The 55,137-nt window shown below is 56.3% G+C and carries 60 protein-coding genes and 2 tRNA genes (2 of these 62 only partly in view); 35 read left to right on the top strand and 27 right to left on the bottom strand.

All coding sequences use genetic code 11. The annotated features are described in order from the left end of the window. A protein-coding gene (locus USG84_RS04230; protein ID WP_253541739.1) for a Mal regulon transcriptional regulator MalI crosses the window boundary here: on the bottom strand, nt 1–777 show its 5' portion. The gene continues 252 nt to the left of window position 1, outside the view; the window shows 777 of its 1,029 coding nt (coding positions 1–777); the start codon lies at nt 775–777; its stop codon lies beyond the left edge, outside the window. A 177-nt stretch (nt 778–954) separates the two neighbouring features. Between USG84_RS04230 and malX the strand changes: the two genes are divergently transcribed. From malX to add, 3 genes are all read left to right on the top strand, one after another. Beyond that, nucleotides 955–2,547 carry a maltose/glucose-specific PTS transporter subunit IIBC gene (gene malX / locus USG84_RS04225; protein ID WP_061098406.1) on the top strand — a complete coding sequence of 531 codons (1,593 nt, stop codon included), beginning with the start codon at nt 955–957 and terminating at the stop codon, nt 2,545–2,547. Nucleotides 2,548–2,595: 48 nt separating this feature from the next. Continuing rightward, nucleotides 2,596–3,768, top strand: coding sequence for a MalY/PatB family protein (locus USG84_RS04220; protein ID WP_253541733.1), 1,173 nt, complete (start codon nt 2,596–2,598; stop codon nt 3,766–3,768). A gap of 96 nt (nt 3,769–3,864) precedes the next feature. Then, nucleotides 3,865–4,866 carry an adenosine deaminase gene (gene add / locus USG84_RS04215; protein ID WP_253541729.1) on the top strand — a complete coding sequence of 334 codons (1,002 nt, stop codon included), beginning with the start codon at nt 3,865–3,867 and terminating at the stop codon, nt 4,864–4,866. Between the two features lie 43 nt (nt 4,867–4,909). Here add and USG84_RS04210 read toward each other — a convergent pair whose 3' ends face one another. Beyond that, the gene (locus tag USG84_RS04210; RefSeq protein ID WP_151413874.1) at nt 4,910–5,950 is read right to left on the bottom strand and encodes an oxidoreductase; all 1,041 of its coding nucleotides are present in this window, start codon (nt 5,948–5,950) and stop codon (nt 4,910–4,912) included. Between the two features lie 241 nt (nt 5,951–6,191). On the opposite strand from USG84_RS04210, the gene blr reads away from it, so the two are divergent. From blr to gstA, 12 genes are all read left to right on the top strand, one after another. Next, nucleotides 6,192–6,317 carry a division septum protein Blr gene (blr, locus tag USG84_RS04205; protein WP_168733269.1) on the top strand — a complete coding sequence of 42 codons (126 nt, stop codon included), beginning with the start codon at nt 6,192–6,194 and terminating at the stop codon, nt 6,315–6,317. Between the two features lie 233 nt (nt 6,318–6,550). Beyond that, a complete protein-coding gene (ydgT, locus tag USG84_RS04200; RefSeq protein WP_013096896.1) occupies nt 6,551–6,766 on the top strand; it encodes a transcription modulator YdgT in 216 nt (71 codons plus the stop codon). A gap of 86 nt (nt 6,767–6,852) precedes the next feature. Then, nucleotides 6,853–7,293, top strand: coding sequence for a DUF2569 domain-containing protein (locus USG84_RS04195; protein ID WP_151413875.1), 441 nt, complete (start codon nt 6,853–6,855; stop codon nt 7,291–7,293). A 76-nt stretch (nt 7,294–7,369) separates the two neighbouring features. Then, nucleotides 7,370–7,951, top strand: a complete 582-nt coding sequence (gene rsxA, locus USG84_RS04190; RefSeq protein ID WP_014883581.1) for an electron transport complex subunit RsxA — start codon at nt 7,370–7,372, stop codon at nt 7,949–7,951. Next, the gene (gene rsxB, locus USG84_RS04185; protein WP_061098411.1) at nt 7,951–8,529 is read left to right on the top strand and encodes an electron transport complex subunit RsxB; all 579 of its coding nucleotides are present in this window, start codon (nt 7,951–7,953) and stop codon (nt 8,527–8,529) included. Before rsxA ends, rsxB begins: the two co-directional genes overlap by 1 nt. Next, a complete protein-coding gene (rsxC, locus tag USG84_RS04180; protein ID WP_253541726.1) occupies nt 8,522–10,639 on the top strand; it encodes an electron transport complex subunit RsxC in 2,118 nt (705 codons plus the stop codon). Before rsxB ends, rsxC begins: the two co-directional genes overlap by 8 nt. After that, nucleotides 10,640–11,692, top strand: a complete 1,053-nt coding sequence (rsxD, locus tag USG84_RS04175) for an electron transport complex subunit RsxD (RefSeq protein ID WP_253541723.1) — start codon at nt 10,640–10,642, stop codon at nt 11,690–11,692. Between the two features lie 10 nt (nt 11,693–11,702). Further along, the gene (rsxG, locus tag USG84_RS04170; protein ID WP_253541720.1) at nt 11,703–12,323 is read left to right on the top strand and encodes an electron transport complex subunit RsxG; all 621 of its coding nucleotides are present in this window, start codon (nt 11,703–11,705) and stop codon (nt 12,321–12,323) included. Nucleotides 12,324–12,325: 2 nt separating this feature from the next. Further along, entirely contained in the window at nt 12,326–13,012 is a 687-nt protein-coding gene (locus USG84_RS04165) for an electron transport complex subunit E (protein WP_061098415.1), read from the top strand. Beyond that, nucleotides 13,009–13,644 (top strand): endonuclease III, encoded by a 636-nt coding sequence (nth, locus tag USG84_RS04160; RefSeq protein ID WP_042719087.1) that lies wholly within the window; start codon nt 13,009–13,011, stop codon nt 13,642–13,644. Before USG84_RS04165 ends, nth begins: the two co-directional genes overlap by 4 nt. 601 nt (nt 13,645–14,245) lie before the next feature. Beyond that, a complete protein-coding gene (gene dtpA, locus USG84_RS04155; protein ID WP_151413265.1) occupies nt 14,246–15,754 on the top strand; it encodes a dipeptide/tripeptide permease DtpA in 1,509 nt (502 codons plus the stop codon). A 105-nt stretch (nt 15,755–15,859) separates the two neighbouring features. Further along, nucleotides 15,860–16,465 carry a glutathione transferase GstA gene (gene gstA, locus USG84_RS04150; protein ID WP_151413264.1) on the top strand — a complete coding sequence of 202 codons (606 nt, stop codon included), beginning with the start codon at nt 15,860–15,862 and terminating at the stop codon, nt 16,463–16,465. A 60-nt stretch (nt 16,466–16,525) separates the two neighbouring features. Here gstA and pdxY read toward each other — a convergent pair whose 3' ends face one another. The 5 genes from pdxY to anmK form a co-directional block, all read right to left on the bottom strand. Further along, complete coding sequence (gene pdxY / locus USG84_RS04145; RefSeq protein ID WP_151413263.1) at nt 16,526–17,386, bottom strand: pyridoxal kinase PdxY; 861 nt, start codon at nt 17,384–17,386, stop codon at nt 16,526–16,528. Nucleotides 17,387–17,452: 66 nt separating this feature from the next. After that, nucleotides 17,453–18,727 carry a tyrosine--tRNA ligase gene (gene tyrS, locus USG84_RS04140; RefSeq protein WP_023311370.1) on the bottom strand — a complete coding sequence of 425 codons (1,275 nt, stop codon included), beginning with the start codon at nt 18,725–18,727 and terminating at the stop codon, nt 17,453–17,455. Nucleotides 18,728–18,852: 125 nt separating this feature from the next. Further along, a complete protein-coding gene (gene pdxH / locus USG84_RS04135) occupies nt 18,853–19,509 on the bottom strand; it encodes a pyridoxamine 5'-phosphate oxidase (protein WP_061098420.1) in 657 nt (218 codons plus the stop codon). Between the two features lie 57 nt (nt 19,510–19,566). Further along, nucleotides 19,567–19,890: a C-type lysozyme inhibitor gene (gene mliC / locus USG84_RS04130; protein WP_028012908.1), complete on the bottom strand. Its 324-nt coding sequence runs from the start codon at nt 19,888–19,890 to the stop codon at nt 19,567–19,569. 93 nt (nt 19,891–19,983) lie between these two features. Beyond that, the gene (gene anmK, locus USG84_RS04125; RefSeq protein WP_151413261.1) at nt 19,984–21,108 is read right to left on the bottom strand and encodes an anhydro-N-acetylmuramic acid kinase; all 1,125 of its coding nucleotides are present in this window, start codon (nt 21,106–21,108) and stop codon (nt 19,984–19,986) included. 245 nt (nt 21,109–21,353) lie between these two features. On the opposite strand from anmK, the gene slyB reads away from it, so the two are divergent. Beyond that, nucleotides 21,354–21,821: an outer membrane lipoprotein SlyB gene (slyB, locus tag USG84_RS04120; RefSeq protein WP_028012906.1), complete on the top strand. Its 468-nt coding sequence runs from the start codon at nt 21,354–21,356 to the stop codon at nt 21,819–21,821. A 198-nt stretch (nt 21,822–22,019) separates the two neighbouring features. Then, complete coding sequence (locus USG84_RS04115) at nt 22,020–23,381, top strand: MASE4 domain-containing protein (protein ID WP_151413260.1); 1,362 nt, start codon at nt 22,020–22,022, stop codon at nt 23,379–23,381. 37 nt (nt 23,382–23,418) lie between these two features. On the opposite strand, the gene slyA is transcribed toward USG84_RS04115, so the two are convergent. Further along, nucleotides 23,419–23,859: a transcriptional regulator SlyA gene (gene slyA / locus USG84_RS04110; RefSeq protein ID WP_021241135.1), complete on the bottom strand. Its 441-nt coding sequence runs from the start codon at nt 23,857–23,859 to the stop codon at nt 23,419–23,421. A gap of 186 nt (nt 23,860–24,045) precedes the next feature. On the opposite strand from slyA, the gene USG84_RS04105 reads away from it, so the two are divergent. The 3 genes from USG84_RS04105 to USG84_RS04095 are packed head-to-tail and all read left to right on the top strand — an operon-like array spanning nt 24,046 to nt 27,178. Next, nucleotides 24,046–24,282, top strand: a complete 237-nt coding sequence (locus USG84_RS04105; protein WP_061098423.1) for a DUF1656 domain-containing protein — start codon at nt 24,046–24,048, stop codon at nt 24,280–24,282. A gap of 2 nt (nt 24,283–24,284) precedes the next feature. Next, a complete protein-coding gene (locus USG84_RS04100; RefSeq protein WP_253541715.1) occupies nt 24,285–25,145 on the top strand; it encodes an efflux RND transporter periplasmic adaptor subunit in 861 nt (286 codons plus the stop codon). Continuing rightward, nucleotides 25,145–27,178: an FUSC family protein gene (locus USG84_RS04095; RefSeq protein ID WP_253541712.1), complete on the top strand. Its 2,034-nt coding sequence runs from the start codon at nt 25,145–25,147 to the stop codon at nt 27,176–27,178. Before USG84_RS04100 ends, USG84_RS04095 begins: the two co-directional genes overlap by 1 nt. On the opposite strand, the gene sodC is transcribed toward USG84_RS04095, so the two are convergent. The 3 genes from sodC to USG84_RS04080 form a co-directional block, all read right to left on the bottom strand. Next, the gene (sodC, locus tag USG84_RS04090; RefSeq protein ID WP_061098426.1) at nt 27,157–27,675 is read right to left on the bottom strand and encodes a superoxide dismutase [Cu-Zn] SodC; all 519 of its coding nucleotides are present in this window, start codon (nt 27,673–27,675) and stop codon (nt 27,157–27,159) included. The genes USG84_RS04095 and sodC overlap by 22 nt on opposite strands. A gap of 80 nt (nt 27,676–27,755) precedes the next feature. Further along, on the bottom strand, nt 27,756–28,652 hold the full coding sequence (locus USG84_RS04085; protein ID WP_253541709.1) for an aldo/keto reductase: 897 nt from the start codon (nt 28,650–28,652) through the stop codon (nt 27,756–27,758). Between the two features lie 48 nt (nt 28,653–28,700). Continuing rightward, nucleotides 28,701–28,940: a DUF1289 domain-containing protein gene (locus USG84_RS04080; protein ID WP_061098428.1), complete on the bottom strand. Its 240-nt coding sequence runs from the start codon at nt 28,938–28,940 to the stop codon at nt 28,701–28,703. Between the two features lie 149 nt (nt 28,941–29,089). Between USG84_RS04080 and eptA the strand changes: the two genes are divergently transcribed. From eptA to rnt, 5 genes are all read left to right on the top strand, one after another. Next, on the top strand, nt 29,090–30,715 hold the full coding sequence (gene eptA, locus USG84_RS04075; protein ID WP_320738168.1) for a phosphoethanolamine transferase EptA: 1,626 nt from the start codon (nt 29,090–29,092) through the stop codon (nt 30,713–30,715). 41 nt (nt 30,716–30,756) lie between these two features. Next, entirely contained in the window at nt 30,757–31,356 is a 600-nt protein-coding gene (locus USG84_RS04070) for a TetR/AcrR family transcriptional regulator (protein WP_059355233.1), read from the top strand. Nucleotides 31,357–31,409: 53 nt separating this feature from the next. Next, nucleotides 31,410–32,507 carry an alkene reductase gene (locus USG84_RS04065; protein ID WP_151413259.1) on the top strand — a complete coding sequence of 366 codons (1,098 nt, stop codon included), beginning with the start codon at nt 31,410–31,412 and terminating at the stop codon, nt 32,505–32,507. 100 nt (nt 32,508–32,607) lie between these two features. After that, nucleotides 32,608–33,015, top strand: coding sequence for a lactoylglutathione lyase (gene gloA, locus USG84_RS04060; RefSeq protein ID WP_013096923.1), 408 nt, complete (start codon nt 32,608–32,610; stop codon nt 33,013–33,015). Nucleotides 33,016–33,110: 95 nt separating this feature from the next. Then, entirely contained in the window at nt 33,111–33,761 is a 651-nt protein-coding gene (gene rnt, locus USG84_RS04055) for a ribonuclease T (RefSeq protein WP_061098432.1), read from the top strand. A 43-nt stretch (nt 33,762–33,804) separates the two neighbouring features. On the opposite strand, the gene grxD is transcribed toward rnt, so the two are convergent. Beyond that, on the bottom strand, nt 33,805–34,152 hold the full coding sequence (gene grxD, locus USG84_RS04050; protein ID WP_003832760.1) for a monothiol glutaredoxin 4: 348 nt from the start codon (nt 34,150–34,152) through the stop codon (nt 33,805–33,807). 338 nt (nt 34,153–34,490) lie between these two features. Here grxD and USG84_RS04045 point away from each other — a divergent pair, with 338 nt between their 5' ends. Further along, a complete protein-coding gene (locus tag USG84_RS04045) occupies nt 34,491–35,264 on the top strand; it encodes a C40 family peptidase (protein WP_253541704.1) in 774 nt (257 codons plus the stop codon). 122 nt (nt 35,265–35,386) lie between these two features. Next, the gene (gene sodB, locus USG84_RS04040; protein WP_061098434.1) at nt 35,387–35,968 is read left to right on the top strand and encodes a superoxide dismutase [Fe]; all 582 of its coding nucleotides are present in this window, start codon (nt 35,387–35,389) and stop codon (nt 35,966–35,968) included. A 37-nt stretch (nt 35,969–36,005) separates the two neighbouring features. On the opposite strand, the gene USG84_RS04035 is transcribed toward sodB, so the two are convergent. After that, nucleotides 36,006–37,172: an MFS transporter gene (locus tag USG84_RS04035; protein ID WP_151413258.1), complete on the bottom strand. Its 1,167-nt coding sequence runs from the start codon at nt 37,170–37,172 to the stop codon at nt 36,006–36,008. Between the two features lie 163 nt (nt 37,173–37,335). Continuing rightward, complete coding sequence (locus tag USG84_RS04030; protein ID WP_020688313.1) at nt 37,336–37,425, bottom strand: YnhF family membrane protein; 90 nt, start codon at nt 37,423–37,425, stop codon at nt 37,336–37,338. Nucleotides 37,426–37,722: 297 nt separating this feature from the next. Here USG84_RS04030 and purR point away from each other — a divergent pair, with 297 nt between their 5' ends. Further along, the gene (purR, locus tag USG84_RS04025) at nt 37,723–38,748 is read left to right on the top strand and encodes an HTH-type transcriptional repressor PurR (RefSeq protein WP_008500597.1); all 1,026 of its coding nucleotides are present in this window, start codon (nt 37,723–37,725) and stop codon (nt 38,746–38,748) included. A gap of 17 nt (nt 38,749–38,765) precedes the next feature. On the opposite strand, the gene punR is transcribed toward purR, so the two are convergent. After that, nucleotides 38,766–39,677: a DNA-binding transcriptional activator PunR gene (gene punR, locus USG84_RS04020; RefSeq protein WP_253541701.1), complete on the bottom strand. Its 912-nt coding sequence runs from the start codon at nt 39,675–39,677 to the stop codon at nt 38,766–38,768. 114 nt (nt 39,678–39,791) lie between these two features. Here punR and punC point away from each other — a divergent pair, with 114 nt between their 5' ends. Together punC and cfa are read left to right on the top strand one after the other, a co-directional pair. Next, nucleotides 39,792–40,991, top strand: coding sequence for a purine nucleoside transporter PunC (gene punC, locus USG84_RS04015; protein WP_151413256.1), 1,200 nt, complete (start codon nt 39,792–39,794; stop codon nt 40,989–40,991). Nucleotides 40,992–41,289: 298 nt separating this feature from the next. Next, nucleotides 41,290–42,438: a cyclopropane fatty acyl phospholipid synthase gene (gene cfa, locus USG84_RS04010; RefSeq protein WP_253541698.1), complete on the top strand. Its 1,149-nt coding sequence runs from the start codon at nt 41,290–41,292 to the stop codon at nt 42,436–42,438. 31 nt (nt 42,439–42,469) lie between these two features. Here cfa and USG84_RS04005 read toward each other — a convergent pair whose 3' ends face one another. After that, nucleotides 42,470–43,111, bottom strand: a complete 642-nt coding sequence (locus USG84_RS04005) for a riboflavin synthase subunit alpha (RefSeq protein ID WP_320738167.1) — start codon at nt 43,109–43,111, stop codon at nt 42,470–42,472. Nucleotides 43,112–43,336: 225 nt separating this feature from the next. Between USG84_RS04005 and mdtK the strand changes: the two genes are divergently transcribed. The 4 genes from mdtK to USG84_RS03985 all read left to right on the top strand — a co-directional run bounded on the left by mdtK (nt 43,337) and on the right by USG84_RS03985 (nt 46,735). Next, the gene (gene mdtK, locus USG84_RS04000; protein WP_151413255.1) at nt 43,337–44,710 is read left to right on the top strand and encodes an MdtK family multidrug efflux MATE transporter; all 1,374 of its coding nucleotides are present in this window, start codon (nt 43,337–43,339) and stop codon (nt 44,708–44,710) included. A 153-nt stretch (nt 44,711–44,863) separates the two neighbouring features. Further along, nucleotides 44,864–44,940, top strand: a tRNA-Val gene (locus USG84_RS03995). Between the two features lie 4 nt (nt 44,941–44,944). Beyond that, nucleotides 44,945–45,021 (top strand) — tRNA-Val (locus tag USG84_RS03990). A gap of 118 nt (nt 45,022–45,139) precedes the next feature. Beyond that, the gene (locus tag USG84_RS03985; protein WP_253541695.1) at nt 45,140–46,735 is read left to right on the top strand and encodes an FAD-NAD(P)-binding protein; all 1,596 of its coding nucleotides are present in this window, start codon (nt 45,140–45,142) and stop codon (nt 46,733–46,735) included. Nucleotides 46,736–46,763: 28 nt separating this feature from the next. Here the strand turns inward: USG84_RS03985 and USG84_RS03980 are convergent, their stop codons facing one another. Beyond that, complete coding sequence (locus tag USG84_RS03980; RefSeq protein ID WP_061098443.1) at nt 46,764–47,399, bottom strand: carbonic anhydrase; 636 nt, start codon at nt 47,397–47,399, stop codon at nt 46,764–46,766. A 72-nt stretch (nt 47,400–47,471) separates the two neighbouring features. Further along, the gene (locus tag USG84_RS03975) at nt 47,472–48,254 is read right to left on the bottom strand and encodes an MBL fold metallo-hydrolase (protein ID WP_151413254.1); all 783 of its coding nucleotides are present in this window, start codon (nt 48,252–48,254) and stop codon (nt 47,472–47,474) included. Between the two features lie 125 nt (nt 48,255–48,379). Here USG84_RS03975 and USG84_RS03970 point away from each other — a divergent pair, with 125 nt between their 5' ends. Beyond that, a complete protein-coding gene (locus tag USG84_RS03970; RefSeq protein WP_061098445.1) occupies nt 48,380–48,520 on the top strand; it encodes a hypothetical protein in 141 nt (46 codons plus the stop codon). Between the two features lie 36 nt (nt 48,521–48,556). On the opposite strand, the gene USG84_RS03965 is transcribed toward USG84_RS03970, so the two are convergent. The 9 genes from USG84_RS03965 to USG84_RS03925 all read right to left on the bottom strand — a co-directional run. Continuing rightward, the gene (locus USG84_RS03965) at nt 48,557–49,036 is read right to left on the bottom strand and encodes a GlcG/HbpS family heme-binding protein (protein ID WP_151413253.1); all 480 of its coding nucleotides are present in this window, start codon (nt 49,034–49,036) and stop codon (nt 48,557–48,559) included. Between the two features lie 90 nt (nt 49,037–49,126). Beyond that, on the bottom strand, nt 49,127–49,738 hold the full coding sequence (locus USG84_RS03960) for a response regulator transcription factor (protein ID WP_151413252.1): 612 nt from the start codon (nt 49,736–49,738) through the stop codon (nt 49,127–49,129). Continuing rightward, entirely contained in the window at nt 49,731–51,044 is a 1,314-nt protein-coding gene (locus tag USG84_RS03955; protein WP_253541692.1) for a sensor histidine kinase, read from the bottom strand. The genes USG84_RS03960 and USG84_RS03955 overlap by 8 nt, the downstream gene beginning before the upstream one ends. 91 nt (nt 51,045–51,135) lie before the next feature. Next, nucleotides 51,136–52,542: a DUF1996 domain-containing protein gene (locus USG84_RS03950; protein WP_151413251.1), complete on the bottom strand. Its 1,407-nt coding sequence runs from the start codon at nt 52,540–52,542 to the stop codon at nt 51,136–51,138. 144 nt (nt 52,543–52,686) lie between these two features. After that, on the bottom strand, nt 52,687–52,854 hold the full coding sequence (locus USG84_RS03945; protein WP_253541689.1) for a hypothetical protein: 168 nt from the start codon (nt 52,852–52,854) through the stop codon (nt 52,687–52,689). Nucleotides 52,855–52,972: 118 nt separating this feature from the next. Beyond that, the gene (fumD, locus tag USG84_RS03940) at nt 52,973–53,182 is read right to left on the bottom strand and encodes a fumarate hydratase FumD (protein WP_028012876.1); all 210 of its coding nucleotides are present in this window, start codon (nt 53,180–53,182) and stop codon (nt 52,973–52,975) included. Nucleotides 53,183–53,292: 110 nt separating this feature from the next. Next, on the bottom strand, nt 53,293–54,105 hold the full coding sequence (locus USG84_RS03935) for a MetQ/NlpA family ABC transporter substrate-binding protein (RefSeq protein WP_061098451.1): 813 nt from the start codon (nt 54,103–54,105) through the stop codon (nt 53,293–53,295). A 22-nt stretch (nt 54,106–54,127) separates the two neighbouring features. After that, nucleotides 54,128–54,796, bottom strand: coding sequence for a methionine ABC transporter permease (locus USG84_RS03930; protein ID WP_008500617.1), 669 nt, complete (start codon nt 54,794–54,796; stop codon nt 54,128–54,130). Continuing rightward, nucleotides 54,789–55,137: the final stretch of a methionine ABC transporter ATP-binding protein gene (locus USG84_RS03925; protein WP_253541686.1), read on the bottom strand. 674 nt of this gene lie beyond the right edge of the window; only the last 349 of its 1,023 coding nucleotides appear in the window; its start codon lies beyond the right edge, outside the window — the gene reads right to left on this strand; the stop codon is at nt 54,789–54,791. The genes USG84_RS03930 and USG84_RS03925 overlap by 8 nt, the downstream gene beginning before the upstream one ends.

The following is a 55,137-nucleotide window of genomic DNA, read 5'->3' as shown; positions in this document are numbered from 1 at the left end:
CCAGGCGCCCATAGCAATCACATCGTTGTAGCAAATCACGGCGCTGATCGTCGGGCTGCTTCGCAGCAGCGCGCCAATCGCTTCCGCCGCTTTTTTCTGGCTGGATTCACACTCCACGACCCATTCGCTGTGGAACGGCAGGCCGTATTTAATCAGCGTCGCGCAGTAGCCGCCGACACGCTCGGCGCGCGTCAGGGAAGAGCTTTTACCTCCCAGCCAGGCAATGCGCTGATGCCCGCGGCGAATAAGATGTTCGGTCAACATTTGCGCGGCCTGCATGTTATCCGGGCGCAGCGTATCGGCCTCGTCCAGGTAGCTGGCGCGCGAGGCAAACACCAGCGGCACGCCTTTTTCGGCGGCGCGCTCGCACAGTTCGCTGCCCACGCCCGACGCTCCGGCGACGATCACTCCGTCAACCCCCTGGGTCAGCAGCATATCGAGACGGGAGAGAAGCTGCCCGGCCTCGCGCCCGCCGTGCAGCAGAAAGACCATCCGCCCCTGCGCTTCCAGAGCCTCGGTTAACCCGGCGGTCAGCTCCGCATAGAAAGGTGACGTCAGGTCGCGGACAATCAGGCCAATCACCCCGCTTTGCCCGCCGCGCAGCGCCGACGCCTGGCGGTTACGCACAAAGCCCAGCTGTTCAACCGCCTCGTTCACCCGCTGACCGGTTGCGGGAGAGATGCGACCTTTCCCGCTCAGTACCAGAGAAACGGTGCTGACGGAAACCCCCGCCGCCAGCGCGACATCGTTGATGGTGATTTTTTTCGCTACGGCCATGTGTCGGCGTGACTCCCTGAAATGAGATCGGTAAAACGTTTTATCAATACGTTATCTTTATACTACCAGTCAAAGCCTGAGAATGTGATTCAGCGCGCACTAAACTTTGATAAAACGTTTTATCTTCTCGCAGCATTGAAGCAGACAAACCAATTTTAACAATAAAGGAGTCGTTTTATGACGGCGAAAGCAGCACAAAAAATATCGCTGTGGGAGTTTTTCCAGCAACTGGGTAAAACCTTTATGCTGCCCGTGGCGCTCCTCTCGTTCTGCGGGATCATGCTCGGGATCGGCAGCTCGCTGAGCAGTAAAGACGTCATCACGCTGATCCCGTTCCTCGGTACTCCCGTGCTGCAGGCGATCTTTATCTGGATGAGTAAGGTCGGCTCCTTCGCGTTTAGCTTCCTGCCCGTGATGTTCTGCATCGCCATCCCGCTGGGTCTGGCCCGCGAGAATAAAGGCGTCGCGGCGTTTGCCGGGTTTGTCGGTTACGCCGTGATGAACCTGGCGGTTAACTTCTGGCTGACCGCGAAGGGCATTCTGCCGACCACCGATGCTGCCGTGCTGAAGGCCAACAACATTCAGAGCGTGATCGGCATCCAGTCTATTGATACCGGGATCCTCGGGGCGGTGATCGCCGGGGTCATTATCTGGATGCTGCACGAGCGCTTCCACAATATCCGCCTGCCGGATGCCCTGGCCTTCTTCGGCGGTACCCGCTTCGTGCCGATTGTCACCCTGGTGGTCATGGGTCTGTTCGGCCTGATCATTCCGCTGATCTGGCCGGTCTTTGCGATGGGCATCAACGGCATTGGCCGCATCATCAACGGCGCGGGAGATTTTGGTCCGATGATCTTCGGTACCGGCGAGCGTCTGCTGCTGCCGTTCGGCCTGCAGCATATCCTGGTGGCCCTGATTCGCTTCACCGAAGCGGGCGGCACCATGGAGGTGTGCGGTCACGACGTGAGCGGTGCGCTGACCATCTTCCAGGCGCAGCTGAGCTGCCCGACCACCCACGGCTTCTCCGAAAGCGCCACCCGCTTCCTGTCTCAGGGTAAAATGCCGGCCTTCCTCGGCGGCCTGCCGGGCGCCGCGCTGGCAATGTACCACTGCGCGCGCCCGGAAAACCGTCATAAAATTAAAGGGCTGCTGATCTCCGGCGTGATTGCCTGCGTCGTCGGCGGCACCACTGAACCTATCGAATTCCTGTTCCTGTTTGTCGCACCGGTGCTGTATCTCATCCACGCGCTGCTGACCGGCCTGGGCTTCACCGTGATGGCGGTGCTGGGCGTGACCATCGGCAACACTGACGGCAACGTGATCGACTTCGTGGTGTTCGGGATCCTGCACGGCCTGTCCACCAAGTGGTACCTGGTGCCGGTCGTGGCGGCCATCTGGTTCGCGGTGTACTACGGTATCTTCCGCTTCGCCATCACCCGCTTTAACCTGAAAACGCCGGGCCGCGATACCGATACCGCCACCAGCGTTGAGCAGGCGGTGGCCGGTACCGTGGGCAAATCCGGGTACAACACCCCTGCCATTCTGGCTGCGCTGGGCGGTGCGGATAACATTACCTCGCTGGATAACTGCATCACCCGCCTGCGTCTGTCGGTGGCGGATATGTCAAAAGTGGATACCAACGCCCTGAAAGCCAACCGGGCCATCGGCGTGGTACAGTTAAATCAGCACAATTTGCAGGTGGTTATCGGCCCGCAGGTTCAGTCGGTGAAAGATGAGCTGGCAACCCTGATGCGAACAGTAGAAGCCTGATGCCTCAACCCCCTCTCATGAGGGGGTTTTACTTTAAGGATTAACGTCATGTTTGATTTTTCTACCGTCGTGGATCGACACGGCACCTGGTGTACGCAGTGGGACTACGTCGCCGACCGTTTTGGCGCAGCGGATCTGCTGCCCTTCACCATCTCGGATATGGACTTCGCCACCGCCCCCTGCATTACCGACGCGCTGCATCAGCGCATCAACCACGGCGTTTTAGGCTATAGCCGCTGGAAAAACGACGAGTTTCTTGCCGCCGTTGCGCACTGGTTCCAGCAACGCTTTAACAGCCGCATCGATAAAGAAACCATCGTTTATGGCCCTTCCGTCATCTACATGGTGTCAGAACTGATTCGCCTCTGGTCAAAGCCCGGTGACGGCGTGGTGGTCCACACCCCGGCGTACGATGCGTTTTACAACGCGATTAGAGGCAATGCGCGTCAGGTTGTGCCCGTTGAGATGGAAAAGCAGGCGGCTGGCTGGCAGGGCAATATGGCGGCGCTTGAAGCGGCCCTGGCGAAACCGGAAAACAAAATTTTGCTGCTGTGCAGCCCGCAAAATCCGACCGGAAAAGTATGGACTCTTGAAGAATTGAACCATATGGCCGAGCTTTGCGAACGCTATGACGTGGCGGTAATCAGCGATGAAATTCATATGGACATGGTGTGGGGGATGCATCGCCACACCCCGTGGAACGCTGTGGCACGCGGCAAATGGGCGCTTCTCACCTCCGGCTCGAAAAGCTTTAATATTCCGGCGCTGACGGGCGCATACGGCCTGATTGGCGATGAGGAGAGCCGTACCGGCTATCTCAGCGCGCTAAAAGGCCGGGACGGACTCTCTTCCCCTTCCGTGCTGGCGCTCACGGCACATATCGCCGCCTATCAGCAGGGAGAGCCGTGGCTGGATGCCTTGCGGCGTTATCTGGAAGAGAATCTGTTGTATATCGCGCAGGAATTAAACAGCGCTTTTCCGAAACTTAACTGGCAGCCGCCGGAAGCAACCTATCTGGCCTGGATTGACCTGCGCCCGCTGAACGTTGACGACAGGGCACTGCAAAAAGTGCTGATCGAGCAGCAAAAAGTCGCCATCATGCCGGGATACACGTACGGAAAAGAGGGCAACGGCTTCGTGCGCCTTAACGCCGGCTGTCCGCGCAGCAAGCTGGAACAAGGGGTTAAGCGCCTCATCGCCGGGATCAACACGCTCCTGTAATTTGTTTGCGCAACGGAATATTCCCTTGCGCAAATAGCTTTTTACCCCGTTTTGTTTTTATAATATGGCGCACTTTAACCAGAAAAGAGTGCGACCATGATTGATACACGCCTGCCTTTAACTGATATTCATCGTCACCTTGACGGTAACATTCGTGCCCAAACCATCCTCGATCTTGGCCGCCAGTTCAATTTAACGCTTCCCGCTCAGACGCTTGAGTCATTGATCCCACACGTTCAGGTCACCTCCAATGAACCGGACCTGGTCAGCTTCCTGAGCAAGCTCGACTGGGGCGTGAAGATGCTGGCCTCGCTGGATGCCTGCCGCCGCGTGGCGTTTGAGAATATTGAAGATGCGGCCCGTAACGGCCTGCATTACGTCGAGCTGCGCTTCTCGCCGGGCTATATGGCGATGACCCACGGCCTGCCCGTTGCTGGCGTGGTGGAGGCCGTCATTGAAGGCGTCCGCGAAGGGTGTAAAACCTACGACGTCCAGGCCCGCCTGATCGGCATTATGAGCCGCACGTTCGGCGAGGCCGCCTGCCTGCAGGAGCTTGAAGCGCTGCTGGCGCACCGCGATGCCATCACCGCCGTCGACCTCGCCGGCGATGAGCTGGGCTTCCCGGGCAGCCTGTTCCTCTCCCACTTCAATCGCGCGCGCGATGCCGGCTGGCACATTACCGTGCATGCGGGGGAAGCAGCGGGCCCGGAAAGCATCTGGCAGGCCATCCGCGAGCTGGGCGCAGAGCGTATCGGCCACGGCGTGAAGGCGGTAGAAGATCGCGCCCTGATGGATTTCCTGGCGGAGCAGCGTATCGGGATTGAGTCGTGCCTGACGTCCAACATTCAGACCAGCACCGTGGCAACGCTGGCGCAGCACCCGCTGAAAACGTTCCTTGAGCACGGCGTGCTGGCCTCGCTGAACACGGACGATCCGGCGGTTCAGGGCGTGGATATCATCCACGAGTACAACATCGCCGCGCCGCAGGCTGGCCTGAGCCGCGAGCAGATCCGTCAGGCGCAGGTAAACGGGCTGGAGATCGCCTTCCTTACGCCTGAAGAGAAGCAGGCGCTGCGGAATAAAGTGGCGCGCGGTTAACGCCGCTGCCGGGTGGCGCTGGCGCTTACCCGGCTTACAAAAATTATGCCAGACAAAGCGTGGCGCGATGTTTGGCAGATTCAATCCCCAGCTCAATCAGCTCCATAATCTGGATCGCCTGGCTGGCCGGAACCGGGTTCTCCCCCGTTCCGTTCAGCGCATCGCGGATGGCTGCATAATAGGCCGGATAGTTTCCCGGGATCGTTAACAGGGTTTCCTCAACCAGCTCCTCACCTTCCGCCCGCGTCACGACGCCGTCGCGCATATCATAGCCCCAGTCTTCCTGCGGCAGACGTTCTCCGTTTTTAAGCCGGTCTTCCTGCGGATCGAGGCCAAATTTCACGTAGCTCCCGCGCGTGCCGTGAATGATAAAGCGGGCAGATTCCGCGGCTGCGACCATCGTGCCGTGCAGCACAATCCGGCGCTGCGGGTAACTCAACACCGCGTGGAAGTAATCGGTTGTCTGCGCCCCGGGCCTGAGCTGGGCCAGATCGACCGTCATGCTCACCGGCAAACCAAACAGATTCACGGCCTGGTCCAGCAGATGCGGGGCTAAATCGTACCAGATGCCGCTGCCCGGACCGGCCTGTTCGCGCCAGCGGTTTCTTACCTGCGGACGGAAGCGGTCAAAGTGCGATTCAAAATAAACGATCTCCCCTAACGTGCCTTCCCCGAGAAGTGTCTTAACCGTCAGGAAGTCGCTGTCCCAGCGGCGGTTATGGAAAACGGACAGCACTCTGCCCAGGCTTTTCGCCAGCGCCTCCAGCTCACGCGCCTGTGACAACGTCACGGTGAAGGGTTTGTCAACAATGACATGTTTCCCCGCTTCCAGCGCGGCTTTCGCCAGCGGGAAGTGCGTGTCGTTCGGGGTGGGAATAACAATTAAATCGATATTCGGATCGTTGAAAAGATGTTTAGGCTCAGAGACAACCGGCACTGCGGGCCAGTCAGCGTGGACTTTGGCGGCGTCGCTGCTGGATACCGCAGCCAGCGCCATTCCCGGCGTCCCGGCGATCAGAGGCGCATGAAACGTTTTGCTCGCGTACCCGTAGCCTATAAGCCCGACGCGGATGTTATCACTCATCGTGTTGTCCTCTTTTTTCGTTTCTTATTTCATACTGGCCTGTCTGGCATTGTCCTCATTAATAATGAGCCATGGCGCTTAAAATAGCAGGCTGTAGCGGCTATTTTTGTTACATAGTATTAACCTTCTGATTTTGTATAAGGGAATCGTTCCCAAAGCGCTTGCCGTCAGAGAAACAGCGCTGTAACATTTGCGCCCTGTATTTATGGATAAATTACAACAGTGAATCATGGCATCAATTATTAATCGAATCATTGAATTAGCGGGATGGATTGTTCTTGGGGTTTCGGTCATTTTGCTCGGCGTAGCCAGCCATATTGATAACTACCAGCCGCCGGAGCCTGCTGCCGTCACGCATCCTAAGTAACCGGTTGCTGCTATAAAGAGTGACATAATATGTCAGTTTCGGATTGCCAGCCCCGGTGAACGCGGTTAACCTTCTCTTCCAGGCATCACCTTCGGTGCCTGAATTTCAGCAAAGAAAACTCCTAATTTCGTCGCGTTATCTGAGTGGGCTGTTTACGTCTGTATTAATCCGTTTATTATTCGACCGAATTACCTTAACTGGTATTACTCACTTTTATATGGAAAATTATTAATATGACAGTTCAGGACTATTTATTAAAATTTCGCAAGATCAATTCGCTTGAGAGCCTGGAAAAACTGTTTGACCATCTGAACTACACCCTGTCGGATAATCAGGACATTATCAATATGTATCGCGCCGCGGATCATCGCCGTGCGGAGCTGGTCTCCGGCGGACGCTTGTTCAACGTCGGCGAAGTGCCGAAGTCCGTATGGCGCTACGTTTTATAAGAAAGTAGCCATCCGCGCGAAATGTTATATACTCTCCGCCCTGCAAACTGGCTGTACAACATTTCGCGCAGATAATGGGAGAGTTCATGACCGCAACGCCTGGAGAACGCATCGGAGGCTGGTTAATCGCCCCACTGGCATGGCTGCTGGTTGCCTTATTAAGCGCATCGCTTGCGCTGCTGCTTTATACCACCGCATTGATTACCCCTCACGCCATTAAGACCCTGATGTCGCAAAGCGTGCTGAATATAGCGATGTGGTTTGTGTCGTTCGTTTTCGCGATTGGGATGTGGTACTACACCCTGTGGCTGACCATCGCCTTCTTTAAGCGCCGCAAGAGTGTGCCTAAGCACTATATAATCTGGCTGCTCATTTCGGTTCTGCTGGCGGTTAAAGCGTTTGCTTTCTCGCCCGTGTCTGACGCGCTTGCTGTCCGCCAGCTGCTTTTCCCGTTACTGGCTGCGGCGCTGCTGGTGCCCTATTTCAAGCGTTCAACGCGTGTGAAAAACACCTTCGTGAACCCGTAATAACCTTACAGATAACCTGTTGTCGCCTGCCCCGGTTTGTCCGATAATAGGCGGCTTTTTTATTTCAGGCTAAATAATGACCGATTACTTACTGCTCTTTGTCGGCACTGTGCTGGTTAACAACTTCGTTCTGGTGAAGTTCCTTGGCCTGTGCCCGTTTATGGGCGTGTCCAAAAAGCTGGAAACGGCGATGGGCATGGGGCTGGCGACGACCTTTGTCATGACGATGGCGTCTATCTGCGCGTGGTTGATTGACACCTGGATCCTCATCCCGCTGGGGTTAATCTATCTCCGGACGCTGGCGTTTATTCTGGTCATTGCGGTAGTGGTGCAATTTACTGAAATGGTGGTGCGTAAAACCAGCCCGGCGCTCTACCGCCTGCTGGGTATCTTCCTGCCGCTGATCACCACCAACTGCGCGGTGCTTGGCGTGGCGCTGCTGAACATCAATCTTGGCCATAACTTCATGCAGTCGGCGCTGTACGGTTTTTCCGCCGCCGTCGGTTTCTCCTTTGTTATGGTGCTGTTCGCGTCGATTCGCGAACGTCTGGCGGCAGCGGATATCCCTGCGCCATTTCGCGGTAACGCCATTGCGCTGGTGACCGCGGGTTTAATGTCTCTGGCCTTTATGGGCTTTAGTGGTCTGGTGAAGTTGTAATGAGTGCTATCTGGATTGCCATCGCCTCTATCAGCGTCCTGGGGTTGGTGTTTGGCCTTGTCCTGGGCTATGCCTCCCGCCGTTTCGCGGTAGAGGACGATCCTGTTGTTGAGAAAATTGATGAGCTTTTGCCGCAAAGTCAGTGTGGACAGTGCGGCTACCCGGGCTGCCGCCCTTACGCTGAAGCGGTAGGCATTCAGGGTGAAAAAATTAACCGCTGCGCGCCCGGCGGCGAAGCGGTAATGCTGAAAATTGCCGCCCTGCTTAACGTCGACCCGCAGCCCGTAGATGGCGATGCCGAAGCGCAGGAGCCGGTTCGCGCCCTTGCCGTGATCGACGAGGCAAACTGCATCGGCTGCACCAAATGTATTCAGGCCTGCCCGGTTGACGCCATTGTTGGCGCGACCCGCGCCATGCACACCGTTGTGGCGGATCTGTGCACCGGCTGCAACCTCTGCGTGGCCCCCTGCCCGACGCAATGTATAGAGCTGCGCCCGGTTGAAACGACTACCGAAAGCTGGAAGTGGGATCTTCAAACTATTCCGGTTCGCAATATTCCTGTGGAACAACATGCTTAAGTTATTTTCTGCTTTCAGAAAAGAGAAGATTTGGGACTTTGACGGCGGTATCCATCCGCCAGAGATGAAAACCCAGTCCAACGGCACGCCGCTGCGTCAAATTCCGCTGGCGACGCGTTACGTCATGCCGCTCAAGCAGCATATTGGCGCTGAGGGCGAGCTGTGCGTGAAAGAAGGCGATACGGTGCTGCGCGGTCAGCCGCTGACCTTCGGACGCGGACGTATGCTGCCGGTCCACGCCCCAACATCCGGTAAAGTGGTGGCGATTGCCCCTCATACGGTGGCGCATCCGTCCGCGCTGTCGGAACTGAGCGTGATTATTGAAGCCGACGGTGAAGATCGCTGGATTGACCGTGACGGCTGGAGCGACTACCGCAGCCAGAGCCGCGACGCGCTTATCGAGCGTATTCATCAGTTCGGCGTCGCGGGGCTTGGCGGCGCGGGCTTCCCGACCGGCGTCAAGCTGAGCGGCGGTGGCGATAAGATTCAGACGCTGATTATCAATGCCGCCGAGTGCGAGCCGTATATCACCGCAGACGATCGTTTGATGCAGGATTGCGCCGCCCAGGTGGTGGAAGGCATCCGCATCCTCGCCCACATCTTGCAGCCGCGAGAAGTGCTGATTGGTATCGAAGACAATAAACCGCAGGCTATCTCGATGCTGCGCGCCGTGCTGGCCGGCAGCCATGATATCGCCCTGCGCGTTATTCCGACCAAGTACCCCTCTGGCGGCGCAAAGCAGCTGACGCAAATCCTCACCGGAAAGCAGGTGCCGCACGGCGGACGCTCGTCGGATATCGGCGTGCTGATGCAAAACGTCGGCACCGCTTACGCCGTCAAGCGTGCGGTGATTGACGGCGAGCCGTTGACCGAGCGCGTGGTAACGCTGACCGGAGGGTCAGTTTCTCGTCCGGGTAACGTCTGGGCGCGCCTCGGCACGCCGGTGCGCCATCTGCTGGAACAGGCTGAATTTTGCCCGGCCAGCGACCAGATGGTGATCATGGGCGGCCCGCTGATGGGCTTTACCCTGCCGTGGCTCGATGTCCCTGTGGTGAAAATCACCAACTGCCTGCTCGCCCCTTCTCCAACCGAAATGGGGGAAGAGCAGGAAGAGAAAGGCTGCATCCGCTGCAGCGCCTGTGCCGATGCCTGCCCGGCGGATCTCCTCCCGCAGCAGCTGTACTGGTACAGCAAAGGCCAGCTGCACGATAAAGCAAAAGCCCATAACCTGGCCGACTGCATCGAATGCGGTGCCTGCGCCTGGGTCTGCCCAAGCAACATTCCGCTGGTGCAGTACTTCCGCCAGGAGAAGGCCGAAATTTATGCCATCTCCATGGAAGAGAAACGCGCCGCGGAAGCCAAGGCACGTTTCGAAGCGCGTCAGGCGCGTCTCGAACGTGAGAAGATGGCCCGTCAGGAACGTCATAAGCAGGCCGCCGTTCAGCCTGCCGGGAAAGATCAGGATGCAATCAACGCCGCACTGGCGCGCGTTCGCGAGAAAAAAGCCAATGCCGCCCAGACGCTGGTGATCCAGGCCGGTGATAAACCGGATAACCGCGAAGCGATTGCCGCCCGCGAAGCGCGCAAGGCTGCGGCCCGCGCCCGTCAGGCGGAAAAAGCGCAAACGGCGCAGCCGGAAGCTGAAATCGATCCACGCAAAGCGGCCGTCGAAGCGGCCATTGCCCGTGCCAAAGCCCGCAAGGCCGGGGAGCAGCCAGTGGTGGTTGAACAGGATCCGGTCGATCCGCGTAAAGCTGCCGTTGAAGCCGCGATTGCCCGCGCTAAAGCGCGAAAAGCAGCGCAGCAGACGCCTGCCGCAGAACCCGAAGTACCGGTCGACCCGCGTAAAGCCGCCGTTGAGGCCGCGATTGCCCGCGCCAAAGCGCGCAAAGCGGCGCAGCAGACGCCTGCCGCAGAACCTGAAGCACCGGTCGACCCGCGTAAAGCCGCCGTTGAAGCGGCCATCGCGCGCGCCAAAGCGCGCAAAGCAGCGCAGCAGGAAGAGCAGCCGCAGGCCGCAAACGACGACCCGCGAAAGGCCGCCGTCGCGGCCGCGATCGCGCGCGTTCAGGCGAAGAAAGCCGCACAGCAAGCCGTAAACGAGGATTAAATGGTTTTCAGAATCGCAAGTTCCCCCTACACCCATAACCAGCGTCAGACCTCGCGCATTATGATGCTGGTCTGCCTGGCCGCGCTGCCGGGCATTGCCGTTCAGTGCTGGTTTTTCGGCTGGGGAACCCTGTTCCAGATAGCTCTGGGATGCGCCAGCGCCGTCGCGGCGGAAGCCCTCGTGCTGAAGCTGCGCAAGATGGCGGTTTCCCGCATCCTGGCCGACAACTCCGCGCTGCTGACCGGCCTGCTGCTGGCCATCAGCATTCCCCCGCTTGCCCCGTGGTGGATGGTAGTGCTCGGCACCGTGTTTGCCGTGATTATTGCCAAACAGCTCTATGGCGGCCTCGGTCATAACCCGTTTAACCCGGCAATGATCGGCTACGTGGTGCTGCTGATCTCCTTCCCGGTGCAGATGACCAGCTGGCTCCCTCCGCACGAAATTGCGGCCACGGTTCCGGGCTTTGTGGATGCTTTGCAGGCGATCTTTACCGGCCATACTGCGTTGGGTGCGGATATGAACGCGCTGCGTATGGGCGTAGACGGTATCAGCCAGGCGACGCCGCTCGATACGTTCAAAACGTCCCTGCACGCCGGGCACAGCGTTGAGCAGATCATGAAATCCGCCATCTACAGCGGCATGCTGGCGGGCGCGGGCTGGCAGTGGGTCAACCTGGCCTATCTGCTGGGCGGGCTGTTCCTGCTGCAGCAGAAGGCCATTCGCTGGCATATTCCGGTCAGCTTCCTCGTGACGCTGGCATTCTGCGCCACGCTGGGCTGGGTCTTCTCGCCTGAATCACTGGCCAGCCCGCAGATTCATCTGCTCTCCGGCGCGACCATGTTAGGCGCATTCTTTATCCTGACGGATCCGGTGACGGCCTCCACCACCAACCGCGGTCGCCTGATCTTCGGTGCGCTGGCTGGATTGCTGGTCTGGCTCATCCGCAGCTTCGGCGGTTATCCGGACGGCGTGGCGTTTGCCGTCCTGCTCGCCAATATTACCGTTCCGCTCATCGACTATTACACGCGGCCCCGCGTGTACGGCCATCGCTAAGGGTTTCGCCATGTTAAAAACGATGCAAAAACACGGCGTCACGCTGGCTGTCTTCGCCGCGGTTCTGACGGGGCTGACGGCACTGGTCAATGCCTTGACCAAAACGACCATTGAGGAACAGGCTTCAAAGCAGCAAAAGGCGCTGTTCGACCAGGTGATCCCGTCCGATTTCTACGATAATGACCTGCAAAAAAGCTGCTTTGTGGTAGACGCCCCGCAGCTTGGAAAAGGCGCGCATCGCGTTTTTATCGCCCGTAAAGGGGATAAGCCGGTAGGCGCGGTAATGGAAGCCACGGCGCCTGACGGTTACTCTGGCGCCATACAGCTGCTCGTGGGCAGCGATTTTTCCGGTACCGTTCTCGGGACCCGCGTCACGCAGCATCATGAAACGCCGGGCCTGGGCGATAAAATCGAAACCCGTCTGAGCGACTGGATTTTGCACTTTGCCGGTAAAGTCATCCACGGCGAAGACGACACGGCATTTGCGGTGAAGAAAGACGGCGGCGAGTTTGACCAGTTCACGGGCGCAACCATCACGCCGCGGGCGGTGGTAAACGCCGTAAAACGCGCCGGGCTGTATGCCGAAACGCTGCCCGCGCAAATCAACAATCTTCCGGCCTGTGAGGAGTAATCATGAGCCAGGTTAAAGAGGTTATTGTCCAGGGGCTGTGGAAGAATAACTCCGCGCTGGTACAGCTGCTTGGGCTGTGTCCGCTGCTGGCGGTGACATCTACCGCTACCAACGCGCTCGGGCTGGGCCTGGCGACCACGCTGGTGCTGACCCTGACCAACTTCTCTATCTCCGTTTTGCGCCGCTGGACGCCGTCGGAAATCCGTATTCCGATTTACGTGATGATCATTGCGTCAGTGGTAAGCGTCGTGCAGATGCTTATCAACGCTTACGCGTTTGGCCTGTACCAGTCGCTCGGGATTTTTATTCCGCTTATCGTGACCAACTGTATCGTGGTTGGCCGCGCTGAGGCTTTCGCGGTAAAAAACAACCCGGCCATTTCCGCTCTGGATGGGTTTTCCATCGGGATGGGCGCGACTGCCGCTATGTTTGTCCTCGGCTCCGTGCGTGAAATTCTGGGTAACGGGACGCTCTTCGACGGCGCAGATGCGCTGCTGGGCGGCTGGGCCAAAGTGCTGCGCATCGAAGTGTTCCACACCGACACGCCATTCCTGCTGGCGATGCTGCCGCCTGGCGCGTTTATTGGCCTTGGCATGATGCTGGCGGTAAAATACCTGATTGATGAAAAACGTAAGCGCCGCGCGGCAGAGCGCAGCGTTCTGGAAGGGACACCCGAGAAGGCATCATGAATAAAGAAAAGCGCATTGCGATCCTGACCCGTCTGCGGGACGAGAACCCGCACCCGACGACGGAGCTGAATTTTACCTCTCCGTTTGAGCTGCTGATCGCGGTGCTGCTCTCTGCGCAGGCGACCGATGTGAGCGTCAACAAAGCCACCGCCCTGCTCTATCCGGTCGCCAATACGCCAAAGGCGATGCTGGAGCTGGGCGTGGAGGGCGTTAAGTCTTATATCAAAACCATCGGCCTGTTTAACAGCAAGGCGGAGAACGTGATTAAGACCTGCCGGATCCTGCTGGAACAGCACGGAGGCGAAGTGCCGGAAGATCGCGCCGCGCTGGAAGCCTTGCCGGGCGTGGGGCGTAAAACCGCGAACGTTGTGCTCAATACCGCGTTTGGCTGGCCGACCATCGCCGTGGATACGCATATATTCCGCGTCTCAAACCGGACCAACTTTGCCCCAGGGAAAAATGTCGAGCAGGTTGAAGAGAAGCTGTTAAAAGTGGTCCCTGCCGAATTCAAGGTTGACTGCCATCACTGGCTTATTCTGCACGGTCGTTATACCTGCATAGCCCGAAAGCCGCGCTGTGGCTCCTGCATTATTGAAGATCTCTGCGAATATAAAGAAAAAGTTTATTCCTGACTTTTATCCACGTTCATAATCCCACACCAGGAGAAGGCCTTCCAGAAACCCTTCTCCTGACCATAATTCATCCGCCTTTTGCATCCTCTGACGCGTCACTTCTTCGGCTCTATAACGCTCAAACAGGTTAATACTTTTTTCATAGCCAAAAATTTCTATATATCTGTGATCCCGATCACTCTGATAACGTCATGTTGTTTTTTTGTTGTCAAAGTCACCGCAAACCCTTTGCCGGGCAAGATATAACCGAGTTTACCCGGAAGATAAGACCAGCTATTTTTCAGATTATGGGCTATCTCACTGCAACAGACGGCAAATAGCAGAACATATCGCCAAAAGCCTGTCCCGCAGGGTAGATCCCAGTCGAAAAAACTACCTTTAGTTATCGTATAAAATTTAACGCTGAATAACATTTGCAGAAACCGACGATTATACCGCCCCAGATATATGTAACAGATTATTACAAACGTATTGCCAGACGGGGCAGGATAGTGAACATTACCCGCCGTTTCTCCTCCCAATATAACTATAAGGCGGATGGGCTACGGCCATCACGCTATGAACACCCCCGTTAATATGGGATGTAAAAAAAGAGGTATATGTGTCGACTGCAAACAATAAACCAACAGAAGAAAGCGTGAGTCTGAACGCTTTTAAACAACCGAAAGCGTTTTATCTCATCTTCTCTATCGAGTTATGGGAGCGTTTTGGTTACTACGGCCTGCAAGGGATCATGGCGGTTTACCTGGTTAAACAGCTGGGTATGTCCGAAGCCGATTCCATCACGCTGTTCTCCTCCTTCAGTGCCCTCGTCTACGGTCTGGTTGCTATCGGCGGCTGGCTGGGCGATAAAGTTCTGGGTACTAAGCGCGTCATTATGCTGGGTGCCATTGTTCTGGCTATTGGCTATGGTCTGGTTGCATGGTCAGGACATGATGCGGCTGTGGTCTATATGGGCATGGCAACCATCGCCGTGGGTAACGGTCTGTTCAAAGCAAACCCGTCTTCCCTGCTCTCAACCTGCTACAGCAAAGATGACCCACGTCTGGACGGTGCATTTACCATGTACTACATGTCCATCAACATTGGTTCCTTCTTCTCCATGCTGGCAACCCCATGGCTGGCGGCGAAATTCGGCTGGAGCGTGGCGTTTGCGCTGAGCTTCGTGGGTATGCTGATCACCGTGGTAAACTTCCTGTTCTGCCGCAGCTGGGTGAAAGACTACGGTTCAAAACCTGACTTCGAGCCTGTCCACATGGGCAAGCTGCTGGCCACCATCGTGGGCGTTGTCGTCCTGGCGGCGATCGCCACCTGGCTGCTGCACAACCAGGGTATCGCTCGTGCCGTTCTGGGCGTGGTTGCGCTGGGTATCGTGGTCATCTTCGCGAAAGAAGCGTTCGCCATGCAGGGTGCAGCCCGTCGTAAGATGATTGTGGCGTTCATTCTGATGCTGGAAGCGATTATCTTCTTCGTGCTGTACAGCCAGATGCCGACCTCTCTGAACTTCTTCGCTATTCGTAACGTTGAGCACTCCATCCTGGGCATCGCGTTCGAGCCGGAGCAGTATCAGGCGCTGAACCCGTTCTGGATCATGATTGGTAGCCCAATCCTGGCCGCTATCTATAACAAGATGGGCGACCGTCTGCCAATGCCGCACAAGTTCGCAATCGGTATGGTGCTGTGCTCCGGCGCGTTCCTGGTGCTGCCGCTGGGTACCAAATTTGCCACTGACGCGGGTATCGTGTCCGTTAACTGGCTGATCCTGAGCTACGCGCTGCAGTCTATCGGTGAACTGATGATCTCCGGTCTGGGTCTGGCGATGGTTGCGCAGCTGGTTCCGCAGCGTCTGATGGGCTTCATTATGGGTAGCTGGTTCCTGACCACTGCCGGTGCGGCGATCATCGCCGGTAAGATTGCGAACCTGATGGCGGTGCCGGAAAACGTGACCGACCCGCTGGTCTCCCTGAACGTCTACGGTACCGTGTTCATGCAGATTGGTATCGCTACGGCGGTTATCGCGGCGCTGATGCTGCTGACCGCGCCGAAACTGAATCGAATGACTCAGGACGACGACAAGACCACGGAAGCGAATAAAACCGCTACCGCGTGATATCTGAGAGAAACGACTGAACAGAAGCCGCTAAGAGATTAGCGGCTTTTTTTTTGTTCCTTCGCGCACTAACATAGCTGAAACCTCAGCAAAAAGGAGTTACCGATGAAACTGTTCTACAAACCGGGCGCGTGCTCTCTTGCTTCCCATATCACCCTGCGCGAGAGCGGAAAGGATTTCACGCTGGATGGCGTTGACCTGATGAAAAAGCGCCTGGAAAACGGGGATGACTTTTTTGCGATTAACCCTAAAGGGCAGGTTCCGGCCCTGCTGCTGGATGACGGCACTCTGCTGACCGAAGGCGTGGCGATTATGCAATTCCTGGCGGACAACGTACCGGATCGCCAGCTCCTTGCCCCTACCGGCAGCGTCGCACGTTATAAAACGCTGGAGTGGCTGAACTATATCGCCACCGAGCTGCACAAAGGTTTTACCCCCCTGTTCCGCCCGGATACGCCGGAAGAGTACAAGCCGACCGTGCGAGCCCTGCTGGAGAAAAAGCTGCAGTTCGTGAATGAATCGCTGAAGGACGATCAGTGGATTTGCGGTTCACGCTTCACCATTGCCGACGCGTACCTGTTTACCGTACTGCGCTGGGCACGTGCGGTTAAGCTGAACCTGGAAGGGTTGGACCACATCGCATCGTATATGGCGCGCGTGGCGGAGCGTCCAGCGGTGGCTGCGGCGCTAAAAGCGGAAGGGTTGAATTAAGCGAGCCGTCTGTGTTGCCGGGTGGCGCTGACGCTTACCCGGCCTGCGAACTCTGGACGATTATAATCGTGTGGCGCTGAAATAATGCTCCGGCTTCGCGATGCGATCCTGGGCCGCGACCACCTGCAGTTCATATTCCTGCATCTCTTTCGTCGCAATCATAATTTCGTACACCGCTGCCGTAACGTGCTCCAGCGCGTCTCTCACCGTCGCACCCTGCAGCAGCTTCACCAGCAGCAGCCCGCTGGTCACATCACCCACGCCCACCGGCTGACGCGCGCCGAAATCCACCAGCGGCCGGCTGATATGCCATGCGTCATCTTTCGTCACCAGCAGCATCTCAAAACGCTCCTGGGTCAGCCCTGCGCGGGCGAGATGTTTTACCAGCACAATCTCCGGCCCCTGGGCTATCAGCTCGCGAGACGCGCTTACAGCCTCTTCTACGCTGTTAACCGGATGCTCGCAGAGGATCTCAAGCTCAATCAGGTTGGGCGCAATGATATCGCTGGCGGGCAGCGCATGGCGAACGTGAAATTCCGCTACGCCAGGCGCCACGATGCAGCCTTTCTCCGGGTGACCCATAACCGGGTCGCAGAAGTATTTTGCCGCCGGGTTTGCCGCTTTCACCTGACGCACGATGCCGAGGATATGTTCCCCCTGCTCCGCTGAGCCGAGGTAGCCGCTCAGAACGGCGTCGCAGCGCTTGAGCTGGTCGATATCCGCAATACCCTGCACAACGTCCGTGAGGTGCGAAGGCGGCATCACGCAGCCTGTCCATTTACCATACTGCGTGTGGTTAGAGAACTGCACGGTATTGAGCGGCCAGACGTTGGCACCGAGGCGGCGCATCGGGAATTCCGCTGCGCTATTGCCAGCATGTCCAAAAACAACGTGGGACTGAATGGCGAGGATGTTCTTCATCTTTTTCTTACCAAACCCTGAACAAACAAAAAGGGCGTGGTTTCCCACGCCCCTGGAGACTATTACTTATTTCCAGCAGACCAGACAGTAGTTTTTCTTACCGCGGCGCAGCAGCGTGTAGCGGCCATACAGACGATCGCCGTCAACGAAGGTGTATTCCGGGTCAGCCTGCTTTTCACCGTTGATGGTGATCGCGTTGGAGGCGATGGTTTTACGCGCCTGCCCGCGAGACGGCTGCAGCTCAGAGTCCACCAGCGCCTGCATCAGGTCAGCCCCTTTTTCCATCTCAACCATCGGCACGCCGTCCTGCGCCAGCTGTTCGAAGTCCGCTTCGCTCAGATCGCTCAGCGTACCGTTGAACAGGCTTGCGGTGATGCGTTTTGCCGCGGCCAGGCCTTCTTCACCATGAACCAGTTTGGTCACTTCGTCCGCCAGCACGTACTGGGCACGCGGTGCTTTACCGCTGTTCTTATCTTCCTCTTCCAGCGCATTGATCTCTGCAATGTCCATGAAGGTGAAGAACTTCAGGAAGCGGTAAACATCGGCGTCCGCCGTGTTGATCCAGAACTGATAGAATTTGTACGGGCTGGTTTTCTTCGGATCGAGCCACACCGCGCCGCCTTCGGTTTTACCGAATTTGGTGCCGTCTGCTTTGGTGATTAGTGGAACGGTCAGGCCGAAGACCTGGTTCTGATGCAGGCGACGGGTCAGGTCGATACCGGAGGTGATGTTCCCCCACTGGTCAGAGCCGCCGATCTGCAGAGAGACGCCGTGCAGCTTGTTCAGGCAGGCAAAATCATAGCCCTGCAGCAGGTTGTAGGAGAACTCGGTAAAGGAGATACCCTGGTCGTCACGGTTCAGACGCTGCTTGACCGCTTCTTTGTTAATCATCTGGTTAACAGAGAAGTGCTTGCCGATGTCACGCAGGAAGGTCAGCACGTTCATGCTGCCAAACCAGTCGTAGTTGTTAGCAGCAATGGCAGAGTTATCACCACAGTTGAAGTCGAGGAACGGTGCAACCTGTTTGCGGATCTTATCGACCCACTCCTGCACGGTATCTTCGGTATTCAGCTTACGCTCCGCGGCTTTAAAGCTCGGGTCACCAATCAGACCGGTCGCGCCGCCCACCAGGGCAACAGGCTTATGGCCCGCCATCTGGAAGCGTTTCAGGCATAACAATGGAACAAGATGCCCCAAATGCAAGCTGTCAGCGGTGGGATCGAAGCCGCAATAGAGCGCGATCGGGCCTTGCGCCAGTCGCTCTGCTAACGCTTCCTCGTCCGTCACCTGGGCCACGAGGCCCCGCTCTTGCAATTGTTTAATCAAGTTACTGCTTGCCATCAAATTCTCCATGTATAAACGACTGCACCTTTGCCGGTACACGACTTTTCGCCTGATGCGAAAGGACAATAGAATAAAGCGCAAGCGCGGTGTGCGCTAGCGCTTAAATCAACAAATTTCGGGGATTACGGGGCCAGTCTGTCGATTTTCCAGCCGCCATTCTCGCGCTGGTATAAAAAGCGGTCGTGCAGGCGATGCTCACCGCCCTGCCAGAATTCCATCTGCTCAATCGGAATGCGGAAGCCGCCCCAGAAGCTCGGTAGCGGGATTTCACCCTGCTGGAACTTCTGTTTCAGCTCCAGGAATTTACTTTCCAGCACGCCGCGGGCAGAGATCCGGCTGGACTGTTTTGACACCCAGGCGCCAATCTGGCTGTCGCGCGGGCGGCTGTGGAAATACTTCACCACCTCAAGGGTCGAGAGACGTTCCGCTTTGCCGGTGACCATCACCTGACGTTCAAGCATGTGCCACGGAAACAGCAGGCTGATGCGCGGATTATTTTCTAAGTGGTGCGCCTTGCGGCTGCCCAGATTGGTATAGAACACCAGCCCTTTCTCGTCGTAATGCTTGAGCAAGACGATGCGCTGATACGGTTGACCGTTTTCATCTACCGTCGCGACGACCATGGCCGTTGGGTCGGCCAGCTTCGCGTCGCAGGCCTGTTTCAGCCAGCGTTCAAAGAGCGCGAGGGGTTCAGCGGGAAGATCCTGGCGACGCAGGCCGCCTTTGGTGTATTCACGGCGCAGATGCGCAATTTGCTGCAGTTCATCGTTATCTGACATGGCGTTAGCTGATCTTGAGATTGGGTGGCGCTATTGTGCGCCGCCCCTGTAAAAATCTCAACGCTTCGGATTTTCAAGCTGGCAGTTGTTCAGCACAATGCGGTCGCGTTTGTAGACCGTGGCGCTGTCGCCTTTCGACCAGAAGACATAGATGCCGTCCGAATAACGCGCTCCGGAGGCAGAGATACCCTGCTTAAGGGTCAGCAGCTTATTGTCGTAGACGAAGCTGGCTTCCTGACGCGGGTTATTCAGCTTCACGGTCAGCGGTTTTTCATCGCAGCGATACTCCAGGGTATCGGTCTGCATGCGCTCAAGGAACTGGTTATAGACGCTGCATCCTGACAGCAATAAAGGCGCGGCAATAAGAAGAAGTTTTTTCATGGGCGTATTCCGAAGACTTTCCTGGTCCTGGAGGGCATGGCTGCCCTCCTGTTTTATTCCATTCTAACGACGAGACGCCGCGCTGAATTTCAGTTAACTCTGATTATGACGAGGATTAGCCGGGAAAATCGCCCCGAGGACACTGGCCTCGCGCGCGCCGGTTACCGACGGCAAATTGCCCGGCAGCCCGGCGATGGTGCGCCAGGCAAGCCAGGCGAAAGCCAGCGCTTCCATATCATCACCGCTGATGCCGGCCTCGTCCGTCGTGGTCACCTCGGTGCCCGGCAGCAGCCCGGCAAGACGCGCCATCACCAGCGGGTTTCGGCTTCCCCCGCCGCACACCAGCAGGCGTTCGCAGCCGCCGCTGAGCAGCACTTGCTCAGAGATCGACACGGCCGTTAATTCTGCAAGCGTCGCCTGGACGTCCTGCGGGGCGAGAGCCGGGAACAGCGCCAGCTGGCGCTCAAGCCAGCCAAAGTTGAAGTATTCACGCCCCGTGCTTTTCGGCGCCGGTAAGGCAAAATAAGGGTCGCTGAGCATGGACTGCAGCAGCGGGAGAACCACTTTACCCTCGCTCGCCCAATCGGCGTTTTTATCATACGGTTGACCGCACTGCCGCCAGATCCAGGCATCCATTAACATATTTCCCGGACCGGTGTCGTAGCCGCGAACGGGCTGCCCCGGAATAAGCATCGAGAGGTTAGCAATCCCGCCAATGTTGAGCACCATGCGGCGTTCTGAAGGGTGCGCCAGCAACGCCTGATGGAAAGCAGGCACCAGCGGCGCGCCCTGGCCGCCAAGCGCAATATCGCGGCGACGAAAATCCCCGACGACCGTTACGCCGGTCTTCGCCACAATCTGGTTGTTATCGCCGATTTGCAACGTATGCGGCGCATCGCCCGTCGGCTCATGCCAGACGGTTTGTCCGTGACACCCGATGGCGACCACATCCTGGGGACGAAGATGTTCTTTTTGCATTAACGCCTGCACCGCATCCGCAAACAGCGCCCCCAGCCGAACATCAAGTTGACCAAGCTGGGAGAGGGTCAACTGCTGCCCCTGACAAATGCTCAGAATGTCCTCTTTCAGCGAAAGGGGGATTGGCCAGGTCAGGCTCGCCTGCTGTGCCACCATATGTTCGTCAATGGCGGCCAGAACGACATCTACCCCATCCAGACTGGTGCCCGACATCACACCAATGTAGCGACCCGATTTCATGCGCTTTCCTTACGTTGCGTGGGCTAAGGATATCCACTCAACCATAAACAGCGCTCCTTTGCCATCCGACGATAATATTTTTTAACAATGTCGCCGGGCGGATCCTGTTTATGTCTCGTTAAGTCAAATTCAAGTACAATTTTCTTATTGTTAGTGCAAAGATATGAACTATGGCCCTTTATGCCATATAATTTAGCCATAACGGATGCCTCCAGATAGGCGTTTTTGGTGAACAGGAGATTCAAATGATTGTACGTGTACTGGGCGTTTCGCTGATTGGTTTAACCCTGGCTGGCTGTGTGAACGACAGCTCGCTGTCTGGCGACGTTTACAGCGCTTCTGAAGCAAAACAGGTTCAGAGCGTGACTTACGGTACCGTTGTTAACGCCCGTCCTGTACAAATTCAGGGTGGTGATGAAAACAACGTGATGGGCGCAATCGGCGGTGCTGTACTGGGTGGTTTCCTGGGTAATACCGTTGGCGGTGGCACGGGCCGTTCTCTGGCGACCGCAGCGGGCGCTGTAGCGGGTGGCGTCGCGGGCCAGGGCGTTCAGGGCGCGATGAACAAAACCCAGGGCGTAGAGCTGGAAATTCGTAAGGACGACGGCAGCACCATTATGGTGGTTCAGAAACAGGGCAACACCCGCTTCTCCGCCGGTCAGCGCGTTGTGCTGGCAAGTAACGGCAGCCAGGTTACCGTTTCCCCGCGTTAATTAAAGATGGATGTGGTCATCCGGCCACATCCACTTACAAAATATATAATTCTCGTGAATATATTTACAATATATATTTATTCCATCTATTATTAATCCTGCCGTATATTGTTCCCGCGCAAAGTATTTATTGCTTTAATTGATTAGACTCTTCGCAACTACCTCACCCTATTTCATTTTAATTTTGTAAAACTTTATATGCTTGCGAATAGTCGTTCTGTCAAAGGTCGTTATATCTCGTTCTGTTTCGGTTGCGCTGTCGTCATCGGAATACTACAAGCTTTATTTGCGAAACTGGTGGAATGGGTTCCCTCCTTCTCACCCCTTTTGTTCCCTACGCTCACCATTTTTTTACTCGTGTTTCACCTGTTCATTGCCTGCTTTATGGCAATGAAATACTGGTGTGATAAGAGACGGCTTTATTTGATTGTCATCTCCTTTGCCTTTTCCGGTTCAGCATTACTGATGGTTGGAACGTTGACCAGCTTTCCGGCATGGCTGAACCTCTATCAGTTTAACGACGCGAACTACAACGATGCGATGATCTACTATATGTTCCGCCATCTCATAATGGCCGTCCTGATGATCGCTTCGGCATTACTCTATCCCTCCCGCAATCAGCCTTTTTCACGCTTAGCGCATATCTCGATCGTCAGTGGTGCATTTCTCTTTACCGCCTGTGGCGTGATGCTGGCGTGGATGTATTCCAGCCATTCCCCGTTTTTATCCCTCGATCTGGTCGATAATGAAACGCGGCAGTTTATGGTTCTCTGGAGCCACAGTATTAATATTTCATTAATTGTTCTCTGGGTGGTGACATTAGCTACGCTGATGTTTATTACGCGGGTGCGCAATCTTTTCTGGGTGGGAGGTAATTTTCTGTGTATCTGCTACGTCGTCACGCTCTCTATGCTGTTGGTGGGCGGGCACGCCGAAGATATATCGTGGTATCGTGCCCGGCTATTTGAAACCGTCGCGACGCTGATGATTATTTTCGTTCTGCTCTACGATGTCTTCAGGTTATACCGTGATTCCCATTTAAAGTATCAGCAATCGTATCAAAATTCGATTCGCGATCCGCTCACGCGCCTTTATAACCGCAGCTATTTTTACGAATCGTTAAACCAGGCGCTGGATATCGCCACATCCAGCCGCCCTGTTTCGGTTATCGTCAGCGATCTCGATCGCTTCAAACGCATCAACGACAACTATGGACACCTTCAGGGAGACAAAGTATTGCAGTTTGTCTCTAATCTTTTGATGGATTCCGTGCGCCCCCAGGATATCGCGGCGCGAATCGGCGGCGAAGAGTTTGTTCTGATGCTGGCAAATACCGCTGCCGAAGACGCCTACCAGGTGGCAGAACGCATTCGCTTGAAGCTGAGCAGTTTTGACAAAACCAGCAGTGAGGGTCAGTTACCGGAGCCGGTTACCATCAGCATGGGCGTGTTTACGGCAACCTCATCATCGGTCTCCGCAGAAGCGTGCGTAGAAAATGCCGATAAGGCGATGTATGAAGCGAAAGAGACAGGCCGTAACCGCGTCGTTGTCTTCAAGTAAAAATCAGGCCTTGCGGATGCAAGGCCTTGTTGTCCGGTCAGTCGCGAGACTGTAGCTCGTGGATGTTTTGCTCAAGCCGCGCAATGAGGCTGATGAGCATTTCAAGCTCCGCCGGGGAAACCCCTGAAAGGATTTCACCGCGGGTTTTGGTAATTACAGCTTCCATTTCAGTGATGATGGGAGCCGCTTTCTCCGTCAGCTTAATCCGCTTGGCGCGACGATCGCTGGCGCAGGTTTGCCGGGAGATAAGTCCCTTCTCTTCCAGTTGGTCAAGCGTGCGCACCAGCGACGGTTGCTCAATGCCTATCGCTTTAGCCAGTTGAATTTGTGACTGGTCGGGCGGCAGCTGATGAATGTTGTGCAACGTGACCCAATGCGTCTGCGTCAGTTCCAGAGGTTTCAGGCGATGGTCAATCAGAGCACGCCAGACGCGTACCAACCTTGCCAGATCAGAACCTAATGGCGATTCCAATTTCATCTCCTTATAATTAGCTTGCTAAGTTATTATACTGATTTTAGAATAGTGTGCAGCATTTGTAATGGCAAAACAAATGCAATACTGCATTCATCTAATTCAAAAGTATGACTTACACTGATTTGTGATGCTTCTTCATACTAAGACAAGCCAACGCGGCATTCTGTTCACTGCAAAGGATTTCTGCCTGTGATCTTTTTTCATCGCCCAGAGGGTTTACCCCTTCAGGATCTGATCTTCGGTGCGTCAGTCTACTTTCCTCCTCTGTTTAAAGCCGTGCTGGTGGGCTTTATTCTGTGGCTCATCGCGCATCGCCTGCTTCGCGACTGGATGTACTCCGGCGAAATCTGGCATCCCATGCTGATGGATCTTTCCCTGTTTGCCCTCTCCGTATGCCTTGGCCTTGCTGTTCTGATCGTGTGGTGAATATGCCTCTGAAAACGCTGAAGTACTTTTCCACCCTGTTCGTCCTTGTCCTTGCCGTGGTCGCTGGCTGGTGGTTGTGGAATTATTATATGCAGTCCCCATGGACCCGTGACGGCAAAGTTCGCGCTGAGCAGGTCAGCATCACCCCCCAGGTGTCGGGAAGTATTACAACGCTGCTGGTTAAGGATAACCAGCTCGTTAAAAAGGGAGAGGTGTTATTCCGCATCGACGACACCCCGTACCACATTGCGATTCTGAACGCCCAGGCGCAGCTGGCAAAAGCCCAGTCTGACTTAGCGAAGGCCAATAACGAGGCCAATCGCCGCCGTCACCTGTCGAAAAACTACATCTCCGCGGAAGATTTAGATACCGCCAATATCAACGTCAAGGCCATGCAGGCGAGCGTCAACGTGGCTGAGGCGACGCTGAAGCAGGCGCAGTGGGAGCTAACCCAAACTGTGATTACCGCCCCCGTCGACGGATGGGTGACCAACCTCTCCGCCCGTGTGGGGAATTATGCCACCGCCGGTCAGCCTGTTTTTGCCCTCGTCGATAGCCACTCCTTCTACGTAGTGGGCTATTTCGAAGAGACCAAGCTTCGTCATATACGTGAAGGCGCACCCGCCGCCATAACGCTTTACAGCGGCTCGAAAAAGTTACAGGGTCACGTTTCCAGCATTGGCCGCGCCATTTACGATCAAAGCGTTGAAACGGATTCCGGGCTGGTGCCGGACATCAAGCCGAACGTACCGTGGGTGCGCCTGGCTCAACGCGTGCCTGTGCGCGTGGAGTTTGACCGTTTACCCGAGGACATCACGCTGGTTTCCGGCACCACCTGCACTGTCTCCATCGGAACCCGTTAATGAAGCTACAGGCGCTCTCCTGGCAAAACACGCCGTGGATGAAAGCGACGCGCCCCCAGTGGCGCTACGCGCTGCGTAACGGCATTGCCATGTGCCTGGCGCTGACCGTCGCCTATTACCTGAACCTGGATGAGCCCTACTGGGCGATGACCTCTGCGGCGGTGGTAAGCTTCCCTACCGTTGGCGGGGTGATCAGCAAAAGCCTTGGCCGTATCGCAGGTAGCCTGCTGGGTGCCACCGCGGCGTTAATAATCGCGGGCCACACGCTGAACGATCCGTGGCTGTTCCTGCTGAGCATGGCGGCATGGCTGGGTTGCTGTACCTGGGCCTGCGCCCATTTCACCAATAACGTGGCCTATGCTTTCCAGCTGGCGGGCTATACCGCCGCCATTATCGCCTTTCCGGTCGTCAACGTGCTCGACACCACCGAGCTATGGGATATCGCGCAGGCGCGCGTCTGCGAAGTGATTGTCGGGATCCTCTGCGGCGGATTTATGATGATGGTCCAGCCCAGCACTTCCGACGGCACAGCGCTTATCACTGCGCTGAAAACCATGCATACCCGGCTGCTGGAACACGCGAGCCTGCTGTGGCAACCGGATACCAGCGACGACATCAGACTCGCGCATGAAAAGGTTATCGGGCAGATCCTGACCATGAATCTGTTACGTATTCAGGCGTTCTGGAGCCATTACCGTTTTCGCCGTCAGAACACGCTGCTTAACTATTTACTGCACCAGCAGCTGCGCATGACCAGCGCTATCTCCAGCCTGCGCCGGATGCTGCTCAACTGGCCGACGCCGCCGGAAAACACCCGCGCCGTAATCGAAACCCTGCTCGCGGCGCTCGCGCGCCCGGATGCGGACATCTACACCGTCGCGAGGATCATCGCCCCGCTCGCCCCGGTGGATGAGTATGATTATCGCCATCGCGCCTTCTGGCAGCGGCTGAATTACTTTTGTCGGCTATATCTGCGCAGCAGCCGCTGGATTAAGGCGGTAGAGAATGCCACCCCGGTCACGGAGTTTAACGTTCCCGGCAGCCCGGCTCTCGCACGTCACACCGATTATCTGGAAGCGCTGTGGAGCGGTTTTCGCACCTTCTGCGCGCTGATGCTGGTGGGGGCGTGGAGCATCACCACGCAGTGGGAGTCCGGTTCGGCGGCCTTAACGCTTGCCGCTATCAGCTGCGTGCTTTACTCCGTCGCGGCCTCACCGTTTAACTCGCTTACGCTGCTGCTGCGAACGCTGGTTTTGCTGTCACTGTTCAGTTTTGTGGTGAAGTTTGGCCTGATGGTGCAGATAATCGATCTCTGGCAGTTTCTGCTGTTCCTGTTTCCGCTATTAACTACGATGCAGCTCCTTAAGCTGCAAATGCCGAAACTGGCGGGTCTGTGGGGGCAGCTGATTGTCTTTATGGGCTCGTTTATCTCCGTGACGAATCCGCCGGTGTATGATTACGCCGATTTTCTGAATGACAACCTGGCAAAAATCCTTGGCGTGGGGCTGGCGTGGCTGGCCTTCGCGGTGTTGCGTCCCGGCTCTGACGCACGTAAAAGCCGTCGACATATTCGTGAATTGCGTAGAGGGTTTGTCGACCAGCTCAGCCGCAAGCCGGATCTGCAAGAAAGCGAGTATGAGTCGCTGGTTTATCACCACGTCAGCCAGTTAAATAACAGCCAGGACGCGCTCTCCCGACGCTGGCTGCTGCGCTGGGGCGTGGTGCTGTTGAACTGCTCGCACGTGGTCTGGCAGCTTCGCGCGTGGGAAACGCGATCCGATCCGCTCTCGCAGGTACGTGATGTTTGCATCTCTCTGCTACGCGATGTGATGAGCGAGCGCGGCGTTCAGCAGCGGCCTCTGGAGGCCACGCTGGCTGAACTGCAGCGGATCTGCGACACCCTTGCACGGCACCATCTTCCCGCAGCCCGCGATTTGGCCTCGATAATCTGGCGCCTGCACTGCTCGCTGTCGCAGCTGGAACAGGCGCCGTCGCCTGGAACGATTGGGGATCAGATTACGCCGCAGGCATAGCGCGCCCCGCCGCCGCCAAGCGGTTTAGGCCGATCGGACATGTTATCGCCGCCCACATGGATCATCAGCGCTTTGCCTTTGACCTCATCCAGCTTTTTCAGCCGCGGAGCCACGACCGGATCCGTGGCTTTACCATCATTGTTTACCACCAGCACCGGCAAGTCGCCCAGGTGTCCCATACCTTCAGGCCCTTCATGTTTACCTGAATTCTGCGGATCGAGGTGGCCCCCTGCTGCTTCCGCTGCCGACGGTTTACCCTCTTTCATGGCTGGCTGACAGCTCCCCTTGGCATGAACGTGGAAGCCGTGTTCACCCGGCGGGAGTGCTTTAAGATCGGGTGCGAATTCCAGCCCTTTATCGGTCTCAGTGATTTTCACCGTACCGATGGACTGACCCACACCCTGTGAGGTGACGAGATTCATTTCTACTTCGTCGCTGGCTGCCTGCGCCCCTGCGCAAACAACCAGCGTGACCAATGCCAGAGTAAAACGCTTCATATGACCTCCGCGGGTTATTTTTTGCCCCTTAAGTGTATACCAGGGGCACAGATTTCACCGGAAAGTCACCTTATTGCGGTTTATGGCACGTCGTAACCCAGCGCGGCCTTGCGGATGCGGAACCACTGCTGGCGGGTCATCTGCAGCTCTTCGGCGGCCAGTGCGGAACGGACGCGTTCAATCTTCCCGGAGCCAATGATCGGCAGCGGTTTTGACGGCAGACGCAGGATCCAGGCATAAACCACCTGCTCTATGCTCTCCGCGTTCAGCTCGCGGGCGATGGTTTCCAGCTCATTGCGCAGCGGCTGGAACGCATCATCATTGAACAGGCGTCCACCGCCGAGGCACGACCAGGCCATCGGGCGAATGCGCAGCTGCTGCAGCTGGTCGAGCGTACCGTCCAGCAGCAGCGGCTGATGAACCGGGGAGATCTCAACCTGGTTGGTGGCGAGCGTAAACGGCAGACGAGACTGGAGCAGCGCAAACTGGGCCGGGGTAAAGTTGGAGACGCCGAAGTGACGCACCTTCCCGCTCTGATGCAGGCTCAGGAAGGCTTCCGCCACCTCGTCGGCATCCATGAGCGGGTCCGGACGGTGAATCAGCAGCAGGTCGATACGATCGGTTGCCAGATTGACCAGCGACTGCTCGGCGCTCTTGATGATATGGGCGCTGTCGGTGATGTAGTGACCGAGGGCATGCTCCGGTTTGGCCGTGGTGGCAATACCACATTTCGTGACGATCTCCATGCGATCCCGGAGTGCCGGAACCAGCTTGAGCGCCTCGCCAAAGGCGGCTTCACACTGATAGCCACCGTAAATATCCGCATGATCGACGGTTGTTACCCCTAAATCGATATGCTCTTCAATAAAGCTTGCCAGCTGGAGGGGGGACATATTCCAGTCCATCAGGCGCCAGTAGCCCATCACAAAACGGGAGAATTCTGGCCCCTGGGGGGCAAGGGTAATTCGCTGAACCATAACATTTTCCTCAAGGACGTGATGTCATGAGTATACGCAATTACCGCATTAAAACAGTGAAGGTTGCTGGGGTTCTTCGGTCTCAGCGGCTTTGTTTGCGCGGATTTTGCGCAGAAGCCGCTGTCTGCAGAGGCGTAACACCTCCTGCTTTTGCGTGTCGCTGAAGCTTTGCCAGTTAAAACGCTCGTCACGGGTACGCATGCACCCGCGGCAATAACCGCGTTCATCTGACTGACAAATCCCCCGGCACGGGCTCTGGATGGGGAAAAACTCCAGCTGCTCTGCCACACTCACCTCCGGTTAACCGCTCTCACCTACAGTGAAGACGCTAAAAGCGCCGCGTGCAAGGGCTTTACCACAGTTTTGTGGCATTAAGGTTTCACTAATCTTCCCTCTCTATACTCGCCACATCATGACAATGACAGGTTTACCGATCGATGTGGTTAAGTAAAAAGTTACAGTGTAACGATATTAAATTCACTTTGGGCTGTGCACTCTTCTTCACGCTGCTAAACGGGCTGTTTATTCAGCGCAGCTGGGCCATTATTGCTCCTGCTCATCTGCACGACATTCTCTTCGCCGCATCCGTGCCGGTGGTGCTGTTTTGTGGCTGGGTGATAGTTTTTAGCCTGCTCAATATCCCGTATATCCGTAAGCCGCTGCTGATCGTATTAACTGTCGGGTGCGCTGCGGCAACGTATTTTATGTTTACCTTCGGCGCGGTCATCGATCAGAACATGATTGTGAACGTGTTCGAAACTAACTCCCAGGAAGCCACCGCGCTGGTGACCCCGCAGATGATTCTGTGGATTGTCATAACCGGTCTTGTTCCATCCCTGGTGCTGGCGCTGACCCGCATTCGTACCGGCAAATGGTGGTACGCCCTGCTGACGCGCGTTGCCGCGATGCTCGGTGCCCTGTTGGTGATTATTCTTATCGCCGCGGTGTTTTATAAAGATTACGCGTCGCTGTTCCGCAATAATAAAAGCATCGTCAAAATGGTCACCCCGGCGAACTACGTCAGCGCCGTGGTGAAATACAGCAAGATGCGCTGGTTTGCCGGCGATCAAACGCTGGTGCGGATTGGCGAAGATGCGCACAAAGGCGCGCTGATTACGGGTCAGCAGAAGAAAACCGTTCTGGTGCTGGTCATCGGCGAAGCGTCGCGCGCGGCGAACTACTCACTCAATGGCTACGGGCGTGAAACCAACCCCGAGCTGAAAAAGCAGGATGTGATTAACTTCCCCCAGGCCTCCTCGTGCGGGACTGAAACCGCCGTTTCCGTGCCCTGCATGTTCTCCGGCATGACGCGCAGCAAATACGATGCCGATCTGGCGCACCATCAGGAAGGGCTGCTCGACGTGCTCAAGCATGCGGGTTTCAACCTCCTGTGGCGCGACAACGACGGCGGCTGTAAAGGCGCCTGCGATCGTATTCCCCATACCGACATGACGCAGTGGAAGCTGGACCAGTTCTGCAAAGACCAGTCCTGTATTGATGACGTAAACTTCTACCGCCTGGACAACGTGCTGGACGGTCTGAAGCAGGACACGGTGCTGGTTATCCACCTGATGGGCAGCCACGGTCCGGCGTACTACCGCCGTTACCCGGATAATTTCCGTAAATTCACCCCCACCTGCGACACCAACGAAATTCAGGATTGCGATCATCAGGCGCTGATGAACACCTATGACAATACCATCCTGTATACCGACAGCATGGTCAGCAAAACCATTGACGCGCTGAAGGCCCGACAGGCGAACATGAACACCGCGCTGATCTACCTCTCGGATCACGGGGAATCGCTCGGTGAAAGCGGTATTTATCTGCACGGCACGCCGTACATGCTGGCGCCGGAGCAGCAGACGCACATTCCGTTTATGTTCTGGCTCTCCCCGGACTATGCGAAAAACTTCGGCATCAACGAGCAGTGTTTACGCGACCACGCAGCAAAAAATGCGGTTTCGCAGGACAATTTATTCTCAACGGTGCTGGGCATGATGGACGTTAAATCAAGCGTTTATCAGCAACAGCTGGACATTCTGAACGCGTGTCGCCGGTAACAGCGCTTGCATTAGACCGAACGGTCTATTAGAGTGAATCCATGAGCAGAAATACTGAACACGATACCCGCGAACATCTCCTGGCGACCGGCGAGCGGCTGTGCATGCACCGCGGCTTCACCGGTATGGGGTTGAGCGAGCTATTAAAAACCGCTGAGGTACCGAAGGGGTCGTTCTATCACTACTTCCGGTCCAAAGAGGCTTTTGGCGTGGCGATGCTGGAGCGGCACTATGCTGCTTACCACCAGCGCCTCGCAACCCACTTCGCCACGGGGGAAGGTAACTATCGGGATCGTGTTCTGAACTACTATCAGGAAACGCTGAACCAGTTCTGTCAGCAGGGCATTATCAGCGGATGCCTGACGGTTAAACTCTCTGCCGAAGTGTGCGATCTCTCAGAAGATATGCGCACGGCAATGGATAAAGGCGCCAGCGGCGTTATCGCCCTGCTGGCGCAGGCGCTGGCGAAGGGGCGCGAAGAAAATACGCTCGCCTTCCCCGGCGATCCCTTAACGCAGGCTCAGGTGCTCTACTCCCTCTGGTTAGGCGCCAACCTGCAGGCTAAAATTTCTCGCAGTGCCGTGCCGCTCGAAAGCGCGCTGGCGCATGTGAAAAGTACGATTACTGCGCCTGGCGCTTAGCAGGCGTTTTTATTTCCGTTATTACTAGTCGACTGGTCTACTCAGGAGTCGTTATGTCAGCTGAAAAATTATTTACCCCCTTAAAAGTGGGTGCCGTCACCGCGCCAAACCGCGTGTTTATGGCTCCGCTTACCCGTCTGCGCAGCATTGAGCCGGGTGATATCCCAACCCCACTGATGGGTGAATACTATCGTCAGCGCGCCAGCTCTGGCCTGATCATCACCGAAGCCACGCAGATTTCTGCTCAGGCCAAAGGATATGCGGGTGCGCCGGGGCTGCACAGCCCGGAGCAGATCGCCGCATGGCAGAAAATCACCGCGGGCGTTCACGCTGAAGACGGCCGCATTGCGGTCCAGCTGTGGCATACCGGTCGTATCTCCCACAGCAGCATTCAGCCTGGCGGTCAGGCGCCGGTTTCAGCGTCTGCCCTGAACGCGAACACCCGCACCTCCCTGCGCGATGAAAACGGCAACGCGATCCGCGTCGACACCTCTACGCCACGCGCGCTGGAGCTGGACGAGATCCCGGGTATCGTGAACGATTTCCGTCAGGCCGTGGCCAACGCCCGCGAAGCCGGTTTTGACCTGGTTGAGCTGCACTCCGCGCACGGTTACCTGCTGCACCAGTTCCTGTCACCGTCGTCTAACCATCGCACCGACCAGTACGGCGGCAGCGTCGAAAACCGCGCCCGCCTGGTGCTGGAAGTGGTTGACGCCGTATGCAAGGAGTGGAGCCCAGACCGTATCGGTATCCGCGTCTCCCCAATCGGTACGTTCCAGAACGTCGACAACGGTCCGAATGAAGAAGCGGACGCGCTGTATCTGATTGAAGAGCTGGCGAAACGCGGCATTGCCTATCTGCACATGTCCGAGCCGGACTGGGCAGGCGGTAAGCCTTATACGGAAGCCTTCCGTCAGAAAGTACGCGAGCGCTTCCACGGGGTGATCATCGGTGCGGGTGCTTATACTCCGGAGAAAGCCGAAGACCTGATTAATAAAGGGCTGATCGACGCCGTGGCGTTTGGCCGCGACTATATCGCCAACCCGGATCTGGTTGCGCGTCTGCAGCAGAAAGCGGCCCTGAACCCGCAGCGTCCTGAGAGCTTCTACGGCGGAGGCGCGGAAGGCTACACCGACTACCCTTCTCTGTAATCTCGCCATTGTTCATTGATAGCGGCGACACTTCGCCGCTATAATAAAACATCGTTTCTGTTCAAAAAGATACTCTACTCCATTGGTTAATGAGGAAATTATGCGCCTACTTCACACCATGCTGCGCGTTGGCGATCTGCAACGTTCTATCGATTTCTACACTAACGTCCTGGGCATGAAGCTGCTGCGCACCAGCGAAAACCCGGAATACAAATACTCGCTGGCGTTCGTGGGCTACGGCCCGGAAACGGATGAAGCGGTCATCGAACTGACCTACAACTGGGGCGTGGACAGCTATGAGCTGGGTACGGCTTACGGCCATATCGCGCTGGAAGTGGACAACGCTGCCGAAGCGTGTGAACGCATCCGCAGCAACGGCGGTAACGTCACGCGCGAAGCCGGCCCGGTAAAAGGCGGCACCACCGTGATTGCGTTTGTGGAAGATCCGGACGGTTACAAGATCGAGCTGATTGAAGCCAAAGACGCGGGTCGCGGTCTGGGCAACTGATCCCTCAGGGCGCAACATGCGCCCGTAGTTTTACTGCATCACCCTGCAAAATTTGCCATAATGCGCACTGCTTTTTCCCCTTGTAAGAGACCCTGATGTCCGATAACGCTCAATTTAGCGGTCTGTGCGACCGTTTTCGTGGTTTTTATCCCGTTGTCATTGATGTTGAAACAGCCGGATTTAACGCTAAAACCGATGCGCTGCTCGAAATTGCCGCCATCACGCTGAAGATGGATGAACAGGGCTGGCTTACACCGGACACCACGCTGCATTTCCACGTTGAACCTTTCGAAGGGGCAAACTTACAGCCGGAGGCGCTGGCGTTTAACGGTATCGATCCGCATAACCCGCTGCGTGGGGCAGTCAGTGAATATGATGCGCTGCACGCCATTTTTAAAATGGTGCGTAAAGGCATGAAAGAGAGCAACTGCAGCCGCGCCATCATGGTAGCCCATAACGCCACCTTCGATCACAGCTTTACCATGGCCGCAGCCGAACGCGCGTCGCTCAAACGCAACCCTTTCCACCCGTTCGTGACCTTCGACACCGCCGCGCTGAGCGGCCTGGCGCTGGGACAAACGGTTTTATCCAAAGCCTGCATTACGGCGGGTATACCGTTTGACGGCACCCAGGCGCACTCCGCCTTATACGACACGGAGCGCACCGCGGAGCTGTTCTGTGAGATCGTCAACCGCTGGAAGCGTCTGGGAGGCTGGCCGCTGCCGATGGGCGACAGTGAAGAATAAAAAAAGCGACCTTATCAGGTCGCTTTTTTATTAACGCAGATAATTACTCAGCGTCCGGCTCTTCGGTTTTGTACTTCGCCGCCGTCTCTTTGATCAGCTGCTGCAGTTCGCCACGCTGATACATCTCAATCAGGATATCGCAGCCGCCCACCAGCTCGCCGTCTACCCACAGCTGCGGGAAGGTCGGCCAGTTAGCGTATTTTGGCAGCTCAGCGCGGATGTCCGGGTTCTGCAGGATATCAACGTAAGCAAAACGCTCACCACAGGCCGACAGCGCCTGAACCGCTTGCGCGGAGAAGCCGCAGCTTGGCAGCTTCGGAGAACCTTTCATATACAGCAGAATCGGGTTTTCAGCGATCTGGCGCTGGATTTTTTCAATAGTGGTGCTCATGTCTTGCTTCCTTTAACTTCTGTTACGGCAGTAGTCTGACATTGTAGCGGGTCAGGCTGGCATCGGAAAATAACATTTTCGTCACGTTTATATATTTTACCCCGACTCCACAAAAGTTGCATTGCAAATGACGTTTACCCCTTCGCCCGTCAGGGTTTTGCTTAGGGAGTGAACAATTGTGCGACAGAACGATGAATTTTTTTGCACTTGCTAACGAAACACGTTTTTAGATTGAAAAATGCTATTAACTTATCGGGTTTTTATGGATTAGAATCGACGGGCTTTGTAAATCACACGCGGGTATTATTGATGACCTGCATATATCAGGGGACTGCCCAGTGGCGCGGATAACTAAAATCTCGATCACGCTCTGTGCTTTACTGTTTACATCACTCACGTTAACGCCAGCGGCAAACGCCTCTCAGCAGGCGCGGCAATCTGCTGTACAAAAAAGCCATCTGGTAAAAGCCACAGAACGTAAGAAAAAAACCACCACGAAGAACGTCAAGAAAAAAACCACCGCTCAGACTAAACAAACCGCTTCCAGCAAAACGAAAACAAAATCTTCCCGCACTACCCGCACCGCCAAAAATAAAGCTTCGCAGACCGCCGCTAACCTCATTACAGAAAAGTGCATTACCCGCAAAGGCCATAAAGCAAAATGCACGAAGGTAACGAAGCTGGCGGACGTGCATAAAGTGCGTGTGCAAAAAGCGCAAAAAACCGCGATGAATAAACTGATGGGGCAGATTGGCAAACCTTATCGCTGGGGCGGAAGCTCACCGCGTACCGGTTTCGACTGCAGCGGCCTCGTCTATTACGCCTATAAAGATCTGGTTAAATTCCGTATTCCACGTACCGCCAATGAGATGTATCACCTGCGCGATGCGTCGCCGGTTAACCGGGGTGAGCTGGAAAACGGCGATCTGGTCTTCTTCCGCACGCAGGGTCGCGGTACGGCTGACCACGTGGGCGTCTATGTCGGCAACGGGAAATTCATCCAGTCTCCGCGCAGCGGTCAGGACATTCAGATCACCTCGCTCAGCGAAGATTACTGGGTACGTCATTACGTTGGCGCGCGTCGCGTCATGACGCCAAAAACCATTCGTTAATCCCTGCCCTGCCGCATCGGCGGCAGGGTAAGTTCCTCTTTTGCATACCCTTTCAATTTGCTATCCTGTCCTTGTTGTCTGTAGGGTTATTGGCAACACAAAATACAATAAGGAGAGAAGCAATGTCGTTCGAATTACCTGCACTACCGTATGCAAAAGACGCCCTGGCACCGCACATTTCTGCGGAAACCCTGGAATATCACTACGGCAAGCATCATCAGACGTACGTCACTAACCTGAACAACCTCATCAAGGGCACCGGTTTTGAAGGCAAAACGCTGGAAGAGATCGTTCGCAGCTCAGAGGGTGGCGTTTTTAACAACGCGGCTCAGGTGTGGAACCACACTTTCTACTGGCACTGCCTGGCGCCGAATGCCGGCGGCGAACCTGCCGGTGAACTGGCAGCCGCCATCAACGCCGCCTTTGGCAGCTTTGCGGAGTTTAAAGCGAAGTTTACCGATGCAGCCATCAAGAACTTCGGTTCTGGCTGGACGTGGCTGGTAAAAGAGGCGGATGGCAAACTGGCTATCGTATCCACGTCTAACGCGGGCACCCCGCTGACCACCAGCGCTACGCCGCTGATGACCGTGGACGTGTGGGAGCATGCTTACTACATTGATTACCGCAACGCGCGCCCGAACTATCTGGAGCACTTCTGGGCTCTGGTTAACTGGGACTTTGTCGCGAAGAACTTCGCCGCGTAAGAGACACGCAGAAGGGGCAACCCTTCTGCGTTTTTGCTTATTCAGCCGTGCAAACCGCTTCTGGCTGTTTACGGCCGGACATCATTACCAGCAGCAGGCCAAGCGCGGCAATAATCGCCCCCATCACCGGCACAAAACTGTACCCCAGACCGCCTGAAATCACGGCGCCTCCGGCGGCAGCACCCAGCGCATTGCCGAGATTGAACGCCCCGATATTCACGGAAGACGAGAGGCCCGGGGCCTCATGGGCGACGCGCATCACGCGCATCTGCAGCGGCGGCACCACGGCAAAGGTAGCGGCTCCCCAGACGACCATCGCAATCGCCGCGCCGAACTCATTCCGCGCCAGCCACGGGATGGCGACCATAATGACAATCAGCAGGGTTAAAAAGCCCTTCAGCGTGCCGCTCACGGAACGGTCGGCAAATTTTCCGCCGAGATAGTTGCCAATCGAGAAGCCGACGCCAATCAGCACCAGCATCGCGGTAACGAAGAGAGGCGTTGCGTGAGTAATATCGTGCAGCACCGGTGAAATGTAGGTGTAGAGAGTGAACATCGCCCCTGCCCCCAGCACCGTGGTGAGCAGCGCGGAGAGTACCTGCGGGCGCATCAGCACCGCCAGCTCTTTACGCACTTCCGGACGTTCTCCGGCGCTGCCTTTCGGCAGGGAGAAGAACAACGCCACCATCGCGACCACGCCCAGCCCGGCCGTTGCCAGGAAAGACATACGCCAGCCGATCGCTTCACCCAGCCAGGTCGCCGCCGGTACGCCGCCGATGTTGGCAATCGTCAGCCCCATAAACATGGTCGCCACGGCGCTTGCCTGCTTGTGTTTTGGCACCACGCTTGCGGCCACGACCGATCCCAGCCCAAAGAACGCGCCGTGGTTGAGGCTGGTCAGAATGCGCGACAGCATCAGGGTAGTGTAGTCCGGCGAAATGGCCGAAAGCACGTTGCCCAGGGTGAAAATCGCCATCAGGAAAATCAGCGCATTGCGGCGCGCGCGGTGCGAAAGCAGAAGCGTCATCAGCGGCGCCCCCACCATCACGCCGATGGCGTAGGCGCTGATTAACATCCCGGCGGCCGGGATCGAGACGTCCACGCCCCGGGCGATGACAGGCAGTAACCCCATCGGGGAGAATTCAGTGGTGCCAATCCCAAAAGCGCCAATCGCCAGGGCCAGCAGGGGAAAATTGATTTTCATGCGTCAACTCCGGATGCCGTGTCATGTAGTGACACAGAACAAAGAAGCGGAAAGCATGACATCAATCACAAAAAATGAGAAGTTAACAAAATGGCAAAAGATTTTTGCCAGGGAAGTAACAATCGGGACGTTCGGGAGGGAGAAGGCTCTCCCCCCGCGTAAATCAGTGCAGCGCAGCCGTCAGGCCAGCCGCCACAATCAGCGCCAGCACAATAACGGTGGTGAACAGCGAAAACTTCAGATCGGAACTCATCAATTTTTCTCCTTTTAATCCCCCCACGAAAAGTGAGCTTGCTCATTTTTGCACAGTTTACGTCAAAAATCTTCCATGATTTAAGCTGATAAACACTTTACCTCTTCCCCTTTTCATCAAGATAGGCCAAAATTCCACGCTAAATTTATTAGCGTACCGGCCATTGACCCCCTCCTGACGTCCCGTGTCGTTTTCCTGGCGTGCCGCAATCCAAAATTGCGTGATAAGGGTGAGAGAAGGCAAACGTTTACCTTCAAGTTTTTCAGGAGCTTAGGATATGGTCTGGAGTGACATTTAATGGCAACAATTAAAGACGTAGCAAAACGCGCAAACGTTTCCACTACAACCGTATCACATGTAATTAACAAAACCCGCTTTGTGGCGGAAGAGACGCGCAACGCCGTCTGGGCAGCAATTAAAGAGCTGCACTACTCCCCGAGCGCGGTTGCGCGCAGCCTCAAGGTTAACCACACCAAGTCTATTGGTCTGCTGGCGACCAGCAGCGAAGCGGCCTATTTTGCCGAGATCATTGAAGCGGTAGAGAAAAACTGCTTCCAGAAAGGCTATACCCTGATTCTCGGCAACGCCTGGAACAGCATTGAAAAACAGCGCGCCTACCTGTCGATGATGGCGCAAAAGCGCGTGGATGGCCTGCTGGTGATGTGCTCTGAGTACCCGGAATCCGTGCTGTCGATGCTGGAAGAGTATCGCCATATCCCTATGGTGGTGATGGACTGGGGCGAAGCGCGCGCGGATTTCACCGATTCGGTTATCGATAACGCCTTCGAAGGCGGTTATATGGCGGGCCGTTATCTGATCGAACGCGGCCACCGCGAGATTGGCGTGATCCCGGGTCCGCTGGAACGCAACACCGGCGCGGGCCGCCTGGCCGGCTTTATGAAAGCGATGGAAGAAGCGCTGATTACCGTGCCGGAAAACTGGATCGTGCAGGGTGACTTCGAGCCGGAATCAGGCTACCGCGCGATGCAGCAGATCGTCTCTCAGCCGCACCGTCCAACCGCCGTCTTCTGCGGGGGGGACATCATGGCAATGGGCGCGCTCTGCGCTGCCGACGAGCTGGGCCTGCGCGTCCCGCAGGATATTTCCGTGATCGGGTATGACAACGTGCGCAACGCGCGCTTCTTCACGCCAGCGCTGACCACCATTCACCAGCCGAAAGATTCGCTGGGTGAAACCGCCTTCAATATGCTGCTGGACAGGATCGTCAACAAGCGTGAAGAGTCGCAGTCCATTGAAGTTCACCCTCGCCTCATCGAACGCCGTTCCGTTGCGGATGGTCCGTTCCGCGACTATCGTCGTTAATCTCATTGCGGAGCCAGTCAGTCTGGCTCCCGCAGCCACTCCCGGTTAAGCGTTTCGCTGTCCCCCAGATATTCCAGAAGCCAGGCCATGGCGGGCGAGACATCATTTTGTTGCCAGGTGAGGCAGCAGGCCGCATCCGGGAACGGGTTCTCCAGCGTCAGCTCAACCCACTCGCCGGTGTCGATGCGCGGACGCGCAAAATGAACGGGCACCATCGCAACGCAGAGCCCGGCGCTGAGGCACGTCGCCGACGATTCCCAGTCAGGGGCCACCACCCGCCGCTGGTTATCTAAAAGCCAGGTAATACGCTTAGGCAGCGAGCGGGAGGTATCCTCCAGCACCAGCGACGGCCAGCTGCGCAGCGTATCGTCGCTCAGCGGCCCTTCCATCTTCGCCAGCGGATGATCGCTTGCCACCACGCATTTCCAGCTCAGCATGCCCATATCGCGAAAGGCGTAACGTCCACCGACCGGGATCGCCTGGGTCGCACCAATCGCCATCTCTGCCCTGCCGTCCGCCAGCGCATCCCAGACGCCGTTGAATACCTCCTGCGAGACGCGCAGCTCGACGTCAGAAAAATGACGGTAGAAATCGACAATCATCTGCCGGGTACGCTCGGGCTTAACGATGTTATCCACCGCGATGGAAAGGTGTCCCCGCCAGCCGTTCGCGATCTGCTGGCACTGCTCGCGGGTGATCTGCATTTTTTTGATAACAGAACGCCCTTCCTTCAAAAACCACGCCCCTGCGGGCGTTAATTCCACATCACGATGCCGCCGTTCAAACAGCGGAACCGCCAGCCACTCCTCAAGCTGTCGCACCGTATAGCTGATGGCCGAAGGGACGCGGTGCAACTCCTGCGCCGCCCCGCTAAAGCTGCCGTTACGCGCGACAGCATCGACCACTTCAAGAGAATAATCTGACCACATTTTCTGCCTGCAAAAAATTTGAATGCACCCGCCAAATATTAGCGTTTCACAAGCGGCTTTGCACTCCCTACACTCAGCGCCAACGTATACCTGCCTCCTCAGGAGAATAAAACAGTGCAACCCAGGAAAGGTTTTTTAGTCTGGCTCGGCGGCTTAAGCGTGCTGGGCTTTTTGGCCACCGATATGTACCTGCCGGCTTTCGCCGCCATGCAGGAAGATTTGCAAACCCCTGCCGCCGCCATCAGCGCCAGCCTGAGTTTGTTCCTCGCCGGTTTTGCCTTCGCGCAGCTGCTCTGGGGACCGCTCTCGGATCGCTTTGGGCGTAAACCGGTGTTGCTGCTGGGGCTGGCCATTTTTGCCGTGGGCTGCCTGGGGATGCTATGGGTGCGCGATGCCACCTGGCTGCTGGTGCTGCGGTTTGTTCAGGCGGTCGGCGTCTGTGCCGCGGCCGTGACCTGGCAGGCGCTGGTCACCGACTACTACCCGGCGAACCGCACAAACCGTATTTTCGCCACCATTATGCCGCTGGTGGGGCTCTCACCGGCCCTCGCCCCGCTGCTGGGCAGCTGGATCCTCGCGCATTTCGACTGGCAGGCCATCTTCGCCACGCTGTTTGCCATTACGCTGGTGCTGATGCTGCCGGCGTTCGCCCTCAAGCCCGCGCATAAAAAAGAGGCGCACGCAGACGCGAAGCCGATTACCTTCACCTCCCTGCTGAGCGCTAAGGCGTATCGCGGCAACGTTCTGATCTATGCCGCCTGCTCGGCGAGCTTCTTCGCGTGGCTCACAGGTTCGCCGTTCATTCTGCACGATATGGGCTACAGCCCTGCGGCCATCGGCCTGAGCTACGTTCCGCAGACCATCGCGTTCCTGGTGGGCGGTTACGGCTGTCGCGCGGCGCTGCAAAAATGGGAAGGTCAGCAGATGCTGCCGTGGCTGCTGGTGCTCTATGCGCTGAGCGTCATCGGCACCTGGGCCGTTGGCTTTATTCCGGGCGCAGGTCTGGCCGAAATATTGATTCCATTCTGCGTGATGGCCATCGCGAACGGGGCGATTTACCCTATCGTTGTGGCGCAGGCGCTGCGTCCGTTCCCGCAGGCGACAGGCCGCGCGGCTGCGCTGCAGAACACCCTGCAGCTGGGGCTGTGCTTCCTCGCAAGCCTGGTGGTCTCCGCGCTGATTGCCACGCCGCTGCTGACGACGACCAGCGTGATGCTGGTTACCGTCGCGCTGGCGGCGTTGGGTTATCGCATGCAGGCCGCCGCGCAGCGCGCGCAGGATAAGAGCACGCAGGTGGAAACCTCGCATGCCTAATCGCGCCAGAAACTATGTTAATTTTCAGTGATTAGGTTGCTAAGAATTTTCTATTGAATCACCAAATTTTGAGGCCTATACTAAATTTGGCTCGATTAAATACGATAAATATTAAGTGTTAACGGGAGCCGGAGCGCTCCCGTTTTACCATGGAAGGCATTTCGGCAAGGGTTATCTCCCTTCCTCTGTTCTACGTCGGATACTAGCCTCGCGGTATTTACCGTGAGATTTCTCACAAACCAAAAAAAGCGTCTACGCTGTTTTAAGGTTCTGATCACAGTAGGGTGATGGAGAAGCTATGAGTTCATCGTGTATAGAAGAAGTCAGCGTTCCGGACGATAACTGGTCCCGGATCGTCAGTGAACTGTTGGGACGTGCGGGCATTACAATTAATGGCTCATCCCCCTCCGATCCTCAGGTTAAACATCCCGATTTTTTCAAACGCGTGTTGCGGGAAGGTTCGTTAGGCCTGGGAGAAAGCTATATGGACGGCTGGTGGGAATGCGAACGGCTGGATACTTTTTTCGCCAGCGTGCTGCGTGCCGGTCTGGAAAAACAGCTCCCCCGCAATCTAAAAGACACCCTGCGTGTCGCCTCTGCCCGTCTGTTTAACCTGCAAAGTAAAAAACGCGCCTGGATCGTCGGCAAAGAGCATTACGATCTCGGCAACGATCTGTTCAGCCGCATGCTGGACCCCTTCATGCAATACTCCTGCGCCTACTGGAAAGAGGCGTCGACGCTTGAAGAGGCTCAGCAGGCCAAGCTGCGCCTGATTAGCGAGAAATTGCAGCTTCAGCCCGGCATGCGCGTGCTGGATATCGGCTGCGGCTGGGGCGGGCTGGCCTATTTTATGGCGAAGCACTACGGCGTCAGCGTGGTCGGCGTCACCATTTCCGCTGAACAGCAAAAAATGGCGCAGGCGCGCTGCCAGGGGCTGGATGTTGATATCCGGCTGCAGGATTACCGTGACCTGAACGAACAGTTTGACCGCATCGTTTCCGTGGGCATGTTTGAGCACGTCGGGCCGAAAAACTACGACACCTATTTCGAGGTGGTTGACCGTAATCTGACACCGGAAGGCATCTTCCTGCTGCACACCATCGGCTCTAAGCGGACCGACAATAACGTCGACCCGTGGATCAACAAATACATCTTTCCGAATGGCTGTTTACCGTCCGTTCGCCAGATTGCCAACGCCAGCGAATCCCATTTTGTGATGGAAGACTGGCATAACTTCGGAGCGGATTATGACACCACGTTAATGGCATGGCATGCACGTTTTCAGGAAGCCTGGCCTGAAATTGCGGACAACTATTCTGAACGATTCAAGCGGATGTTTAGCTATTATCTGAACGCCTGCGCGGGGGCGTTTCGCGCGCGCGATATTCAGCTCTGGCAGGTTGTTTTCAGCCGTGGGATTGAACACGGATTGCGGGTCGCACGCTAAAAAAATAACCCCGGACAGCCGGGGTTATTTTTTATTCTTCTTCTACAGCGTTAATTATTGCGGCTTCTTTTGCGGCCAGCACGCGCTCAACGATATCGACAACCGCCTGGGTTTGCGGATCGATTTCGATATTCACGCGATGCCCCAGTTTTTTCGAACCCAGCGTGGTGCGCTGCAGCGTCTCGGGAATTAAATGCACGCAAAAACGGGTTGGCGTCACTTCTCCAACCGTCAGACTAATCCCATCAATGCCAATAAATCCTTTATAGAGGATGTATTTCATTAATGAAGGATCCTGCACTTTAAACCAGATTTGACGGTTATTTTCCGACGTCACGATTTTCGCCACTTCGGCGGTGGTCATGATATGCCCGGACATCAGATGGCCGCCAATCTCATCGCTGAACTTCGCCGCCCGCTCAACGTTGACGGTGTCCCCCACCACCAGCTCGCCCAGGTTGGTAATACGCAGCGTCTCTTTCATTAAATCAAAGCTAATCTGGTTGCCATTAATTTCGGTGACGGTCAGGCAGCAGCCGTTATGGGCAACCGAGGCGCCGGTTTCAATGCCATCAAGCATATATTCCGGCAGCTCTACAACATGAGTACGAAAATTAGGTTTTTCATCAATGGACACCACCTTGGCGGTGCCCTGCACAATACCAGTAAACATGCTTACAACTCCTGTTTTTTCCGGACGGTGGTGACACCGTTTAATCCCACCACAATAACAGTTGGAAAAACAGGTTGCCAGCGGAGCGCATTTTCTGGCGATTTTTTCACTAGATAAATAGCTAAAGCCCGCTACAATAGCTGGCACCCCCCTGCATTTTCTTCTTGCTGCCAGTTACGGCGGCTTTTTTAGTCTCTCATATAACTACAAAATAAAGGTGTTCACGTGCAGAAGTACATGAATGAAGCGCGCCAGTTATTGGCACTGGCTATACCAGTGATCGTCGCGCAGGTGGCCCAGACCGCAATGGGATTTGTGGATACGGTAATGGCGGGTGGCTACAGCGCCACCGATATGGCGGCCGTTGCCATCGGCACGTCAATCTGGCTGCCGGCCATCCTGTTCGGCCACGGTCTGCTGCTCGCCCTCACGCCGGTTATCGCTCAGCTTAATGGCTCGGGTCGTCGCGAGCGTATTGCCCATCAGGTCCGCCAGGGTTTCTGGCTGGCAGGGTTTGTTTCCGTGCTGATTATGGTCGTGCTCTGGAACGCGGGCCATATCATCCGCGCTATGCACAATATTGACCCGGCGCTGGCAGATAAAGCCGTGGGCTATCTGCGCGCCCTGCTCTGGGGTGCGCCTGGCTACCTCTTCTTCCAGGTGGCACGTAACCAGTGTGAAGGACTGGCGAAAACCAAGCCCGGCATGGTGATGGGCTTTATCGGCCTGCTGGTGAATATTCCAGTGAACTATGTCTTTATCTACGGTCATTTCGGCATGCCGGAGCTGGGCGGCGTCGGCTGCGGCGTGGCGACGGCTGCGGTTTACTGGGTAATGTTCTTCAGTATGATCGCCTATGTGAAACGCGCCCGTTCAATGCGCGATATTCGCAACGCAAACAGATTCAGCACGCCGGACTGGAGCATCATGACGCGTCTGGTACAGCTAGGCTTGCCGATCGCGCTGGCCCTGTTCTTTGAGGTGACGCTCTTTGCCGTGGTTGCCCTGCTGGTCTCCCCGCTGGGGATTGTTAACGTCGCCGGACACCAGATTGCGCTCAACTTTAGCTCCCTGATGTTCGTCCTGCCGATGTCGCTCGCGGCGGCGGTGACGATTCGCGTTGGCTTCCGCCTGGGACAGGGCTCCACCCTGGATGCGCAAACGGCCGCGCGGACCGGGCTGGGCGTCGGCGTCTGTATGGCCATCTGCACGGCACTGTTTACGGTGGCGCTGCGCGAACAGATCGCCCTGCTCTATAACGACAACCCGGACGTGGTGGCGCTGGCCTCGCACCTGATGCTGCTGGCTGCGGTATATCAAATTTCTGACTCCATCCAGGTGATTGGCAGCGGCGTATTGCGCGGATATAAAGACACGCGTTCGATCTTCTTTATTACCTTTATCGCCTACTGGGTGCTGGGTCTGCCGGCTGGCTACGTGTTGGCGCTGACCGATCTGGTCGTTGATCGCATGGGGCCAGCCGGATTCTGGATGGGCTTTATTATCGGACTGACGTCGGCGGCGATCATGATGATGATGCGCATGCGCTTCCTGCAGCGCCAGCCGTCAACGGTAATTTTGCAGCGCGCTGCGCGTTAAATATGCAGTAGCCGCCCGCTGGCGGCTACTTTCTCTTCACTTTGCGCGGTAATGAAGCAATCGCGTGAAATCAGAGAGAAAAATGCATTTTCCCTCTTGCCACCTCGGTGCTGTGCCGCTAATATTCGTCCCCGTTGTCACCGACAACACGTTGCGTTCATAGCTCAGTTGGTTAGAGCACCACCTTGACATGGTGGGGGTCGTTGGTTCGAGTCCAATTGAACGCACCATTCTGCGTCCGTAGCTCAGTTGGTTAGAGCACCACCTTGACATGGTGGGGGTCGGTGGTTCGAGTCCACTCGGACGCACCATTTCAGTCCTGAAATGGTGCAAATTCTCTCCTGTTAGCCTGAATTTTCTTAATCCCTTATTTTCATCATTATTCTCCTGCTACGCTTTTCTTATGGAAAAAAAACAGGAAGCGCGTCAATGAAGAATATCGCGATTATCGGCTCCGGCCCCACAGGGATTTACACCTTTTATCATCTGCTAAATAACAGCACTCCGCTCTCCGTATCCATCTTCGAACAGGCCGATGAAGCCGGCGTGGGCATGCCCTATAACGACGACGATAATTCCCGGCTGATGCTGGCGAACATTGCGAGCATTGAAATCCCGCCCATTTTTATGACCTACCTCGACTGGCTTAAAGAACAGAGCGACGCCCATCTGGCGCGCTTTAAGGTTGATAAAGCCCGCCTGCATGACCGGCAGTTCCTGCCGAGGCTCCTGCTGGGAGAGTATTTTCGCGACAGCTTTCGTTCAATCGTGAAAGAGGCAAAAAAGCTGGGGTTCCAGGTGACGGTTCATGAATCCGCGAAGGTAACGGACATCATCCCCTCGACAACCGGCGTCACCCTTTCCGTCAACAACACCACCTTGCCCGATCGGTTCGACCTGGCGGTGATCGCCACCGGCCATGTCTGGCCGGATGAGGAGGAAGCCACGCGCACGTTCTTCCCCAGCCCATGGTCGGGGTTGATGGACGCCAGCATTCCCCCTTGCCGCGTGGGCATTATGGGAACCTCGTTGAGCGGTCTGGACGCGGCTATGGCGGTGGTGATGCAGCACGGTGAGTTTCGTGACGGTAAATTCATCCTCGACAAGGGCAGCGAAGGGTTAAACATTACGCTGATGTCCCGAACGGGCATTCTGCCTGAGGCCGATTTTTACTGCCCTATCCCTTATGAGCCGCTGTCGGTATTGACCGAATTCGTGGTTGAAAGCGAGATAGCCAAAGGATCGGACGGCCTGCTTGACCGCATCTTTGCCCTGATGGTGAAAGAGCTCGAGCTCGCCGACCCGGCTTGGTGCGAGAAAATTTCCTTGCGTAACCAGGATGCCGACAGCCTTCGTGAGGCGTGGTTTGAGGATCGTAAGCGGCACGGGCCCTTTACCTGGGCGGAAGAGAACCTCAGCGAGGTTGAGCGCAACAAACGCGAACGGCGCACCGTGGCCTGGCGCTATACCGTCCTTCGGCTGCATGAGGTGGTTCAGGAGATTGTGCCCCACCTCAACGAAGAGGACAGAGAGCGCTTTAAGCAGGGCCTCGCCCGCGTGTTTATCGACAACTATGCCGCCATCCCGCCGCAGTCTATCCGCAGGCTGCTTGCGCTTCGCGAGGCCGGCATCATTAGCGTGGCGGCGCTCGGCGATGATTACACGCTTGATGCCGGCAGCGATCGGACGGTCATTACCACCAAAGAGACCGTTTATCGTTTCGACGTGTTTATTGATGCGCGCGGACAAAAGCCGCTCAAAACAAAGGACCTGCCTTTCCCGACGCTGCGTAAACAGCTGGCAGAGACGGGCGACGAGATACCCGACGTTGGCGAGGATTACACGCTTAAAGCGCCTGAAACGGTTCGCGGGCGCATCGCTTTCGGCGCAATACCGTGGCTAATGCACGATCGTCCCTTCGTTCAGGGGCTGGCGGAGTGTGCGGAGATTGCAGAGGCGATGGCGAAGGCGGCTGAAAAACAAGCCTCAGGGAGACGGCGTAGGTTACCGTACGTGGAGAACTGACAGGGCTTCCATGCCCTGCTATCGGTGATTACTCGAAGAAGACCTCCGGGTTTTCCGACAGCGATACGAACGTTTTGGTGTTCTTATCCAGGGCAAGGATTTTGCCGCTTTCAATGTCGTATACCCAACCGTGCAGTCGGATGGAGTTATTACGCAGGCCCACCGCGACGGACGGGTGGGTCTTGATGTTGCTCAGCTGCGCAAACACGTTCTCCTGCACCATCGCATTCACTTTATCGATAGGCGTGTCCCAGCTTTTCTTCTCTACAACGGCTTTTGCCGCGTCGGAATAGCGCAGCCAGTGCGATACGGCAGGCATCGGCTCCAGGTTGGCGTTATCGGCAATCGCCTTCATCGCGCCGCAGTTGGAGTGGCCGCAGATCACGATGTCGGTCACGCCCAGCGCCACCACCGCGTACTCGATAGTTGCGGAGACGCCGCCCGGCTCCGGTCCGAAAGGCGGGACAATGTTGCCAGCATTACGAATGACAAAAAGCTGTCCCGGCTCTTGCTGGGTGACCAGTTCAGGAACCAGACGGCTGTCGGAGCAGGAGATGAACAGCGCTTTGGGATTCTGGCTGGACGCTAAACTGCGAAAGAGCTCTTTACGTTGCGGGAAAATCTCTTTTTGAAAGCTGAGAAAACCTTCAATGATATGTTGCATAGCAATTTCTCTTTTATCTGTTTTCGTTTAGGTATGATCGCGATCACACTCGTAAAGTTTACCCACCGTACTTTACCTGAGACAAGCAATATATTTCTGGCCCGACCGCTGCACGATGTCGTCGGCGTTCGCCGGGATGTTCTGCCCTTCAAACGCGCCGTAAAGACGCGCGAACGATCTTCCCGCCAGGCGCCGGGTAACGTCCTCAACCGTACGGGCAGGCAGCGGGAGCATATTCGGGTAGCTCCACATAAACGACACGGCATCTTTCCCCGGCGTGACCTGCAAAATATCCCCCGCCAGCAAAACGCCCTCGCCCTCCTGCCAGTGCAGCACCGTTCCGCCCGCAAAATGGCCGCCGAGACGCAGCAGCGTGACCGAGGGCATAATCTCCAGCGCATCGCCATCCCAGAAGTGAATCGCCGGGCTGTTGCGCATCACCCATTCGCGGTCGCTGGCGTGCAGATAGACCGGTGCATCGAAAGCCGCGGCCCACTCCTGCATCGTGGTGTAATAGTGCGGATGCGAAATCGCAATGGCGTGAAGGCCACCGAGCGCGGTGATGAGCGTTTGGGTTGCGGGATCAAGGTTGGCAATGCAGTCCCACAGAATATTGCCGTGTGGAGTGCGCAGAAGCAGCGCTCGCTGGCTAATTGCAAAGGACGGTACCGTTTTGATACTGAACAGCGCGGGCTCCAGCTGCTGCCATTTGTTCGCGTGCGTGGCCGTCACCGTCGCGTAATCAATCCACGCCTGACCGCTGGCCGGGACATACTGGCGTTCATCCTCGCAAATCGGACATCTCTCCGGCTTTCCGTCATAGGAGGTACCGCAGGTTTTACAGAGTGTAATCATGAGCGCTCCTCGGTGATAAAGCACTGAGTATGGCAGGGATTATCCTTATGTGCTGCGAGGTACATTGCCGACGTTTTTTACCCTATACTGTGCCAGTATCAAAAACCGAACAGAGCAGGTGCAACATGGAAATTGATCTCGATAACTTAGTTTTTAACGGACTGGATGAAGCGGAAGAGCGTAACGCGGAACGTCTGGACGACGCGGATAAGAAAGCGCAGGCGGTTGTTGCCGACGACGACTGCGGTGATGCCTGCAAGATTTGATAAAAAAAAGCACCGGTAAACCGGTGCTTTTTTAGATTACTTTTTCAGCCCGTCAATGGCCGCCTGAGCGCAGGCTTCATCAAGATGACCGCCCGGCGCGCCGCCGATGCCGATCGCCCCAATCACCTCATCGCCTTCTTTTACCGGCAGACCACCTGCCAGCAGCAGGTAGCCAGGAATATCACGCATGTTCTGTGCGCCCGCATTGCTCTGCGCCGCTTCCATCACTTTGCCTGACGCATTCTTTGCGCTAAGCGCCGTAAACGCTTTCATTTCGCTGGCTTTTACCGTGTGAGGACCGGCGTTATCCATACGCTGCACCGCTTTTACCACGCCCGCACGGTCAACCACCGTAACCGCGACCTGGTAATTTTTCGCTGCACAGGACTGAATGGCGGATGTTGCCAGCGCGTTAGCCTGCGCCAGAGAGAGATTCTTTTGGGTCAACGTCTCGGCCTGCGCGGCCAGACTTACGCTACCCGCGACCAGTGCCGCAACCATCATTACTTTTTTCATTGCACTTCCTCGAGTGTTGTTTGACATCTCAAAGGTTACTTAACTGCACAACGAAACGTAATTCGGTTGATTACGCACTCCACCTGGTAATTATACGGATTGCAATTTGTCGTACGCCCGGCTCGCCTGTACCAGGCTGGTGACGCCGAGCTTGGCAAACGCCGCCGCGCGGTGCGCTTCCACGGTTCTCGGGGAAAGATTCAGACGTGCAGCCACCTCTTTGTTACTGCACCCTTCCATCAGTACGGTCAACACCTCGTGCTCCCGCGCGGTTAGCTGTTCAAAGCGTGCTTTGATCTGCGAAATATCCTGCCAGGCGGCAGACCGTCGCTGGCTCTCCTCGAACGCCAGCCCAACCGTTTCGATGAGCTTATCGGCGTCTAACGGCTTGGTGAAAAACTCAAACACGCCGTTGCGAAACGCGCGACGGCAGGCGTCGATCGTTCCGTGCCCGGTCATAATAATCACCGGCAGCAGCGGCCAGGGCCATTCGCCCTCTTCCAGCCACGTCAGCCCGCCTTTGCCCGGCATGCGCATATCCAGCAGCAGACAGCCGACAAGCGCCGATTGACCGTCCTGCGTTTTCGTAAAGGCTTCGACGCTCTCAAACGTCTTAACCTGCCAGCCCATCCCCGACAGTAAAAACGCCAGGGATTCTCTGATGGACTCGTCGTCATCGATGAGCCAGACAACCTTATCCATGCTTTGTCTCCTCTCCTGCTGCCAGCTGCAAGCGGATCTGCGCCCCACCCTGCGGGGCATTGCCCAGGGTAATCGAGCCGTTCATGCGCGTTATCAACGTTTCCGTTAACGTCATCCCCAGCCCAATTCCGCCGGGGCGTCCGCTAAAGAATGGCATAAATGCGTTCTGCAGAGCATCCGGGCTAAACCCGGGCCCGCCGTCGGTCAGAGTAACCAGAATGCCCTTCTCATTTTTCTGACTGTCGATTCGCACCCAGCCGTGCGTGCTCTCCTGCTGCGCCTGAATCGCATTGCTGAGCAGATTGTGCAGGATCTGCTCCAGCCAGAGTCGGTCCGCCAGCACGGTCATGGCATCCTCGGCAAACGCGTGGATTATCGCGATACGTCTGGATTTGCGCTCGTGCTCCAGTAAATTTTCCACCTGCAGCCAGCACTGAACCAGATCGGTTTCGCGCAGGGTCACCTTCTCCTGAACAACATGCTCGCGAAACCGCGTCAGCAAGGCGCTGATACGCTGCGTTTGCAGCAGCGCGGCCGCGAGCGCCTGCGACACGGCCTGCGGATTATCCTGCTGCTGCTGTCGCTGCGCCCCCTGGATCCAGGTTTGCACGGCGGTCAGCGGCTGGTTGATTTCATGGACGATGCCCGCGGTGATCTCTCCCAGCGTGTTAAGCCTGGCATGCTGATAATAGAGCGCACGCTGCTCGGCCTGCTGGCGCTGTTTGCGCTGCCAGAGCACGGTTCCCGCGCCCGCAATCACCATCCCCCACGTCAGAAAGAGCAGCGGATACGCCAGCCAGGAGACCCTGAACCAGTCCGGTTCTGCCGCGGCAGAGAGAGTAAAGGGCTGAGTATGCTGCGGGAAGGTGCGCTGCCAGTGCCAGAAAGCGTCTGTAGACCACGGCCGATCGTTATTAGAGAGGTTCAGATGCAGCTCTGCAAAGCTATGGCTCGGCGCAAGCAGCGCGCTTAAGTCGATCAGGACGCGGATCTGCCGCCACGGGTTGTATAGCCAGTACTGAACGCCGCGAAACGGCTCCACGCGGGCGGCGTCGAGCGCGCGACCGGTAGTTTTTTCCAGGGCCTTAATATGCGGGAATTTTTTGCTTAACGCGGTGATATCTTCATCGCCATTCAGAAGCGGAAGCACCGACTCGTTTTGCGTCAGCACGGCGCCGATCGCCGAATAAAGCGCCGTAAACTCGCGATCGCGCTCCCAGAACTGGCGGCGTATCTGTTCCGCATACAGCAGCACGCCGCTTATCAGGCAGACTAGCACCCACAGCGCGATGCTGCGCTTTATCATCTTTTTTATGCTCATAGCGTTAACTGGCACCGTCATTCAGACTGACGACATTACCAGTTAACGATGATGAGAACAAAAAAACGCGGCGCGATCAGATCTCCGGCGTTTTGCTAAAGCCGGTCAGCATCAGGATAAGGCTTTGCGGGGAGGATGCCGTCTCAAACTGGTAGTGATTTCCCTGACGATCGCCGCCGATGTACCACGAAATCTCGGTTTTCCCTTCTGCCAGCGCCTTGCGCACCGCTTTATCCACGTCCACCATCCGGTATCCGCGGGAGTGGTTAAGGTAAAGCACCGCATCCGAACGGTAGTTACAGGCTGGCCGCGACTGCCAGCTCACGCTGGCCGGATCCCAGTCGTTGCTTGCCGGATAGAAGAAGATTTGATCCGCGCCGTTGGTTTCCACTTTCCCGCCATAAATCCGCACGCGGTATTTAAACTGCGACGGATCCTGTCCGGCTGGCAGCGGGGGAATGTGGAACTTCACCAGCGACAGCGTTTCGCTGTTTTTCGTGCGTCCGCCGTTCTGCCAGTTATCCTGCACCAGCAGGGCCTGTGGATCGGGCTGGGAAAGCGCTGGCTCCAGGCTGCTGAGCCAGACGTTGGCCTTCGCCTTTGAATAACCGTACGGAACGGTGGTGCCGCAGTCCAGCCCGCGGTTCATGCACAGGTCGGTCATAAAGCGCGCGGCGTCTTCCGTCCAGCCGTTCATAAAGTCAGCATGCGCCGTATACAGGCTCCCCCACCGCTCTTCACGCTCGTCGCCGTGCATGATGGGGTCGAGGGAAAGCTGCGCTTTACTGGTATCGAGCGAGCTAATCGTCGGGAGCACGTACGCAATGTTCATGTTCACGGTGGGAATTTTCACCGGGAAGTCGGACGGGCACTGCCCTTTGGTGTCGTAGGTGGCGTTGACCAGACCGTGGGCGGGCTTAAGATTTACCCCATCCCAGCAGTTTGGAAACTGAATGCCGATATTAAACTGCACGGCATCGTTCGCCTTGCGTAAGCCGCAGACCTCACCCGTTTTGGTGGTGTAGCCGTGGCCGTTAGCGCACAGGAAGGTGATATGTGGATTCGGCGCGGTGCCGTGATGATCGCCCGCCAGCAGCGATAGCCCCGCCGGGAACGGGTGCAGCGGCCAGGCGTCCACGTTCGATGCCTGATAATAGGTTTTTTGATAGGCAGGTTTGACCACCGTTCCGTCAGGCAATTTCAGAGAGGGTGCCCAGTAAGCCGAGCTGTCTGCTTTATTATCGCAGGTGGTCTTTTCATGCGTACGCAGCGATTCGCGGCTGGAGAAGGCATCCGTTTGCACGTTGCCAAAAAAATCGTGGAGCATGGCCTCATTGGGCATGCCGTACATCATAATGGCATCGTCGCCGAGCGTGTGGGAGTAACCGCAGACGACGTGCGCCTGTGGCGCAGCGTGCGCCGCCTGCATGGCAATCAGTAGTGCGGTGGCAGAGAGTGCCGGGGTGAGTATTATCCGTTTCATTATCATCTCCTTCTGAGAAAGGAGATATTGGTAACAAAACGGCTACGGTTTACCGAGGATTTGCCCGCGTATTTTTCCGTTCATCCCTGCTTTACACGCATCACGCACAGCACATTCCAGTACGTTTCGCGCGTGCGGCGAAGTTCAGCGTGGCGTTTTATCATGGAACCGCTCCGGGTCTATGTTGGCGACGTCCACGCCATAGAGGCTGGCAACAGGCAGTATTGACTCAAGAACACGCTGCGCGCTGTTCTCCGCATTCGCGGGCCGGGTCGCAAAAAACCGCCGTAGCGTGCCGATCCATTTTTTCATCGTCTTTACCCCTCTCGCTTTACCTGAGTTCAGTAAAACACGCCTCCATCAGGGAGGGGAAATAACAATAACGACTGTTGATATGCAGGATCTGAGTAACACGCGAAACGCTGACGCCTTACCCGGCCAGCGCCTTAACCACCGTTTCCATCGCTTCGGTTGTCAGTGCGCTGCGCTTGATGCGCTGGTTCGCCAGCGCCGTGCGCAGCACGCCCGCAATGACAATATGCTTCGGCTCCTGCCCTAAATCACGCATCTCCAGCACCACCTTTCCGACCACCCGGCACATCTCCTGGTACAGCGCTTCATCTTTGGTCACGTTACCCATCGTCATCACTCCATTGCCTGTTAAACGTTGAGCTTAAATGATTCTCCCCCCGGATACAAAAAAGAAGCCCGGCGAGGATCTCGCCGGGCTTCATCTGGAAAATCAAACAATTAGTTGTTTACTGGAATGACCGCGCCTTTGTATTTAGTACGGATCCAGTCCTGAATCTCTTTGGAGTGCAGCACGTTCACCAGCGCGACGATGTCTTTCTTCTTCTCGTCGCCGCGATGCACGGTAATGATATTGGCGTACGGGTTGTTTTCACCGCTCTCTACCGCAATCGGGTCATGAACCGGGTCCAGACCGGCGTCAATCGCGTAGTTGGCGTTAATCACCACCGCGTCGCCTTCGTCGTTGTTGTACATCTGCGGCAGCAGGGACGCTTCCACGTTCGGCGTGAACTTCAGTTTTTTCGGGTTCTCAACGATATCGCTGATGCGCGCCGTCACTTTGTCGATGCCCGGCTTCAGCTTGATCACACCCTCTTTTTCGAAGATGGAGAGAATGCGGCCTTCTTCAGAAACCGCATCACGCATGATGATCTTGCCGCCTTCCGGGAGGTCCTTCAGGGATTTGTATTTTTTGGAGTAGATGCCGATTGGCTCAATGTGGATCGCGCCCGCACTGACAAAATCGTAGTCCTTATCGCCCGCGTGATCCTTCAGGACGCTGTTCAGGTAAGGGATGTGCTGGAAGTAGTTGGCGTCGATGTCACGTCCGGCCAGCGCGGTGTTGGGCAGAATGTAGTCCTGGAACGGTTTAATCTCCAGATCGATACCCTGCTTCGCCAGAATCGGCTTGGCCTGCTCCAGAATTTCGGCGTGCGGGGTGTTGGACGCGCCCACGGTCAGGGTGTCGGCCCAGGAGGCGAAGCTCAGGGCGCTCAGGGTGGCGGCCGCGATCAGCGTCAGTGTCTTTTTCATGATGTGGTTCCTGTGTGTTTTATTAGCGTTTATCTAACAGTGAAGTAATGACATCGCCGCAGAACTGGATAATGAAAACGATGATTAAAATGGTCACCGTTGCCACCAGCGTGACGTCACCATGGTTGCGCTGGAATCCTTCCAGATAAGCCAGATTTCCCAAACCGCCGGCGCCAATCACCCCCGCCATTGCGCTGTAGCTCACCAGCGCAATCAGCGTCACCGTAATACCTGAAACCAGTGCAGGTGATGATTCCGGCAGTAAAACCCGAAACACTAGCGTGCTCAGTCGTGCGCCCATCGAGCGCGTTGCTTCTATGACCCCTTTGTCCACTTCGCGCAGGGCGATCTCCACCAGACGCGCGTAGAACGGCGCGGCGCCGACAATCAGCGCCGGCAGCGCCGCGTTAGCACCAAGGATGGTACCGACGACGGTCTTGGTGAACGGGATGAGCAGGACGATTAAAATGATGAACGGAATAGAGCGGAACACGTTCACCACAATCGAAATGACGCTGTAGACCGTGCGGTTGTGGAACAAGCCACCGCGCGCGGTTAAAAACAGCGCCAGGCCCAGCACGATGCCCAGAACAAAGGTCGCCACGCCGGAAAGCGCGGTCATATACAGCGTCTCCAGCGTGGCAGCCCAGAGCTGATCCCACTTGAGATGCGGAAAGAGATTCTCAGCCATGTTTAATTACCTCGCCTTCAATATCGCTTTGCTTCAGGTCGGCGAGGATATTGTTCAGTTGTTCATCGGAGGCCACCACGTGGACCCAGAGCTGCCCGAAAACACCGTGGGCGGTTTGCGTCATTTTTCCGTGCAGGATGTTAAACGGCAGGCCGTAGCGCAGGGTTAATTCCCCGACAATCGGCTTATGGGTGCTGTGTCCGGTAAAGGTCAGCCTGATCACCGTGCCTTCCAGATCGTTTGCCAGTTCGGTATTGAAGGTCTCTTCCTCGGCGTACTGACTCACCTGGCGGACGAACTGCCGGGTGATGGGCTGCTGCGGATGGGTGAAAACGCTCAGC

This window comes from Enterobacter sp. 168J2 (assembly GCF_034107265.1).
Classification (GTDB): Bacteria; Pseudomonadota; Gammaproteobacteria; order Enterobacterales; family Enterobacteriaceae; genus Enterobacter; species Enterobacter nematophilus.
Note: the sequence above shows the minus strand (reverse complement) of the source record. Positions and strands in the feature narration are given on the sequence as shown.

What these genes read in the sequence shown, in the direction of transcription:
- malX (WP_061098406.1), top strand. Translation starts at nt 955, where the DNA reads ATGACGGCGAAAGCAGCACAAAAAATATCGCTGTGGGAGTTTTTCCAG.
- USG84_RS04220 (WP_253541733.1), top strand. Translation starts at nt 2,596, where the DNA reads ATGTTTGATTTTTCTACCGTCGTGGATCGACACGGCACCTGGTGTACG.
- add (WP_253541729.1), top strand. Translation starts at nt 3,865, where the DNA reads ATGATTGATACACGCCTGCCTTTAACTGATATTCATCGTCACCTTGAC.
- USG84_RS04210 (WP_151413874.1), bottom strand. Translation starts at nt 5,950, where the DNA reads ATGAGTGATAACATCCGCGTCGGGCTTATAGGCTACGGGTACGCGAGC.
- ydgT (WP_013096896.1), top strand. Translation starts at nt 6,551, where the DNA reads ATGACAGTTCAGGACTATTTATTAAAATTTCGCAAGATCAATTCGCTT.
- USG84_RS04195 (WP_151413875.1), top strand. Translation starts at nt 6,853, where the DNA reads ATGACCGCAACGCCTGGAGAACGCATCGGAGGCTGGTTAATCGCCCCA.
- rsxA (WP_014883581.1), top strand. Translation starts at nt 7,370, where the DNA reads ATGACCGATTACTTACTGCTCTTTGTCGGCACTGTGCTGGTTAACAAC.
- rsxB (WP_061098411.1), top strand. Translation starts at nt 7,951, where the DNA reads ATGAGTGCTATCTGGATTGCCATCGCCTCTATCAGCGTCCTGGGGTTG.
- rsxC (WP_253541726.1), top strand. Translation starts at nt 8,522, where the DNA reads ATGCTTAAGTTATTTTCTGCTTTCAGAAAAGAGAAGATTTGGGACTTT.
- rsxD (WP_253541723.1), top strand. Translation starts at nt 10,640, where the DNA reads ATGGTTTTCAGAATCGCAAGTTCCCCCTACACCCATAACCAGCGTCAG.
- rsxG (WP_253541720.1), top strand. Translation starts at nt 11,703, where the DNA reads ATGTTAAAAACGATGCAAAAACACGGCGTCACGCTGGCTGTCTTCGCC.
- USG84_RS04165 (WP_061098415.1), top strand. Translation starts at nt 12,326, where the DNA reads ATGAGCCAGGTTAAAGAGGTTATTGTCCAGGGGCTGTGGAAGAATAAC.
- nth (WP_042719087.1), top strand. Translation starts at nt 13,009, where the DNA reads ATGAATAAAGAAAAGCGCATTGCGATCCTGACCCGTCTGCGGGACGAG.
- gstA (WP_151413264.1), top strand. Translation starts at nt 15,860, where the DNA reads ATGAAACTGTTCTACAAACCGGGCGCGTGCTCTCTTGCTTCCCATATC.
- pdxY (WP_151413263.1), bottom strand. Translation starts at nt 17,386, where the DNA reads ATGAAGAACATCCTCGCCATTCAGTCCCACGTTGTTTTTGGACATGCT.
- tyrS (WP_023311370.1), bottom strand. Translation starts at nt 18,727, where the DNA reads ATGGCAAGCAGTAACTTGATTAAACAATTGCAAGAGCGGGGCCTCGTG.
- pdxH (WP_061098420.1), bottom strand. Translation starts at nt 19,509, where the DNA reads ATGTCAGATAACGATGAACTGCAGCAAATTGCGCATCTGCGCCGTGAA.
- mliC (WP_028012908.1), bottom strand. Translation starts at nt 19,890, where the DNA reads ATGAAAAAACTTCTTCTTATTGCCGCGCCTTTATTGCTGTCAGGATGC.
- anmK (WP_151413261.1), bottom strand. Translation starts at nt 21,108, where the DNA reads ATGAAATCGGGTCGCTACATTGGTGTGATGTCGGGCACCAGTCTGGAT.
- slyB (WP_028012906.1), top strand. Translation starts at nt 21,354, where the DNA reads ATGATTGTACGTGTACTGGGCGTTTCGCTGATTGGTTTAACCCTGGCT.
- USG84_RS04115 (WP_151413260.1), top strand. Translation starts at nt 22,020, where the DNA reads ATGCTTGCGAATAGTCGTTCTGTCAAAGGTCGTTATATCTCGTTCTGT.
- slyA (WP_021241135.1), bottom strand. Translation starts at nt 23,859, where the DNA reads ATGAAATTGGAATCGCCATTAGGTTCTGATCTGGCAAGGTTGGTACGC.
- USG84_RS04100 (WP_253541715.1), top strand. Translation starts at nt 24,285, where the DNA reads ATGCCTCTGAAAACGCTGAAGTACTTTTCCACCCTGTTCGTCCTTGTC.
- USG84_RS04095 (WP_253541712.1), top strand. Translation starts at nt 25,145, where the DNA reads ATGAAGCTACAGGCGCTCTCCTGGCAAAACACGCCGTGGATGAAAGCG.
- sodC (WP_061098426.1), bottom strand. Translation starts at nt 27,675, where the DNA reads ATGAAGCGTTTTACTCTGGCATTGGTCACGCTGGTTGTTTGCGCAGGG.
- USG84_RS04085 (WP_253541709.1), bottom strand. Translation starts at nt 28,652, where the DNA reads ATGGTTCAGCGAATTACCCTTGCCCCCCAGGGGCCAGAATTCTCCCGT.
- eptA (WP_320738168.1), top strand. Translation starts at nt 29,090, where the DNA reads ATGTGGTTAAGTAAAAAGTTACAGTGTAACGATATTAAATTCACTTTG.
- USG84_RS04070 (WP_059355233.1), top strand. Translation starts at nt 30,757, where the DNA reads ATGAGCAGAAATACTGAACACGATACCCGCGAACATCTCCTGGCGACC.
- USG84_RS04065 (WP_151413259.1), top strand. Translation starts at nt 31,410, where the DNA reads ATGTCAGCTGAAAAATTATTTACCCCCTTAAAAGTGGGTGCCGTCACC.
- gloA (WP_013096923.1), top strand. Translation starts at nt 32,608, where the DNA reads ATGCGCCTACTTCACACCATGCTGCGCGTTGGCGATCTGCAACGTTCT.
- rnt (WP_061098432.1), top strand. Translation starts at nt 33,111, where the DNA reads ATGTCCGATAACGCTCAATTTAGCGGTCTGTGCGACCGTTTTCGTGGT.
- grxD (WP_003832760.1), bottom strand. Translation starts at nt 34,152, where the DNA reads ATGAGCACCACTATTGAAAAAATCCAGCGCCAGATCGCTGAAAACCCG.
- sodB (WP_061098434.1), top strand. Translation starts at nt 35,387, where the DNA reads ATGTCGTTCGAATTACCTGCACTACCGTATGCAAAAGACGCCCTGGCA.
- USG84_RS04035 (WP_151413258.1), bottom strand. Translation starts at nt 37,172, where the DNA reads ATGAAAATCAATTTTCCCCTGCTGGCCCTGGCGATTGGCGCTTTTGGG.
- USG84_RS04030 (WP_020688313.1), bottom strand. Translation starts at nt 37,425, where the DNA reads ATGAGTTCCGATCTGAAGTTTTCGCTGTTCACCACCGTTATTGTGCTG.
- purR (WP_008500597.1), top strand. Translation starts at nt 37,723, where the DNA reads ATGGCAACAATTAAAGACGTAGCAAAACGCGCAAACGTTTCCACTACA.
- punR (WP_253541701.1), bottom strand. Translation starts at nt 39,677, where the DNA reads ATGTGGTCAGATTATTCTCTTGAAGTGGTCGATGCTGTCGCGCGTAAC.
- cfa (WP_253541698.1), top strand. Translation starts at nt 41,290, where the DNA reads ATGAGTTCATCGTGTATAGAAGAAGTCAGCGTTCCGGACGATAACTGG.
- USG84_RS04005 (WP_320738167.1), bottom strand. Translation starts at nt 43,111, where the DNA reads ATGTTTACTGGTATTGTGCAGGGCACCGCCAAGGTGGTGTCCATTGAT.
- USG84_RS03985 (WP_253541695.1), top strand. Translation starts at nt 45,140, where the DNA reads ATGAAGAATATCGCGATTATCGGCTCCGGCCCCACAGGGATTTACACC.
- USG84_RS03980 (WP_061098443.1), bottom strand. Translation starts at nt 47,399, where the DNA reads ATGCAACATATCATTGAAGGTTTTCTCAGCTTTCAAAAAGAGATTTTC.
- USG84_RS03975 (WP_151413254.1), bottom strand. Translation starts at nt 48,254, where the DNA reads ATGATTACACTCTGTAAAACCTGCGGTACCTCCTATGACGGAAAGCCG.
- USG84_RS03970 (WP_061098445.1), top strand. Translation starts at nt 48,380, where the DNA reads ATGGAAATTGATCTCGATAACTTAGTTTTTAACGGACTGGATGAAGCG.
- USG84_RS03965 (WP_151413253.1), bottom strand. Translation starts at nt 49,036, where the DNA reads ATGAAAAAAGTAATGATGGTTGCGGCACTGGTCGCGGGTAGCGTAAGT.
- USG84_RS03960 (WP_151413252.1), bottom strand. Translation starts at nt 49,738, where the DNA reads ATGGATAAGGTTGTCTGGCTCATCGATGACGACGAGTCCATCAGAGAA.
- USG84_RS03955 (WP_253541692.1), bottom strand. Translation starts at nt 51,044, where the DNA reads ATGATAAAGCGCAGCATCGCGCTGTGGGTGCTAGTCTGCCTGATAAGC.
- USG84_RS03950 (WP_151413251.1), bottom strand. Translation starts at nt 52,542, where the DNA reads ATGAAACGGATAATACTCACCCCGGCACTCTCTGCCACCGCACTACTG.
- USG84_RS03945 (WP_253541689.1), bottom strand. Translation starts at nt 52,854, where the DNA reads ATGAAAAAATGGATCGGCACGCTACGGCGGTTTTTTGCGACCCGGCCC.
- fumD (WP_028012876.1), bottom strand. Translation starts at nt 53,182, where the DNA reads ATGGGTAACGTGACCAAAGATGAAGCGCTGTACCAGGAGATGTGCCGG.
- USG84_RS03935 (WP_061098451.1), bottom strand. Translation starts at nt 54,105, where the DNA reads ATGAAAAAGACACTGACGCTGATCGCGGCCGCCACCCTGAGCGCCCTG.
- USG84_RS03930 (WP_008500617.1), bottom strand. Translation starts at nt 54,796, where the DNA reads ATGGCTGAGAATCTCTTTCCGCATCTCAAGTGGGATCAGCTCTGGGCT.